This window comes from Streptomyces sp. ISL-96, assembly GCF_018614035.1.
In the GTDB taxonomy this organism is placed as follows: domain Bacteria; phylum Actinomycetota; class Actinomycetes; order Streptomycetales; family Streptomycetaceae; genus Streptomyces.
The window spans coordinates 115344-173014 of sequence record NZ_JAGGPA010000012.1; the positions used below are offsets into that span (position 1 = coordinate 115344).

Below are 57671 nucleotides of genomic sequence, written 5' to 3' on the forward strand. Positions count from 1 at the left end.
ATGCGGCGTGGTTCTCATGGCGGTGGGGCTGCCGGCCGGGGCGGTGCACGCCGACGAGACGCACAACAACTCGCACAACGCGCCTCGCGTGATGCTGTTGTCCGTGGGCCAGATCGACGACCCGATGGAGGACGTCCTGGAGCACGCCACCATCCTCGGCAAGACCTACATGTCGGGCTGAGTCTGCCGCCGGTTCAGACTTTCGTACGCCTTGAGCAGCCCGTCGACCGTCGCCCGGTCGGCGGGCCGCAGTGGTTCCCTGACCGGTCCCGCCGGCAGGCCGAGCGCGCGCCGAGCAGGCCCTTCGTGGTGACGGTGCCGGGCAGGCCCGATGCCATCGTGAGCGTGATGAGGGGCAGAGTGGCCTGGTGGGCGCGGGTGGCGCCCGCCGTGTCTCCGGCGTCGTACGCGTCGAGGACCGCCCGCATCGCGCGGGGCGCGGAGTTGGCGACCGTACTGACATAGCCCGCGCCGCCCAACGCGTAGAGCGGCAGGTTGAGTTCTTCGCTGCCCGAGTAGTAGGCGAGAGCGGTTCGGGCGTGGCGCTGCCCAGCAGGTCGTACGCGCAGTCCTTCACCGCGGTGATACGCGGGTGCCCGGCGAGGCGCAGCATGGTCTCGACCTCGATGCGGGTGCCGGTACGGCCGGGGATGTCGTACAGCATCAGCGGGACGCCGACCGCGTCCGCGACCCGCCGGAAGTGCGCTTCCACGGCGTCCTGCGGCGGTCGGCTGTAGTACGGCGTGACCACCAACAGGCCGTCAGCTCCCGCCTGTTCGGCCGCCTGTGCCAGCTCGACCGTGTGGCGCGTGTCGGCGCTGCCTACGCCCGCGAGGACCGACGCCCGGTCACCGACCGCCTCGGACACGGCCCGTACGAGCGCGCTCTTCTCGGCGTCGGTGGTGGTCGGGGACTCGCCGGTGGTGCCGTTCAGGACCAGGCCCTCGCAGCCGCCTGCGGAGACCAGGCGGTCGGCGAGCGACTGGGCGCCGTCAAGGTCCAGTGCTCCTGCTGAGGTGAAGGGCGTGATCATTGCGCACAGGGCGCGCCCGAAAGGGCCTGATGCGGTCATACGGGCAGTCTCGGCCCGCCGGACGGTGAAGGTCCACTTAGATCTGCTTGGGGTGAACAGCAAGCAGTGCTGAACAATCTGGCATGATCGCTGGGGCGCGGCAGGCCGTATCAAGGGGAGGTACTGCTCGATGAGCGAAGAGCGTGTGGCACTCGTGACGGGTTCGTCGTCGGGGATCGGCGCGGCCGTCGCCCGCCGGCTCGCCGCCGCGGGAGTCCGGGTGATCGTCAACTCCGCCCACTCGGCCGAGGCGGGGCAGGCACTCGCCGGTGAACTGCCCGGCGCCCGTTACGTCCAGGCCAATGTGGCCGTGGAGGACGACGCGAAGCGGCTCGTGGCGGAGGCGGTCGCGGCGTACGGACGCCTCGACATCCTGGTCAACAGCGCGGGTACGACGCGTTTCATCCCGCACCACGATCTCGAAGCCGCTGGTCCTGACGTCTGGCGGGACATCTTCGACGTCAACGTCATCGGCGTCTGGCAGACGATCACGGCCGCGGCCACGCACTTGCGGGCGGCACCGGGCGGCGCGGGATGCGTGGTCAACGTGTCCTCGCAGGCGGGCGTACGGCCGGGCGGCAGCTCCATCCCGTACGCCGTCAGCAAGGCGGCCGTGAACCACATGACGAAGCTGCTGGCCAAGACCCTGGGTCCGGAGGTACGGGTCAACGCGGTCGCCCCCGGCCTGATCGACACCCCGTGGTTCGACGGGGTGGAGGGCGCGGACAAGGCGATGGCGGAGGTGGCGGGGGCGGTGCCGCTGCGCCGGGTCGGCAAACCGGAGGACATCGCGGAGGCGGTGTACGACCTCACTCGCGCCGCGTACATCACCGGGGAAGTGCTGCTCGTCGACGGTGGCGGGCACTTGTTGTGACACCGAGGTGGGGGAGTGGGAGCGTGGGCGTACGCCGAAGCGGTGGGGCGGTGGCCTGGATGGTCGCGGGGGTGATCGCACTGTCGGGGTGCGATTTCCTCGTACCGGACGGTGAGGGGGAGCCGGGGCCCACGCCGAGGCCGGTTCCGACACGGAGCGCCACTGCTGCGCCTGCCCCTGCCCCGCCGGCCTCCGGGTCTCCCTCGGCGGGGCCCCGGCCGGCCGGCTGCTCGTCCGGGCAGCCCGAAGTAGCCATGGGCGAGGTGCAGGCGGCCCTCGGCCACCGGGCCGTCGGACTCACCCTGACCAACTGCGGCAAGGACCCCTACCAGGTCTTCGGCTACCCCAGCGTCCAGGCATTGGGAACCGACGGCAAGGTACTCGACGTGTGGGTGAAGCGCGGTTCCTCGTACATGGGCGCTGACAAAGGCCCCACTTCGGTGATCCTCGCCCCCGGCGAGAGCGTGCGGTCGCTCCTCTCCTGGACGAGCAACCCCAAGACCGGACGACTGCAGCAGGCGTCCGCCCTTGCGATCGCCCCGGCCGCCGGCGAGAAGGCGCGGACGTTTCCGCTGGAGGGCAGCGATGTCCGTACGGTGGACGAACTCACCCTGACCGCCTGGCACGCGGCAGCCACCGGCTGACCTTGGCCCGCCCGCCCCGCCTCAGAGGGCGAGCTTGAACCCGTCGTGGCTGCGCTCGAATCCGAGCGACGCGTAGAAGCGGTGTGCCTCCGTGCGACGTTTGTTGCTCGTCAGCTGGACCAGTGCGCAGCCACGCTCGCGGGCGCGTTCAACGGCGTGCTTGATCAGCTCGCGCCCCAGCCCGCCGCCGCGCCGGTCCGCCCTGACCCGTACCGCCTCGATGAGGGCCCGCTCGGCCCCGTGCTTGCCGAGGCCCGGGATGTACGTCGCCTGGAGGCAGCCCAGCACGGTCGTGCCGGTCTCGTCGGCCAGCGCCAGCGCCAGCACCAGCATTTCGTTGCGGCTGTCGCTGTCGATCGCCTCGAAGGCCCGCTCGTACGCCGCGTCTACGACGACGGACGCGGGGTCGACGACCTGCTCCTCCTCGGCGAGGAGGGCGAGTATGGCCGGCAGGTCCTGGCGGGTCGCGGTACGGAAGATCACGACCAGGATTCTGACACGGCCTACCGCTACCGCTGCCGTTGCCGCTACCGCTCGCCGAGAAAGCGCAGGATGTCCGCCTGCTCGGCCGCGAGGCCCGTGCGCACCGGCGCCGGCAGCTCCTCGAAGGGGGTGACCGAGACCGGTCGCCCGACGCGCCGGCTCCAGGTCGCGCAGGCCAGACCGTCCACGATGACGGTGGCGCGCAGCTGTCCGCCGCCGGGGTGCACCAGCCGCTCGAAGGCGGGCGGTACGGACAGGGCACGGGTGCGGTAGCCCACCAGGTAGTTGTCGTACGCCGGCAACAGCCGTACGTCGCCCACCGCCTCGGCAGGTTCCACTTCCACTTCCACTTCGGCTTCGGCCTCGGCCTCGGCCTCGTACGGCCCCGAGCTCCACGCCCGCCGCGCCACCGTCACCGAAAGCCCCGACCAGGCGGCGAAATCCTCCGGGGCGGCCGGTCCGTGCGCGGCGCGATAGCGGCGTACCAGCTCGACCGCCGCATCCTCCGCCGCGACTTCCGCCGTGACGGCGGGCGCCCCGGCGCTCCCCATCCACTCGTCGAGCAGCACGAAGGATGGCTCCCCTTCGACCGTCGGACCGTGGCAGATCAGGCCCGACAAGGCGCACCGGCGCAGCAGATGAACCGCCACCTGTCCGCCCCCGTTGCCAAACCCGGCCGCCGCCAGCCGCCCGCTCAACTCCGCCCGCGACACGGGACCTTCGCCCAGCGCCGACGTGATCACCCGCTCGGCCCGGAGCAGGTCCCGGTCGTCGAGCCCGAGCTCGCGATACCGCCGCTCGCTCAGCCGCAGGAACACCGGCCCGAGAAGCGACGTCAGCCACCGCACATCGGCCGCCGGCACCAGGTGCAGCGTGCCGCGCATGAACCAGTTCCGTACGACGCTGCGCTCGACGTCCGTCGCCCGGACCACGTCCGCCGCGGTGAGCTCCGACGAGCGCGCCCGGATCCCGAGCGCCGCCGCCGCCGCGTCCTGCGCCTGCACGGCGAAGGCCCGCCCCAGCACCTCGGCCACGGACCGCCCGCGCCAGCCGCTCCCGACCCCCTGGGCGCGGGCGCGCAGCAGCCGGGTCGCGGGCGGTGTCGGCTGGGCAGTGGTCATCTGGCCAGCCTAGGCTGCTCTCCCGAGGAAACCGCACGCCGAAGGAGCAGGATGTTCGCGATACCGCTGGGTGACGACGGCGCCGAACTGCGCCCCCTGGAGCCGTGGAACGCCGAGGAGTTCCTGGCCCACATGGACCGCGGCCGCGAGCACATCGGCCGCTTCGTCGAGCTCCCCGACCACGTCACCGACCTGGCGTCCGCCACCTCGTTCCTGCAGCGGTACGCCGACAAGGCCGCCGCCGACTCCGGGCGCCTCTACGGCATCTGGACCGACGGCACGCTCGTCGGCGGCGTCATGTTCCGGATCTTCGACACCGCGACCGGAAACTGCGAGGTCGGCTGCTGGCTGGAGGAGGCGGTGGTCGGGCGCGGCCTGATCACCCGCGCGATCCGGGTCCTCGTCGACTGGGCGGTCGAGGAGCGCGGCATGTACCGGGTGGAGTGGATCGCCGGCTCCGACAACACGCCCAGCCTCAAAGTCGCCAAGCGCCTCGGCATGGTCCGCGAAGGGGCGCTGCGCGAGAGCTACCTCTACCGGGGCGTACGCCATGACGAGGAGGTCTGGGCGGTCCTGGCCCCGGAGTGGCGCAAGCAGCGGGAGCGGGAGACCCCGGCCGCCCCGGCCGCCGGCAACCGGGCCTGACCTCAACCCGTCCGGCCGACGCACCTGTGTCTGCGCGGACCAATTCCCTTCCGGGCCCGTCCCGTTCGTCGGTACGCCCGCGCTGAGCTTCAGCTCGTTCAGCGCGGGCGTGCAGCGGCCGCTACGGGCGGAAGCGCAGCACCTGCGGGTCGTGGTCGCTGTTCTGCTCGGCGAACTCCGCGTTGATGTGCACGCTGTCGTACGAGAAGTCGTCGATCGACGGGCTGGTCAGGATCTGGTCCAGGACCTGGCTGTTGCCCTGGAAGACGTACGAGTAACGCTCCGAGCGCGGCAGGGACTTGACGGCCGGGTAGAGCGCGCCGCCGGACGTCAGGGCCTTCGTCGTCGCCGAGAACTCGAAGTCGTTGATGTCACCCAGGACCAGCACGTCCGCGTTGCGCTGCGCCTTGAGGATGTCCTTGACGAAGGCGTTGACCGCCTGCGCCTGCTCCAGCCGCTTGACCTCCGACTTGCGTACCGGCGGCTGGCGGTGCGACGCCAGACCCTCGTCGCCGCCCTTCGAGCCGAAGTGGTTGGCGATCACGAAGACCGTACGGCCGCGGAAGGTGAACTCGCCGGCCAGCGGCTTGCGGCTGTTCTCCCAGGCCGCGTTCGCCGGGTCGATCCGGCCGGGGGACAGGGTCAGGGCCGCGTGGCCCTTCTCCCGCACGACACCGGTCGCGGTGGTGGCGTCGCCGGCGCCGCGGTCGGTGAAGGAGACCCGCTCGGGGTTGAAGAGGAAGACCTGGCGGATGTTGCCGCCGGGCTCGCCACCGTCCTTGTTGTTGACCGGGTCGACCGTGCGCCAGGCGTACGAGGGGCCGCCGGCCGCCGCGATCGCCGCCGTGAACTTCTTCAGCGTCTCCTCGGCGGAGACCGTGCCGTCGTTCTTCGCGCCGTTGTTGTCCTGTATCTCCTCCAGGGCGAGGATGTCGGGCGAGGCGAGGTTGTCGACGACCGCCGCGGCCAGCGCGTCGAACTTCGCCTGTGGGTCGCTCGGGTCGAGGTTCTCGACGTTGTACGTCGCCACCGCCAGCTCGCCGCGGCGCTGCGGGCGGGTCGACTCGCGCTCCAGGCCGCGGTCGGTGACCGTACCGAGGGTGCGGGCCGTGAGGGTGTAGCCGCCGAACTGGTTGAAGTCCAGGGGGCCTTCGGTCGTACCCGACAGCACATCCCCGACGTTCGCCTTGGGGAAGGGCTGCTGCGAGATCGGCGCGAGCTGCTGGATCTGAAGGCGGCCGGTGTTCTGCGAGGTGTACGAGCCGTAGACCGCACCGCCGCGCCGGTTGTCGTTCTCCTCCGGCTTCACCGTGACCCACAGCGCCGAGTACGGGTCGGTCGCGCCGACCACGCGCGACGAGCCGATGCGGATGTTGGTGCCCTCCAGCGACTCGTAGTAGTCGAGGGCGTACGCCGACGGGTCCAGCGGCAGCGCGTTGATGCTGCCGCCCGCCGCCGGGTCGCCTTCGGGGGCGTACACGGACGGAACGGACTTCGCCGAGACGGTGACCGGCGCGGGCAGGGCGTTGCCCGAGGAGACCACGGTCACGGTCGGCTTGGAGATCTGGGTGAGCGACTGGTTGCCGGACGACGTACCGCCGGGGATGTACTCGCCCACCGTGCCCGACACCTTGACGGCGTCACCGACGGCGACGGTCGGCGCGGAGCCGGTGAAGACGAAGATGCCCTCGCTGGTGGCGGCGTTGGCGTCGGACTGCGGGTCCTGGAACCAGAAGCCCTTCGAGCCGTACGTCCGCACGCCCGTGACGATGCCGGAGACGTCGGCGACCTGCTGACCGGCGAGCGGGGATATTCGGGTGGTGCCCTGGATGTCGTGGATCCGGGTCTCCGCGGACGCGGACGCGGACACTGACGCTGACGCTGACGCTGACGCGGACGAGCTTGCCAGCAGTCCGCAGGCCAGTGCGGCGGCCACTACGGCCGCTACGGCGGCGGATCTGGGGAGGGACGAGGAGGAACGGGCAGTCATCACGTGGCTCCGAGTGCGATGGATGAGGGGTGGAGAGGGGTGCGAAACGTGGCTCAAAACGTAGTTCTACGCGCGTCAATCTCTTGTGTGCGCCTGGGGGTTGTCAAGGGTTGCCGGATGTACGAATCCTGACGGGTACATGAACCCGGTGGCATAGGGTCAAATACGTCTACGCTGAGGGCCGCCCGACCCGCATGCGCCAAGGAGAACCCCCAGATGTCCGGTGACCGCCCGACCCTGCCGCCGGTGCGGCTCCACTCCGACGCCGAGCTGGCGCGAGAGGCGCTCACCTCGCCGCTGCTCGCACGCGCCGCGCGGCTCGCCCGGTGGGCGGGGCCCGCCACGCGGGTCGGCGCGGGCGGCGAACTCGTCGACGAGCAACTGCCCGAGGCCGCCGAGCACCTCGGTCTGGCCGCCGACGAGGACGGCGCGGCGGAGGCGAGTGAGGCCTGGCGTCTCGCCGTCGACGCGGGCCTTGTCGAGGTCACCGATCCCGACGAGGGCGAAGAGGAAGCGTTCGGCACCGCCACGGCCGGCGAGAACCTGGCACTGCTCACCTCCGGGAGCCCGCAGGACGTACTCGCCATCTGGCTCGACGCCTTCGACGCCGTCTTCGCCGACGCGACCGCGCCCGTCCTGGACGATCTCGCGGGCGCCATCGACGACGACGGTCAGATCGACTTCGAGGCGCTGGAGTGGGACCCGGAGGCGGAGGTCGATTTCCTGGAGGGCGTGCTGGGCAATCTCTATCTGCTGACCGTTTCCGAGGGCGCGGCCGAAGGCCCGGTGCCGCTGCCCGCGCTCGCCGCCTCGATGATCGTGCCCGACGACATGGGCGAGCCCACCGACGACGTACTGGAGCAGGTGTCGGACGCGATGATGCGGCTCGACGACCAGTTCAGGGTGCTGGAGCCGATCGGGCTTGTCGCCTACCAGCCGGTCGACGAGGCGCTGATGGCGGAGGAGGGCGCGGAGCCCGAGCCGCCCGTGGACGACGAGGACGTGACGCGGTACGGAATGGTGGGGCTGACGCCGCTCGGTCTGTACGGGGTCAGGGCCCGCATGCTCGAAGCGGGGGTCGACGCGCCCGCGGTCGGCGACCTCGCGGACAAGGGCGCCGAGGCGCTGCTCGACGGCATCGCGTACTTCCCCGAGTCGTCCGCCGGGGCCGAGACGCAGATGTGGCTCGCCCGGCGCGAACCGGCTGCCGCCGCACGCGAGTTGCTCGCCGCCGCGCGGGGCACCGACCGCGGCGCGCCGCTGCGCAGGCTGCGCAGCCAGCAGGCGCTGTCGCTCGTCGGTCCGGAGGCGGAGGACGCGGTGCGCGAGGTGCTCGACGACGCGGAACTGGGCGGCCTGGCCCGGGTCTGGCTCGCCGAGCACGGCGCTTCGGATGTTCCGCCGCCGCCCGAGTCGATGATCTTCTGGCTGGCCATCGACACGATTGCCGCGCAGCTCGACGCGGACGGTGAACCGGACGAGTTCCAGGGGCTGGTGGCGGGGCTGACCGGCCGTCACAGTGGCTTCTTCGACGCGGCGTGGCGAGTGGATCATCCGGCTACGGCGGATGTCCTGGAGGCGATGGGGCGGCTGCACCCGGACAAGAAGGCGGCGAAGGAGGCGCGGAAGGCGGCGTTCAAGGCGAGGTCGCGCAGGGCGGGTTGAGGGGCGAACGGGCGGGCGTGGGTGGGGCGGGTGCGGGTGGCCCTGCGGGGCTTTCCCCTACCCGCCCCTTCCCGAACTGGGGCGGTGCCCCAGGCCCCGGTCCTCAAACGCCGGACGGGCTGAAGTCACCGGGGGTGGCTGGGGCTCCGCCCCAGACCCCGCTCCTCAAACGCCGGAGGGGCTGAGAGTTGCCGCGAGCGGCAGTCCAGCCGCGCGCGGCGAATTCCAGCGCGGGGGCCCTCAAGTCCGCGCGTGCACCGCCGCCTTCGTCGCTCCGTACGCCGGGTGGTCCGGCTCCCCGCGGAACGCGCCGCGCGAGCCGATGTTGATGATCCGGCCGGCCGTACCCTGGTCGATCATGCGCCGCGCCGCGAGATGGCTCAGGTTGGCCGTCGCCAGCAGGTTGACGGACACATGGCGCTGCCATACGTCCGCCCACGCGTCGTACGGCGTCTCCGCCAGCGGGTGACGCTCGTTGACGGCGGCGTTGTTCACCAGTACGTCGATGCCGCCGAGCCTCTCCGCCGCCACCTCCGCCACCGCGGCCGCGCCCGCCGCATCGGACAGGTCGCCGCCGGCCAGCACATGGCCCGTACCGGGGAGACCGTCGAGGGTCCGCAGAGCGTCCTCGCGCCGCGAACCGTAGTGGACCGCGACACGGTCGCCGCCCGCCGCGAAGGCGTGGGCGACCGCGCGGCCCAGACCGCGCGACGCTCCACTGACGAGGACGCCGCGGCCAGTGGCAGGCAGGGGCGGAGGGAGGGGCGGCGGCAGGTGCATGACGGTGGCCTCTCGTACGACGGGCTCTGTTCAACCCCCGTTTATACGCGCGCGAGCCTGGGCCCGACTGCCGGCATCCAGGACCCGGGGATCATGGTCGCGATCACCGGTCCGTGGCGGCGCCGTCGCCTTCGCTGACCGCGAGCAGCTCGGCCAGGGCGTCCTCGTGCTCGCGGACGAGGCCGGTCAGTGGCTCCTGCTCCCACCACGGCACGGGGGCGGCGCGCTCCGCGCACCAGGCGAGGGCTTCGGGCATGCTCGGCCGGTCGGCCGGGGCGGTGGCCAGGCAGGCGGCGAGGAAGCCGGGCCACTCGGCGCCCGGTACGCCGACGAGGTCGGGGGTGTCGTGCAGGGTCCGGTGGGTCACCTGCGCGGCGCTGCCCGACCCGAACGGATTGCGTCCCGTGCTGGACAGCGCGAGGAGGGCACCCAGCGCGAACACATCGGCCGGTGTGTCCGCCCGGCTGCCCGGCGTCAGTTCCTCGGGGGCGATGAAGCCGCTGAAGCCCGATCCTGCGGGGTCCAGCCCCGCCGAGCGTCCGACCGTGCCGAAGTCGATGATCTTGGGACCCCGGTGGGTGATCAGGACGTGGGCCGGCTTGAGGTCGAGGAGCGCGGGCCCCGCGCCGTGGATCGCGGACAGGGCCACGGCGAGCGCCGAACCGAATGTGCCCAGGTCCGCGGGCCCGAGCGGGCCCGCCGTGGTGATCGCCTCCACGAGCGGCGGCCCCACGCAGAACTCGGACACCAGCCAGGGCTGCTGGTCCTCCGTACCGGCGTCGAGGACCGTGGCGGTGAAGGGCCCGCCGACGCGGAGCGCGGCGGCGGCCTCGCGGCGGAACCGCTCGCGGAAGCGCGGCGCGGCGGTCAGATGCTCGTGGACGGTCTTGAGGGCGACCAGCCGGCCGGCGGGCGTCCACGCCAGCTGGACACGGCCCGTACCGCCCTCACCGATCAGCGAGACGATGCGGTACTCCGCGCGCTCGGCCATGCCGTGGTCCCTTCCGGTCGTACGGTCGTACGGTCGCCGGTGATCCGGTCCGTCCAGTGATCTTGAGGCGATCTTGATCCTGATCGCGATCCAGTGTCCCGGACGTCATCTGCGACGCTCACGGCGGCCGGACGGTTGCGCCCCCTGGCGCTCTCTCGTGTTTCCGGTGAAAAAGTCGTGGCGGCCGGATGATTACGGCTCTTGAGCCTTGCCGCCGTTGATGCCCGGAGGCGCTGCAATGGGGTAACCGGGGCCCGGACAACGGTTACCTCTTCCGAACACAGTCAAGTCGCGGATTCGAATCCGCCCACCGGCTGCGGGGCAGTACAACTCGGCGGTCAGAGCGGTCGTTCGGCGCGTCAGCGGCCTCTCGGAACGACCTCGGACACCCCGTTTCTGCCCCGTTTCTGCCGCGCTTCCCTCATGAGTTCGGGGAAATTCACCTGTCCCCGCGAAGGGGTCCCAGGGGCCGCGGGCATCATTCCGATGCGCGGTCCGGGCTTTATTTGCTCGATGTTCGCCAATTTCATTCCGCAGGAGACCTTTTACGAGCGCGGGGAGGCCCCGCGTGGTCATCGTCACGCGGGTCGGCCGCGCCCGGCGCCCGGCGCGGTCCGACCAGGCCGTGTGCCGCGATTTTTCCGTTCCGCCCCTGAAATCTCGCCGGGTGGCGGCCCGGTCACCCTCTGTCCGGAACGCCTGGTCGCCAACCTCCGGAGGCCTTACGGGAGCGGCCTTCCGCGGGGTGCCGATGCCGGCGGCCGGGAGGGCCGCCGACCGGCTTCGGGGGAAGTGATCATGGGCGGGCATGGCGTGGCGGCCTCGCGGGGCGCATACTCTCAACTAATGACAAAGTCAGCCGGAGCCCGGCGCTACCTGCCGTCCAGTCCCTTCAACGTCCCCGCCGCGGACGCCCCCCCGATCGAGGTTTTCGAGGTGGGCGACCGGGTCTCGCATGATCAGTTCGGCCTCGGGAGGGTCATCGCAGTCGAAGGCGAAGCCGCCGTTCTCATCGACTTCGCAGGACGGCAAGGCCGCATCCTGAGCCCCTTCACCAAGCTGACCAAGCTCTAGCTTCCCTGCGGCGCGCGAGCGCTACAGGGCCTGGGCTGCCGGCTTGACCATGCCGCGAACGGTGCGACTCTTCACGAAGTCGCCCATCGCGGTCATTTCCCATTCTCCAGAGAACTGCTTGATCAGCTTGGCCATCATTACCCCCGTCTGCGGCTCGGCGCCCGTCAGGTCGAAGCGGACCAGTTCCTCACCGGTCGCCGCGTCCAGCAGACGGCAGTAGGCCTTCGCCACCTCGGTGAACTTCTGTCCCGTGAAGGAGTTCACCGTGAACACCAGGCCCGTCGCCTCCGCGGGGATGCGGCCGAGGTCGACGGTGATCACCTCGTCGTCGCCCGCCCCCTCGCCGGTGAGGTTGTCACCGGAGTGCTTGACGGCACCGTTCAGGATCGACAGCTTGCCGAAGTAGCAGCTGTCCAGGTGCTTGCGATTCCCGTCGTACGCGATGACGGACGCGTCGAGGTCGATGTCCTTGCCCCGGAACGCCGGCTCCCAGCCGAGGCCCATCTTGACCTGGGAGAGCAGCGGGCGGCCGCCCTTGACCAGGGAGACCGTCTGGTTCTTCTGGAGGCTGACCCGGCCCTTGTCGAGGTTGATCTTCCCGCTCGGGGCGGGGGCCGCGGGCGGGGCGGCGGGAGCCGCAGGAGCCGCAGGGGCGGCCGCGATCCTCGGGTCGGCCGCCGCAGGCGCGGGCGGCGCCACGGGAGCCTGAGCGGGCGCGGGAGCGGCCGGGGCGGCGGGCTCCTCCACCGAGACGCCGAAGTCCGTGGCGATGCCGGCCAGCCCGTTGGCGTAACCCTGACCGACCGCGCGCACCTTCCACGCGCCGTTGCGGAGGTAGATCTCCACGATCACCAGCGCCGTCTCGGACCCGAGCTGCGGCGGGGTGAACGTGGTGATCGGGACGCCGTCGTCGGCGCCGCGCACCGTGGCGGTGGGCTCGATGCCCTGGAAGGTCTGGCCGGGGGCGTCGGGGCTCGCCGTGACCACGATCTTCTCGATGCCCGGCGGGACCGCCGAGGTGTCCACCACGATCGCGTCGGGGGCGGTGCCGCCGCCGGAGCGGTAGGTGACACCGGGGCCGGAGGGCTGGTTGTAGAAGATGAAGTCGTCGTCCGAGCGCACCTTGCCGTCGGCGGTGAGCAGCAGGCCCGATACGTCGAGCCGCACCGGGGCGGCAACGTCCACGGCCACGCGGGCGGTGGAGAGCGGGATATTCGAGCCGGGGGTCATTGCGGTCATGCCAAAGCTAACGACCGACGCCCCTTTGCCGTTCCCTCACCCGTCACCCGTTGCGCGGGTGATTCTTCGCAGCCTGCGGGGTCGCGCGATTATCAGTACGGCCACAGGGGCGGGTTGGTGCAGAAGTGGCCGCCCAGGTTCGCGTGGTCGGGGTTGGCCGGGTCGAGTTCCCCCTGGTCCGCGATGAGTTTCTCGGCGTACTGCTCGGAGTCGTCCTGCGGTTCGTACCCGATGGCCCGCGCGGACGTCAGGTCCCACCACAGGCGGGTGTTGGCGGAGGAGCCGTAGACGACGGTGTGGCCCACGTTCTCGGCGGTGAGCGCTGCGTGCAGGAGGCGGGCGCCGTCCCCCGGGCTCAGCCAGACCGACAGCATCCGCACCGAACTGGGCTCCATGAAGCAGGAGCCGATCCGCACCGAGACGGTCTCGACGCCGTGCAGATCCCAGTAGAGCTGCGCCAGGTCCTCGCCGAAGGCCTTGGAGAGGCCGTAGAAGGTGTCAGGGCGGTGCGGAGTGCCGACGGGGACGACGGGGGCGCCCTCGGCGGGGACGGGGGTGAAGCCGACCGCGTGGTTGGACGAGGCGAAAACGATCCGGCCGACGCCCTCCTCGCGGGCCGCCTCGTAGAGGTTGTACGTCCCCTCGATGTTGGAGCGCAGGATCTTCTCGAAGGACGCCTCCAGTGAGATGCCCGCGAGATGGATGACCGCGTCCACGCCGCGCACGGCCTCGCGCAGCGCCTCCTTGTCCGCCAGATCGGCGGTGATCGCGTCCGGCTCGCCCTCTATGGGGGTGGCGTCGAAGAGCCGCAGTTCGTAGCCGTACGCCGGAAGGAGGCCGCGCATCAAGGTGCCCATGCCTCCGGCGGCGCCGGTCAGCAGGACGGTGCGGGGTGCGGGCATCGGCGGATCTCCTCGGTGAGAGTGGTGGCCCAGTGGACGTGTGGGTGGACAGGATTCACATGCATGGACACGCTAGGGAGTGGCGCCGAATCCCGTCAAGTGTCGCGCGGAGGCGCTGAATCCGCCTCTGTATTGGCGTTTCCCGTCTTGACCGCCCCCAGAGGGCTGCCTTAGCGTGACGGCGTTCAGGGATATAGACGTGGATCATAATTGTGCACGCACAGGGAGCGCCCGTGACCTCAGCCCCGCTCGCCGGCCGACTCGACGGCCTGCTCTTCTTCCCCGTCACCGCGTACGGGCCGGACGGCGGCCTCGACGTCGACGCCTTCCGCTCCCATGTACGCGGCGGCATCGAGGCCGGCGCCGCCGCGGTCTTCGCCTGCTGCGGCACCGGCGAGTTCCACGCCCTGACGCCGGAGGAGTTCCGCACCTGCGTGGCCGCCGCCGTGGAAGAGGCGGCCGGCCGGGTCCCCGTCGTCGCCGGAACCGGCTACGGCACCGCGCTCGCCGTCCAGTACGCGAAGGCTGCCGAGGAAGCGGGCGCCGACGGGCTGCTCGCCATGCCGCCGTACCTCGTCGTCGCCGACCAGGAGGGGCTGCTGCGCCACTACACCGAACTGGCCGCCGCCACCGCCCTCGACGTCATCGTCTATCAGCGTGACAACGCCGTCTTCACCCCCGAAACCGTCGTCGGACTCGCGCGCGTGCCCGGCATCATCGGGCTCAAGGACGGTTACGGCGACCTCGACCTGATGCAGCGCATCGTCGGCGCCGTACGCCGCGACCTGCCGCCCGGCCACCCCTTCCTGTTCTTCAACGGCCTGCCCACCGCCGAACTCACCGGCCTCGCCTACCGGGGCATCGGCGTCACCCTCTACTCCTCCGCCGTCTTCTGTTTCGCGCCCGACATCGCGCTCGCCTTCCACCGGGCGCTGAACACGGGCGACGACGACACCGTCAACCGCCTGCTCGACGGCTTCTACGCACCGCTCGTCGAGCTGCGCAACCTCGGCCGCGGGTACGCCGTCTCGCTCGTCAAGGCGGGCGTACGTCTCGCCGGCCTGGAGGTCGGCGAAGTACGGCCGCCGCTCAGCGAACCGGACCCCGTACACGTCAAGATGCTGGCCGAGCTCATCGAGCGCGGCCGTGCCCTGATCGGCGTCGGTGCGGGCGGTGCGGGCGGTGAGCGCGCGTGAAGGCCGCCGCTTTCCTCTACCCCTGGGACGTCGTCGGCGACCCGGATGCCGCCGCCCGCATCGCGGACCTCGGCGTCCAGCAGGTCACCCTCGCCTCCGCCTACCACTCGACCCGCGCCCTCACCCCGCGCCACCCCGCCCACCGCATCGTGACCGCCGCACACGCCGCCGTGCTCTACCCCGTCGACGAGGACCGCTGGGCGGGGCGGAGCCTGCGGCCGTACGCCGCCGGGGACTGGGCGCCGACCGCCGATCCGTACGGTGAGGCGGCCGAAGCGCTCGCGGCCGCCGGGCTCGACGTCCACTCCTGGGTCGTCCTCGCGCACAACTCGCGCCTCGGCGCCGACCATCCGGACACCTCCGTCGTCAACGCGTACGGCGACCGCTACCCCTGGGCGCCGTGCATCGCCCAGCCCGCCGTACGCGCCTACCTGACAGCGCTGGCGGCGGAAGCGGCCGTACGCCCCGGAGCGCGCGGCACCGAGCTGGAGTCCTGCGGCTGGTACGGCCTGGCGCATCTGCACGCGCACGACAAGATCGCGGGGGTGGGGCTCGGCGACGCGGCGCAGTACCTCATGTCGCTCTGCTTCTGCCGGGCCTGCCGGACCGGTTACGCGGAACTCGCCGTCGAGGCCGATGAGTTGCGGCAAGCCGTACGCCGCGCCCTCGATCCCGCCTGGGCCGCCGGGTCCTCGTCCGAGACCGGGTGGCCGGCCGTCGAGAAGCTCCTCGGCCCCGGACTCGCCGCCGCGAGCCTCGCCTGGCGTACCCGAGTCGCCCGTACGCTCCAGGAATCGGCCGTCGCGGCGGTACGGGCAGCCGCGCCCCCCGGCTTCCAGGTGCTGCTGCACGCCGATCCGTCGGCGTACCACTGCGGGGCGAACGCGGGTGTCGATCCCCGGCACATCCTCGGGGTCGCGGACGGCGTGGTGGTGCCGTGCGCCGGTGGCCCGGAGCTGCTCGCGCCCTTCGTGGAGCACCGCCGCCCGGGCGCCGCGAGCGTCGTCGCGGCGAATCTCGGTGTCGTCTCCGGCATGGGCGGCAGCCCCGCCACGCTCGCCGGGGACGCGGCTCGCGCGGCGGAGCTAGGGGCGAGCGAGCTGCGCCTCTACCACGCGGGTCTGGCGTCCGACGCCGACCTCGGGCTCGTACGGGCGGCCTTGCGGCAGCCATGAGCGCGCAGCCGGTCCAGCCGGCAACTGGGGCGCACCGATGAGTTCTGGTGGGGGCGGCGGTCACCACTGCGCAGGCATCGTCCGCTCCACCGGAGGCAGCGTCATGACACTCAATGCGCCCACGCTCGACACGCCCGGCATGCTCGACTTCGAACCGGCCGCCCGGCAGCTCGCCCGACTGCTCGACGGGGTCACGGACGACCGGCTCGCCGCGCCCACCCCCTGCGAGAAGTACGCGGTACACCATCTCCTGGCCCACCTGGTCGGCCTCACCGCCGCCTTCCGCGACGCGGCGAAGAAGGAGCTGGGCCCCACGACCGGCACCGACCCCGGAGCCGCCCTCCCTGTACTCGAAGACGACTGGCGCACCCGCCTCCCGAAGCAGCTCGACGAGCTCGTCGCCGCCTGGCGCAGCCCCGACGCCTGGCAGGGCATGACCCAAGCGGGCGGCGTCACGCTGCCCGGTGCGGTCGCGGGGCGGGTCGCCCTCAACGAGATCGTGGTGCACGGCTGGGACCTGGCCCGCGCCATCGGCCGGCCGTACGCGCCCGACGCCGCGAGCCTTCAGTCGTCGTACGAGCTGCTGGAGCCGACGGGCGACAGCCCGGGCGCTGACGGGATCTTCGGAACTCCCGTCGAGGTGCCGCAGGACGCACCGCTCCTCGACCGGGTCGTCGGGCGCGCGGGCCGCAGCCCGTCCTGGACGTCGTCGAACAAGTAAGAGGAAGTAAGAGCAAGTAATGGACCGTGCGTTCCAAAACGTGTTAGCGTCCATGCCATGGCCCGGCCGAGGAAGTTCGACGAGGAGCGGGCGGTCGACGCCGCGATGGAGGCGTTCTGGACCGCCGGCTACGAGGCGACGTCCACCCAGGACCTGTGCGACGCCACCGGCCTGGGCCGCAGCAGCATCTACAACACCTTCAAGAGCAAGCGCGACCTCTTCGACCGCGCCCTGGCCCGCTACATGGACTACAAGAACGCCGAACTGGCCGCCCTGATGGAGAGCGACCTGCCGGTCCGGCAGAAGATCCGTACGCAGTTTCAGCGGGTGATCGACGAGGAGTTCGAGCGTGACCCGGAAGGCCGGGGCTGTCTCGTCGTCAATACGGCCGTCGAGGTGGCCGCCCGCGAACCGGAGGTCGCGGACGACCTGGCCCGCGACTACCGGCTGCGCCTCGCGGTGATCCGTGCGGCGATCGAGTCGGGGCAACGCGACGGCGACATCGCCCGCGACAAGGACCCCGCCGCGCTCGCGCACTTCGTCATCGCGACCATCGCAGGCCTGAAGGTCTCGGCGCGCGTCACCCCGCAGCGGTCCGTGCTGGAAAGCGTCGCGGACGCCGCCCTCGCGGCCCTCTGAAGTCGATGGCAGGCCATCACCCCCGTTTTTCACGGGCTCGTTTTGAAACGCCCAGTACAAAACCATGGAGTATCGACTCATGCCAATCGCCGTCTACATACTCGGCCTGGGCATTTTCGCCCAGGGAACCTCGGAGTTCATGCTCTCCGGCCTGCTGCCCACCATGGCCGACGACCTGGGCGTCTCCATCCCCGACGCCGGGCTGCTCATCTCCGCCTTCGCCATCGGCATGGTCGTCGGCGCGCCGATGATGAGCGTGCTCACCCTGCGCGTCCCGCGTCGCAGCGCGCTCGTCGCGTTCCAGGCCGTCTTCATCGCCGGGCACGTGGTCGCGGCCCTTGTCCCGGAGTACGCCGTGGTGTTCGCGAGCCGGGTCGTGACGGCGGTCGCGTACGCCGGGTTCTGGAGCGTGGCCGCCGCGGCCGCCGTGAGTCTGGTGCCGGCGACGGCCAAGGGCCGGGCGCTCTCCGTCGTCGCCACCGGTCTGACCCTGGCCACGATCGTGGGCGTACCCGCCGGGACGCTGATGAGCCACCACGTGGGCTGGCGCGCGGCGTTCTGGGGGGTGGCGGCCCTCACCGCCGTGAGCCTGGCCGCGATCCTGGCCGTGCTGCCGGGCGGTCACGCCGCCGGGCGGGAAGTTCCCTCCGTACGACGCGAGTTGAAGGGGCTGGCGCGGCCCGAGCTGTGGGTCTCGTTCGCCGTGACCGTACTGGCCTTCGGCGCCGCCATCGTCACCTTCAGCTACCTGGCGCCGCTGCTGACCGACGTGAGCGGCCTGCCGGAGAGCTGGGTGCCGGCCGTTCTGTCGCTGTACGGAGTCGGCGGACTGGTCGGCATGACGATCGGCGGGCGCGTCGCCGACCGCGCCCCGATCCGCACGCTCTACGTCGGCATCGGCGCCCTCACTGTCGCCTCGGCGGCGGTGGCGCTCGCCGCGCCGAACCTGACCCTCACCGTCGTGCTGGTCCTCGTGCTGGGCGTGGCTGGTTACGTCATCAACCCGGCACTCCAGTCACGGGTGTTCACCATCGCGCCCGACGCACCGACTCTCGTTCCCGCAGTCAGTACCTCTGCCTTCAACGTCGGCATCACACTCACGCCCATGCTGGGCGGCATGGCCATCGACGCGGGCTTCGGCTACGCATCGGTCGCCTGGGTCGGGGCCGGTGTCGGCGCGCTGGCCGTCGCGGCGACGGCCTGGGCGGCTTCGCTCGCGCGGCGCGGCGCGTGTCAAGTGCCGATGGACGCCGCTCTGTTGACTGTCAGCCCGCCCAGCGTCCCGACAGGAAAGTGATGGTGAGGATTGTCGACAGGGGCGCGACGACGCACAGGTACGCGCTCTTCACCGCACCCACATGGCCACCGGGATCTGGCGAGGAAGTGTCGGGTTCTCGGCCAGGCTAGGAATTAATGTGCGTGGACTGGCGCGTGGACTCCACGCCAAGAGCGTGCATGACGCGGGATGGTCCCAGTTCCTGGGCATGTTGGAGTACAAGGCGGCACGGTACGGGCGCACCTTCACCAAGGTCGACCGGACCTTCCCCTCCTCCCAGCTCTGCTCGGCCTGTGGCTTCCGTGAGGGGCCCAAACCGCTGCACATCAGGCAGTGGACCTGCCCCAATTGCGGCACACTGCATGACCGGGACTGGAACGCGGGGAAGAACGTCCGCTACGAAGGCCGCCGAATCCTGGCGGACGGGCAAACAGAACCACCCACCCCCGGACCGGGGGCCCGAGCGCGGCAACGCGCGAGGTAAACGCCTGTGGAGCGCCAGAAGTCCCGCTGGTCGGCAATCAGGGGGCACGCGCACAACCCCGCCGCCATCGGCGGGAGGAACCAGGAAACACCGCGGACCGCCCACACACGTGCAGGCGATCGGACGGAGATCCTCGTCATTCATGGCGAGGAAGCGAGGTCAACAGTCCCACTGGCTCCACAGAGACAGCAGCGCGGGGGCCGGGCTGCCGGCGTCGCCCGCGCCTCGCGCCCAGGGCTCCCGCGCGACGTCCTCGGCCTACAGCTGCCCGAGGAGGCGCGCGCATGTGCGCAGAACTCGTCCCTGAACTTCACCTCGCGAAGGTGCCGCCTTGGTCAGGTGGGCCGACCTGCTTGTCCGGCCGGGGGTCCGGGGGTTGACCCCCGGGAAAACACAGCAAACTCCTCGACGGTCAACAACCACTCCTGGATCTCTTCGGTCTCACCAGGCATACGTCCGGGAGTCCGCATCCGGTTGACACGGAAAGCAAAGCTTCGGAGTGAGGCCGGTCACAGCAGGAGAGCGCATACCATGCGGCGCGTTGTATCCATCGCAGCATCACCTCCGACCGAGGGGACTTCAGCGTGCGCACCAAGGTCCTGCCTTCTCTGCTCTGTGCCGGTCTCATAACGGCAACCGGTCTGCTGGCCGCTTCACCCGCCGTCGCCGCCGTCGCTGCCGAACCGGCGGCCCGCGCCTCCTCCGACGCCTCGGCCGCGGCAGCCGGCATCCGCGAAAAGCTGGAGCGCTTCCCCGGGCTGACGGTTGTTTCGGTGGCCGACAAGGGCGGATTCCCCTTCTTCACCCTGACGCTGGACCAGCCCGTCGACCACCGCGACCCCGGCAGCGGCACCTTCCAGCAGAGATTCACCCTCTGGCACAAGACCGAGACGGCGCCGGTCGTGCACTACACCGGCGGATACGGGCTCTCGTCGGGCACCCGCGAGATCACCACGCTGCTCGGCGCCAACCAGGTCAGCGTGGAGCACCGCTACTTCAACACCTCGCGCCCCGCCGCCGACATCGACTGGGACGACCTGAACGTCTGGCAGCAGGCGAGCGACGAGCACGCGATCGTCCAGGCGCTCAAGAGCATCTACCGGGCCAAGTGGCTCGGAACCGGCGCGAGCAAGGGCGGGATGACGCAGGTCTACCACGAGCGCTTCTACCCCGAGGACCTGGACGCGGTCGTCGCGTACGTCGCCCCGAACGACGCGAACAACCGCGACGACAGCGTCTACGAGAGGTTCTTCAAGACGGTCGGCACTGCCGAATGCCGGACCGCCCTGGACGCCGTACAGCGCGAAATGCTCGTACGGCGCGGCGCCATGCTGCCGCGCTTCGAGGCCACGTCCAAGGAGCAGGGTCTCACCTTCAAGTACCTCGGCTCGGCCGACCGCGCCTTCGAGTTCTCGGTGCTCGACCAGGTGTGGAACTTCTGGCAGAGCGGTACGTACACCGACTGCCCGGCGGTCCCCGACGTGAGCAGGGCGAGTGACGACGAGCTGTACAAGTGGTCGCTCGACCACGGCCTCAGCATCTACTCGGACCAGGGCAACGGGGCCGAGGGCAGCGGCCCGTACTACCGGCAGGCCGCCTCCCAGCTGGGCTGGGCGGACCTGAAGTTCAAGCACCTGCGCGACGTCCGCAACTACCCGGACATCTACCAGCCCAACTCGGTGCTGCCCGCCGACATGCGGACGTCCTACGACGGCCGCGTCATCAAGGACGTCGACCGGTGGGTGGCCACGCGGGGCGAGCGGATGATGTTCGTGTACGGGCAGAACGACCCGTGGAGCGCCGAGCAGTTCAAGCCCAGCAAGCACGACTCGCACCTGTACGTCGCGCCGAACACCAACCACGGCGCGCTCATCTCCAAGCTGACGCCCGCCGAGCGGGCCCGGGCCGAGGCCACAGTCAAGCGCTGGGCCGGCCAGTAACCCCCAGCCCCGTAACCCCTACCGGCTGAGCGCCGCCCTCATCGTCTTCTCGGCGATGGGGGCCGCCAGGCCGTTGCCGCTGACCTCCGAGCGCGCCGCGCCCGAGTCCTCGACGACGACCGCGACCGCCACCTCCTTGCCGCTGGTCCTGTCCTTCGCGTACGACGTGAACCAGGCGTACGGCGTCTTGCTGTTGTCGACGCCGTGCTGTGCGGTGCCCGTCTTGCCGCCCACCTCGGCGCCGCCGATCCGCGCGTTCGTCCCCGTGCCGTCCTCGACGACCGTGACCATCGCGTTCCGCAGCTGCTCGGCGGTGGAGGACGAGACGACCCGCTCACTGCCCGCGTTCCCGAGGTCTTCCAGCGTGTCGCCGTCCCCGTCCGTCACCTTGGAGACCATGTGCGGCGACGCGAGCTCACCGCCGTTGGCGAGGGCCGCCGACACCATGGCCATCTGGAGCGGGGTGGCCGTCACATCGAACTGGCCGATGCCCGTCAGCGCCGTCTGCGCCCTGTCCATGCCGGACGGGTACACGCTCTCCGAAGCCCGGACCGGCACATCGAGCGTCTTGGTGTTGAAGCCGAACTTCTCGGCCATCGCCTTCACCTTGTCCTGGCCGAGGTCGACGGCCAGCTTCGCGAAGACGTTGTTGCAGGAGTACTTCAGCGCGGTGCGCAGCGTGGCGTTCTCGCAGGGCGCGGACTTGTTCTCGTTCTCAAGAACGGTCCGCGTGCCGGGCAGCGTGTACGGGTTCGGGCTGTCCGTCGGCTCGTCGACCGACCTGTGGCGCCCGTCCTCCAGCGCCGCCGCGGCGACCACCAGCTTGAACGTCGAGCCCGGCGGCAGCGGCTGCCGCAGCGCCCGGTTGACCATCGGCTTGTCCTTGTCGCCGGTCAGCGACTGCCAGGCGTCACCGTCCGTCGTACCGCTGATCTCCGACGGATCGTACGACGGGGTCGAGACCATGCCGAGAATCCGCCCGGTCTGCGGGTCGATCGCGACGGCCGCGCCCTTCTTGTCACCCAGCGCCTCGTACGCGGCCTTCTGTACGCCCGCGTCGATGGTCGTCACGACGTCACCGGGGTCGCTCTGCTTGCCCATGATGATGTCGGCCGGGTTCTTCAGCCGCGTGTCGGTCCCGTCGAGGACGTCGCTGTAGATGCCTTCGAGCTGGGTGGCTCCGTACGCCTGTGAGCTGTAACCGGTGACGGCCGAGTAGAGCTCGCCGTCCTTGTACGTCCGCTTGTACTCAAGATCGCCTCCCTCCGTCTTCTTCGACCCGGTGACCGGCGAACCGGCCACGATGATGTTCCCGAGCGGCTGCGCGTACTGCGCGATCACGTTCCGCCGGTTGTGCTTGTCGTCCGCGAGGGCCTTGCCGTCGTACGCCTGCACCCAGGTGACCCGCACCAGCAGGGCGAGCACCATCAGCAGGCAGAAGACCGAAGCGCGCCTGATCGTTTTGTTCATCCCGTACGGGAGACGAACGGGGCGGCCGGTGGCGTTCCCCTATGTCGCGTTTCTCACTGAATCCTCATCCGGAGCGGCGGCACGCTCAGCGTGGCGTGATGAAGCCCGACTCGTACGCCGCGATCACCGCCTGGGTACGGTCGCGCGCGCCCGTTTTCGCCAGCACGGCCGCCACATGGCTCTTCGCCGTCGCCGCGCCGACCCGTAGCCGGTCCGCTATCTCCGCGTTTGTCAGGCCCGTCGCCATCAGCCGCAGCACCTCCGCCTCACGCTCGGTCAGCCGCGCCGCCCACGGCGGCGGCGGGGCGGGCTGTCGCTTGGCGTGTTCGGCGGCCAGAGCGCGCACGGCCGACGGGAAGAGCAGGGAGTCGCTGCGCGCGACCATCCGGACCGCCTGGACCAGGTCCTCGGCGGCGGCGCGCTTGAGCAGGAACCCGGCGGCGCCGGCGCGCAGCGCGTCGTACACATAGGAGTCGTTCTCGAAGGTGGTGACGACGACGATGCGCGGGGGTGCCTCCATGCCGCCGAGGATCTGCTCGGTGGCGCGGATGCCGTCGATCTCCGGCATGCGCACGTCCATCAGCACCACGTCGGGCCGCAGCTCACGGACCACCGAAACGGCCTGTGCCCCGGTCGCCGCCTCGCCGACGACCCCCAGGTCGGGCTCGGCGTCCAGGATGACGCGCAGCGCCGTGCGGACCATGCGCTCGTCGTCGGCGAGCACGACCCTGACCGGTGACGTCGGCGTGCTCATCGCGCGTCGCCCCCGCCGCTGACCGGCAGGCGGGCCGTGAGCCGCCACACGTCGCCGTACGGGCCCGCCTCGGCGTGGCCGCCGAGCAAGGTGGCCCGTTCCGCGATGCCGGGCAGCCCCCGGCCGCCTCCTGGGCGTACCACCGGGGCCCTGTCGGGCAGCGGGTTCTCCATCACGATCTCCAACTCCTCGCCGTTCAGGGCGATCCGTAGCGACACCGGTGCGGCGGCGCCGTGCCGAAGGGCGTTGCTCAGCCCTTCCTGGACGATGCGGTACGCCTCGCGGGACACCGGTCCGGGGGCCCGGACGGCCGGATCGCCGTCCTGCGCGTACGCGACCTTCACGCCGCTGCGGGCCAGCAGGTCGTCCAGTACGTCCAGCGTGGGCCCTGGCAGCTCACCGGCACTGTCCTCGCCGTGCCGCAACAGGCCGAGCACGGCGTCCAGTTCGCCCACCGTGCGGCGCGTCGTCTCCTCGATCGCGGTCAGCGCCTCCCGTACGAACTCCACATCGCTGTCCAGCACCCTGCGCGCCGCGCCCGCCTGGAGCGTGACCGCGCTCAGCGCGTGCCCCACCGAGTCGTGCAGCTCGCGGGCCAGCCGGTTGCGCACGGCCAGGTCCGCGGCCCGCCGCTCGGCAGCCGCCAGCCGGTCGGCCGGTGTCGGCCCGAGCAGCACCGGCGCCCAGCGGGCCAGCAGCGCCCCGGCCAGCGCCGCGCACGCCGCCAGCGCCACCAGGATCGCCACGCCGGCGACCGGGGCGAGGGCCAGGGCCCAGGTGTGGTCGAAGACTTCGGGCAGCGCGAGCGGTGTGTCACGCAGCCGGGTCAGCAGCGGCAGGACGATCAGCGCGCCCGCGAACGGCGGCACCGCGAGCGTCATGCCGCTGATGATGCCGCCGAGCCCGAGATGCAGCGTGAACCAGATCGCGGTCCGCACCCGCGCCGGCCCGGACCGGGCGGGCCCGTCGGCCAGCCCCTCGCGAGGCACTCCGCACAACGCCCGTACCGCGCCCACCGACAGGGGACTGACGAGCGGGAAGAACGCGGTGAGGGTGGCCATCGGCAGCGCGACGCCGAAAGCGGCGAACTGCAGGGAGGTCGAGGTGAGGATGTTCTGGTTGCCCATGAACGGGCCGACGAAGACGCTTCCGAGGAGGACGTACGGCATCGACAGGGCGCCGCCGAGGATCAGATGGATCCAGCGCAGCCGGGCCCGCGCCCCGAACAGCCGCTTCACGCCGCGCGTCCCCGTATCTGTCCTTCTCCCCGTCCCTCGACCCCTGAGTCCCCTGAGCCCCGTACGCGCCGCCGCAGGAAGGAGGTGCCCGCGGCGAGGGCGACGAGACCGGCGATCATCTGGCCAGCGTAGGCCACCAGCATCAACGCGGTGGCCTGATCGGCCGCGTCGGCCGCGGGCATCGCCGAGGCGACGAGCAGCCAGCCGCCCCAGCAGCCGAGCGCCCCCGATCCCAGCCAGGCGAGCGCCAGCGGTGTCTTCAGAGCCAGGCCGCGCCCACGCCGCAGGGCGAGCGTCAGGACTCCCACCACGGTGAGGGCCGCGAACAGGACATAGGTCCCTTCGAGGAGCTGGAAGTCCGCCGAACGCTGGTCGATCCGGCTCTGGTTGAGCCCCGTGGTCGAACCGGCGGCCCACATCACATGCGGAACAGCGGAGAGCGCCGCGAGTACGGACGCGGCCACTGCGACCGTCTTCAGCCCAGGCCCGACGGCGGAGTCGGGCAACTCCGAGACCGCGCCCCGCCACAGGTGGCCCCAGCGCTCGCGGGCGTACAGCGCGAAGAGGGTGCCCAGGGCCAGGCCCTGCACGATGAAGCCGGTGTAGACGACGCTGAAGACCCAGTCGTCGAGGAAGGGTCTGTCGCCGCTCGGTGCGCTGCGCTCACCGTTGAACACCTTCACCAGCAGCTGGAGCGGAAACCCGGTCATGATCGGCGTCAGCAGCCCCGTCGCCGCCCACATGGGCAGGGCGAGCAGCCAGGCCGGGACGCGACGGCCCCAGTCCTGCGTGAGCAGCAGGGCCAGGACGACGACGGTCGCGTCCATCAGGATCGTGACGCTGTTGGCGACGGCCATCAGCCCCGGGTGGTCGAGGACCACGCTGCCGTCCGGGATGCCGGCGCGGCTGCCGGCGATCCAGGCGATCTTCAGTCCGACGTAGGGGACGCACGAGATGACGGCGGCGGCACGCAGCACCCTGCGCAACCGGTTGGCAGGGGCCCGGTGGAGGCCATGGGGCGTGGGGACGAGCGCGGTCTCTGTCATGAAACCTACGCTCCGGCACGCGCCGCCGCCGCACCTCCCGCTCAAAGGTGAACCGTCTCCCCCGGACGGGGGAGAGCGCTCAGCCGGTGAGGGCGAGGACCAGCTCGTCGATCTCCGTCCCCCGGGCGTTCGCGAACCCCCGGTCGTGCCCCGTGACCGTGAACCCGCACTTCTCCAGGACCCGCAGCGACCCGGTGTTGTCCGCGGCGGCGCGGGCGAACAGCGGCCGCCCCGGGACGAGTTCGAGCAACGCCCGCAGTGCGCCGGTGGCCACCCCGCGGCCCCAGTACGCGCGGTCGATGAAGTACGTGACCTCACGCTCCTGCGGCGGCCCGTACACGGCGGCGTGGCCCGCGATGTCGCCGTCGGCCAGGACGGTCCGTATGACGGCGTCCGAGGCGCGGATCCGCGCCCAGTGCGCGTCGAATGCGGCGCGGTCGGTGGGGTCCTTGGAGGTGAAGGCGGCGATCCGGTTGGACTCCGGGTCGCTCATGTGCCGGAAGATGACGGGCAGATCGCTGTCGGCCACCTCCCGCAGTGTCACGGTGAGGGCCATGTCAGCGCTCATGTCGGCGGTCATGTCAGAGCCTCCGGGTGGCGAGCGTCAGCCGGTCACGTGCGTCGAACAGCGCGTCCTTGACCATCTGTTCGTGCGCCGGGGTGAGCCGGGCGACGGGCACCGAGCAGCTGATGGCGTCGCGGGCCGGGGTCCGGTAGGGGATCGCGACACCGAAGCAGCGCAGGCCCAGCGTGTTCTCCTCGCGGTCCACGGCGTACCCCTGCTCGCGGACGACGTGCAGCTCCTGGATGAGCTTCTCGCGGTCGGTGATCGTGTGCTCGGTCAGCGCCGGCAGCGTCTCCGGCAGCAGCTTGCGCACCTGCTCGTCGGTGTGCGTCGCGAGCAGCGCCTTGCCGAGGGACGTCGAGTGCGCGGGCAGCCGGCGGCCGACGCGGGTGAAGGGGCGCAGGTAGTGCTGGGACTGGCGGGTCGCGAGGTACACGACGTTCGTACCGTCGAGGCGGGCCAGGTGGATCGTCTCCGTCGTGTCGTCGGAGAGCCGGTCCAGGGTGGGGCGGGCGGAGGCCACGACCTCGTCCCCGTCGATGTACGACGTACCGACGAGCAGGGCCCGTACGCCGATGCCGTACCGCGTGCCCGTCGCGTCCGTCTCCACCCAGCCGAGCTCGACGAGCGTGCGCAGCAGCATGTAGAGACTGGATTTGGGGTACCCGACGGCCTCTTGGACGGCGGCCAGGGAATGCATGCCCGGGCGGCCTGCGAAGAATTCGAGCAACTCCACGGTCCGCACCGCCGATTTGACCTGCGAACCGCCCATATCGGCAGTAGACATTGAGCCTCGCCCCTTCTTGGCCACTCTTGACCGCTCAGATCGTCCGTTAATAGAGTCCCCAGCATATTCAGTATCAGGAACTGTGTTCAGAATATCGAACAGCTTGAACGGCTGGAAGGACCCCACGGTGGCAGCATCACCAGTCTGGAGTGTCGACCCCCGAACGGGGAAGCCGCGTGAGCAGGTCGCGGTCGAGGCCACGGCGGAGGAGGTCGACCGCGCGGTACGGGCCGCGCACGACGTTCGCGCCGCGCTCGCCGACCGTACGGTGCGGGCCGCCCTGCTCCGTACCGCCGCCGAACTCCTCGACGAGGCGGTGCGGCACGTCGTCGAGGCGGCCGACGCGGAGACCGCGCTGGGTCCGACGCGGCTGACCGGCGAACTCGCGCGCACCACGGCCCAGCTCAGGGCGTTCGCGGACGTAGTCGACGAGGGCTCCTTCCTCGACATCAGGATCGACCACGAGGACGGTACGAAGACCCCGCCCTGGCCGGACCTGCGCCGCTACAAGATCCCGCTGGGCGTCGTCGCCGTCTACGCCGCCAGCAACTTCCCGCTCGCCTTCTCGGTGCCCGGTGGCGACACCGCGAGCGCGCTCGCGGCGGGCTGCCCGGTCGTCGTCAAGGCACACCCCGACCATCCGGCGACGTCCGAGCTGTGCGCGTCCGTGCTGCGCAGGGCGGCGGCCCAAGTGGGCCTGCCGGAGGACGTGGTGATCCTGGTCCACGGCTTCGACGCGGGCGTCGAGCTGGTACGGCACCCGCTGGTCGCGGCCGCGGGCTTCACGGGCTCGGTGCGCGGCGGACGGGCGCTCTTCGACGCGGCGGCGGCCCGCCCCGCCCCCATTCCCTTCTACGGCGAACTCGGCTCCCTCAACCCGGTCGTGATCACCGCGGCGGCGGCGGAGGAGCGGGCCGAGCAGATCGGGGCGGGGCTGGCGGGCTCCTTGACGCTGGGCACGGGGCAGTTCTGCACCAAGCCGGGCTTCGTCCTCGCCCCGGCCGGCGCGGCCGGCGACCGGGTGGTGAAGTCCCTCACGGAGGCCGTCAGCGAAACCGACCCGGGCGTCATGCTCGACCACCGGATGCGGGACGCGTTCGTGGAAGGTGTACGGGAACGGGCCGGCCTCCCGGACACCGAAGCCCCAGTGACCCCCGGCGCGGGCGGCGAGCACACCGTGAGCGCGGGGTTCCTGACCGTACCGGCGCAGGTGCTGACCTCAGAGGGGCCGCACGACCTGCTCCTGGAGGAGTGCTTCGGGCCGGTCACGGTCGTGGCGCGCTACGAGGACCCGGCGGAGATCGGCGCGGTGCTCTCCCGGCTGCCGGGCAACCTCACCGCCACCCTGCAGCTCTCCACGGAGGAGCTGGCGGGGAACGGGGGCACGGGGGCGGATCTGCTGGCGGAACTGACGCCGCTGGCGGGGCGTGTGCTGGTCAATGGGTGGCCCACGGGGGTGGCAGTGGCGCCGGCCCAGCACCATGGTGGTCCCTACCCGGCGACGACTTCTACGTCCACGTCGGTGGGGGCGACGGCGGTCGAGCGGTGGTTGCGGCCGGTCACTTATCAGTCGACGCCGGAGGCGTTGCTGCCGGTGGAATTGCGGGATGCGAATCCGCAGGGGCTGCCTCGGCGGGTGGACGACCGGCGGGAGTAGGGGTGCGGGGTGGGGCCCTGCGGGCTTCCCCCTACCCGCTCCTGCCCGCTGTGACACAGCCGCTCACCGGGAATGAGCCGAGCCCGGAACGTGTTGTGGCCGGAGCGGAGGGCCCCTCCGTACACCCCACAGGTTATCGAGGGGGCGTTGACCTGCGGGGATGAACGCACGAAAGCCCCGCCCACGCGGCTCGGGGGAGACCCAACTTCGCCGAGGAGCGGTCCGTCTTCGACCCGCGCGTGCTGCTGGATCTGGCGGTGGAGGCCGGACTCGACGCCGACGAGGCGCGAGCGGTACTGGCCGACGAGAGCGCGTACGCCGCCGAGGTGCGTGGCGACGAGCGCGAGGCGGCCGAGCTGGGGGCGAACAGCGTGCCGTTCTTCGTCTTCGACAGGCGTTACGGGATCTCCGGCGGCCAGCCCGCCGAGGTCTTCACCCAGGCGCTGGAACAGGCGTGGGCCAGCCACGTCGCCGACCGCAGCACGAGCAACGCATAAGCATTGCTTGGAGGTGCGCGCCAAATATACGCAATGGACGGGGAGTTGAGGAGGTAGCAGAGTAGGGGCATGAAGCCCCTTACTCTCACCGAAGCCGTGAGCGCGGAGTTCGCGCCGGAGACCACGTACCTCAACACCTCCACCTGCGGGCTGCTGCCCCGGCGTGGCGTCGAGGCCGTCAAGGCCGCGGCCGAGCTCAACGCGACCGGCACCCCCGGCGGCGGGGACAGTTATGACGCCGTGGTCGCCGCCCGCGCCTCCTACGGGCGGCTCGTCGGCGTCTCCCCGGAGCGGGTCGCCGTCGGAAGCTCGGTGGCCGTCCACGTCGGGATGATCGCGGCCTCACTGCCCACGGGAGGGGAAGTCCTGTGCCCCGAGGGTGATTTCGCCTCGGTGGTCAACCCATTCGTCGTCCGCGGGGACCTCAAGGTGCGGTACGTGCCGCTGGAGGACCTGGCCGAGTCCGTGCGCCCGGAGACCGAGATGGTCGCCTTCTCCGCGGTGCAGTCCGCCGACGGCCGGGTCGCGGACCTGTCCGCCGTACGGGCCGCTGCCGCCGCCCACGGCGCCCGTACGCTCGTCGACTCGACCCAGGCGGTGGGCTGGCTGCCCTTCGACGCGGGCAGCTTCGACTACACCGTCGCCGGTGGTTACAAGTACCTGATGGCGCCGCGCGGCGTGTCGTTCCTCACCGTCGCCGAGGACGCGCAGGAAGCCCTCACGCCGCTCCACGCGGGGTGGATGTCCGGCGAGGACATCTGGGCCAGCACCTACGGTCCCGTGCGGCAACTCGCCCGCAGCGCACGCCGGTTCGACGAGCCGCCGCCCTTCCTGCCGTACGTCGGCGTCGAGCAGTCCCTCGCGTTCCTGCTGGAGGTCGGCATAGAGAACGTTCGGGACCACAACCTCGCGCTCGCCGCACGCTACCGCGAAGGACTCGCGTCCCTCGGCCACACCCCGGTGCCCGCCGACTCCGTGGTCGTCGCCACCGCGGGCCTCGCGCACCGGCTCGACGCGCTGACGGCGGCGGACATCGTGGCCTCGGTCCGGGCGGGCAACCTGCGGGCGTCGTTCCACCTCTACAACACAGGCGCCGACGTGGACCGGGTGCTGGACGTGCTCGCCGGCTGAGCGCCGTCGCCGGACGGGCGGGCGGGTACTTTCACGCTCGTCCGGCGATTGAGTACGCCCCGCGCCCCCCGGCCTACACCTCGGCGTCGCACGCCCCGTCCGTCGCCGCCGCCTCGCGCGCCTGCGGGCAGAGGTTGCCTTCCACATGGCCCAGCAGCCTCAGCAGCTCCTTGCGCTCGGGCTCGTCGAGTCCGGCCAGTGTGATCTCCTCCAGCCGCTGCCACGCCTGCTCCACCTGCGCCTTCAGGCCGCAGCTCGCCCCGGTCGCCTCGACGAGCGCGGCCCGCCGGTCGGCGGGGTCGGGGCAGCGGCGTACATGGCCGGACTGCTCCAGGCGCTGGAGCATCTTCGTCACCGTCGACGGGTCGAGCCCGACCGCCTTGATCAGCTCCGACTGGCGCACCGGGCCCGCGTCCCACAGGTGCATCATCACGAACTCCTGGCCGGGGTAGAGGCCGAGGTCGCGCAGGAGCCTGCCCGCGGCAATGCGGTGGAGCCGCGCCGTCTGAGAGATGGCGTGGCTGACCGGGCCGCCGCTCGCGGTGCTCGGCGGCTCGGGACAGGCGGGGTCGGCCTTCATGAGAACTCCTTGTGGGAACTGTCTGGAGCAACTTTACCTTGGTCGGCCAAGTAATGCGCTACAGTGGCTCACGCCGGATTACTTGGCCGACCACATATCTCCTTTGGGGGCTGCTGCCATGACCACCGCTTTCGAGTCGTTCGACCTGTCGGGTACCCCGCTTGCCAACCGCATCGTGATGGCCCCGATGACGCGCAGCCGCGCCGGGGAGGGCGGCGTACCCACCGAGCTCACCGTCGAGTACTACACCCAGCGGGCCTCCGCGGGGCTGATCGTCACCGAAGGCGTCCAGCCCTCCGTCGTCGGCCAGGGCTACCCGTTCACCCCCGGCCTGCACAGTGCGGAGCAGACCGCGGGCTGGCGCAAGGTCACCGACGCCGTGCACGCCGCGGGCGGCCGGATCTACGCGCAGCTCATGCACTCCGGCCGCATCGGCCACCCCGTCCTCCTCCCCGACGGGCTCGTCCCGGTCGCCCCGTCCGCCGTCGCCCCCGCCGGACAGCTCTACACCGCCGAGGGCATGAAGGACTTCGTTACGCCGCGCGAGCTGACCGGCGCCGAGATCCGCGAGACCATCGCCGACTTCGCGGCGGCCGCCCGCAACGCCATCGACGCCGGCTTCGACGGCGTCGAGCTGCACGGCGCCAACGGCTACCTGATCCACCAGTTCCTCTCCACCAACACCAACCTGCGCACCGACGAGTGGGGTGGCTCCGTCGAGAACCGTGTCCGCTTCGCCGTCGAGGTCGCCAAGGCGGTCGCCGAGGCGATCGGCGCCGACCGGACCGGCCTGCGGATCTCCCCGGCCAACCCGTACAACGACATCGCCGAGGCCGACACCGACACCGTGTACCCGGCGCTCGTCGAGGCCATCGCGCCGCTCGGCCTCGCGTACCTGCACGCCGTCGAGGTCGCTCCCCAGCAGCGCGAGCTGCTGCTGGAGCTGCGCGCGAAGTTCGCCGGCGCCTTCATCCTCAACCCGGCGACCGAGGGCCCCACGGACCACGGTTCGCTCGCCCTCGTCGAGGACGGCGTCGCCGACCTCGTCGCGTACGGAGCACTCTTCCTCGCCAACCCGGACCTGCCGGCCCGGCTGCGGACCGAGGGCCCGTACAACACCCCGGACCCGGCCTCCTTCTTCGGCGGCGACCACAAGGGCTACACCGACTATCCGGCGCTTGCTGCCTGAACCGCCTGAACCGCGTGAAACGCAACGCGGGCGGGACCGGTTCCACCGAACCGGTCCCGCCCGCCTTGCCGTGGCCGTCGTACGGCCGAGCCTCACCTCACCGGCGTGAAGTCCCTCGCCCCGATGAATTCCGGCCGCCGTACGGGCGCCGCGAACGGCTCGACCGCCGCGTTCTCCACGCTGTTGAAGACGATGAAGACGTTGCTGCGCGCGTACGGCGTGATGTTGTCACCCGAGCCGTGCATCGCGTTGCAGTCGAACCACGTCGCCGAACCGGCCTTGCCCGTGAAGAGCCTGATGCCGTGCCGGTCCGCCATGCGCGTCAGCGCCGCGTCCGACGGGATGCCCGCGTCCTGCATCTGCAGAGAGCTCTTGTAGTTGTCCTTGGGCGTTCTGCCCGCGCAGCCCAGGAACTCCTTGTGCGAGCCGGGCAGGATCATCAGGCCGCCGTTGGTGTCGTAGTTCTCGGTCAGCGCGATCGAGACGGACACGGTCCGCATGTTCGGCAGACCGTCCTCGGCGTGCCACGTCTCGAAGTCCGAGTGCCAGTAGAAGCCCGAAGCCCCGAAGCCGGGCTTGACGTTGATCCGCGACTGGTGGACGTACACGTCCGAACCGAGGATCTGCCTGGCCCTGCCGACCACCCGCGGGTCCCGGACCAGCTGCGCGAAGACCTCACTGATGCGGTGAACCTCGAAGACCGAACGTACGTCCTGGGACTTGGGCTCAATGATCGAGCGTTCGTCCGCCCGCACCCCCGGGTCGCTGACCAGCCGGTCCAGCTCGGCCCGGTAGAGCGACACCTCGTCCGGGGCGATGAGCTGGTCGATGGCGAGGAAACCGTCCCGCTCGAAGCCCATGAGGTCGTCGGCCTCGATGGGGCCCGGCGCGCCCGGCGCGGACCAGACGACCGGGTCCTGGCGGGGGGTGGTCACCTCGGCGGCGCCGCGCGTCGGGTAGAGGTCGGCGCGTGGGGTCTCGGTGCGTGGGGTGAGTACGTCGGTCATGGTTCAGACCTCCTCGGTCAGCAGCGGGTAGACACCGTTCTCGTCGTGGTCCTCCCGTCCGGTGACGGGAGGGTTGAAGACGCATACGCAGCGGAAGTCGGTCTTGGGGCGCATGGTGTGGCGCTCGTGGCCGTCCAGCAAGTACATCGTGCCCGGCGAAATCCAGTGCTTCTCGCCGGTCTCGTCATTGGTGAGCTCGGCCTCGCCCTCCGTGCACAGGACGGCCTCGATGTGGTTCGCGTACCACATCGACGTCTCCGTACCCGCGTACAGCACGGTTTCGTGGAGCGAGAAGCCGACCTTCTCCTTGGCGAGCACGATGCGCTTGCTCTCCCAGGTCCCGGAGGCGGCCTTCACATGGCGGTCGGTGCCCTCAATGTCCTTGAACGATCGGACGATCACGTTGAGTCGAGCCCTTCTGTGTTACTGCGGTACTGCGTTGAGCAGTCGTGGGTCAGGCGGTCTCGCGGACGGAGCGGGCCAGGATGCGCAGCCCCTCGTCCAGTTCCTCGGGGGAGATGGTGAGCGCCGGCAGGAGCTTCACGACCTCGCTCTGCGGACCCGAGGTCTCCAGCAGCATGCCCAGTTCGAAGGCGCGGCGGCAGACCGCCGTGGCGCGCGCCTTGTCGGCGAACTCCATGCCCCAGACCAGACCGCGGCCCCGGAAACTGACACCGGCGCCGTCGTTCTCGTCGGCGATGGCCAGCAGCGCCCGCTCGACCTGCTCGCCGCGCGCCAGCGTCTGCTTCTCCATCTGGCCGTCGGCCCAGTAGGTGTTGAGCGTGGCGGTGGCGGTGACGAACGCGGGGTTGTTGCCGCGGAAGGTGCCGTTGTGCTCGCCCGGCTCCCAGACGTCGAGTTCGGGCTTGAACAGGCACAGCGACATGGGCATGCCGTAACCGCTGATGGACTTCGACAGGGTGACGATGTCCGGCGTGATGCCGGCCTCCTCGAAGGAGAAGAAGCCGCCCGTACGGCCGCAGCCCATTTGGATGTCGTCGACGATCAGCAGCATGTCCTGGCGGTGGCACAGGTCCTGGAGCGCGCGCAGCCACTCGGCGCGTGCGACGTTGATGCCGCCCTCGCCCTGCACCGTCTCGACGATCACAGCGGCGGGCTTGTTGAGGCCGGAGCCCTGGTCGTCGAGCAGCCGCTCGAACCACAGGAAGTCCTCGACCGTGCCGTCGAAGTAGTTGTCGAACGGCATCGGCGTGCCGTGTACGAGCGGTATGCCGGCGCCGGCCCGCTTGAAGGCGTTGCCGGTGACGGCGAGCGAGCCCAGCGACATGCCGTGGAAGGCGTTGGTGAAGGACACGACCGACTCGCGGCCCTTGACCTTACGGGCCAGCTTCAGGGCCGCCTCGACGGCGTTGGTGCCGGTCGGGCCCGGGAACATCACCTTGTACGGCAGGTCGCGCGGCCGCAGGATCACGTTCTCGAACGTTTCCAGGAAGGCGCGCTTGGCGGTTGTTGCCATGTCCAGGCCGTGGGTGATGCCGTCGCGCTCGATGTAGTCGATCAGCGCGCGTTTCAGCACCGGGTTGTTGTGGCCGTAGTTCAGTGACCCGGCGCCGGCGAAGAAGTCGAGGTAGGTGTGGCCGTCCTCGTCGTGGAGGTGGCTGCCCTGCGCGCGGTCGAACACGGCCGGCCAGCTGCGGCAGTAGCTGCGTACCTCGGATTCAAGGGTCTCGAAGACGCTCAGGGCGGGAGGAGTGATGGTCACAGCGGTCTCCTGGGAGAGGGGGAAGAAGTCAGGGGGGAGCGGGAGGGCAGGGGGCGCGTCAGGAAGCGATCGGGCCGATGCGGTACAGCACCTCGGGCAGGTGTGTTCCCTCGGGGAAGAGCTCTCCGTCGAAGAGGACTTCGCGCTCCAGGGGTACTCCCCGGCGCTCGGCGTACGAGGTGAACAGCCGGTCGGAGGCGGTGTTGTCCGGCGTCACGGTCGTCTCGATCGTCGTCACTCCCTGCCGGGCGGTGACCTTCTCGGTCAGTGCCTCCAGGAGCGTGCCGGCCAGCCCGCGGCCGCGGTGGCCGTGGTCGACGGCGACCTGCCAGACGACGAGCGTGTCGGGGCGCTCGGGACGTACATAGCCCGTGATGAACGCGATCGGCTCACCCCCTGGGCTGTCTCTTGCCACGACGGAGGTCGCTGCGAAGTCGCGGCACCACAGCAGATAGCTGTACGAGGAGTTGAGGTCCAGGGCCTTGGAGTCGCGGGCAATGCGCCAGATCGCGGCTCCGTCCTCCACTCGCGGAGCTTCGATCTGCAGGAATTCGCTTCGGGCACGTGCAAGGTCTGCTTGTGCGGCGGTCATGCCGATGAAATTTACCGAGCAAATTCAAAAAGTGCATCGTCGGAAGGGGTTGGGTCAGAGCCCTTCTTGTGTTATCGCGCGGGGGCGCGCTTCGCGCGAGCAGACTGCAAATACGGGTGATTTGACCGTAAATATACGGGCAAATCGCACTCATTGTGGGGTCCGTCACATGATCGAAACCGCCTGGATCTCTCGTTGAAATCTTGGCGTTTAGGGTCGGAGAAACCGGGCAGAAGAAAACGGGAAGCTGCGCTGATAAAGCAGCTTCCCGTTTTCCGTTAATTCTCTGAATTCATGGAATCTATTCGCTGGGCCAGGTTTCCGCCACGGCCTTTCGGGCAGCTTCGGTGTCGACCCCCCGCACACCCGATCCGCTCAGTGCCGCACCCAGTGCGGCGAGTGACGACTGGACCACACCCCGCCTGGCATCGACACCGTAGTGACTGACCCGGATCATCTCCTTGGCCAAGCGCCCCGCCGCCCGCGATCAGCGGCAGCGACGGGTCGGAAGCCAGTGCCTTCGCGACGATCTCCGACGCGTCCACCCCGGCGGGGGTCCGCAGCGTCGTGGCGACCGGCGCGGCGTCCCGCGCCGCGTGCACGTACGGCTCCAGGTCCCCGCCCAGCGCGACCGCGCCCGCGCGGGTGGCCGAGGCGGCGGCCAGGTGCCTGGCCTGCACCGCGGCGAGCCCTTCCGCCTCGATACGCTCCAGACACGCCTCCAGCGCCAGCACCTCCAGCTGCGCGGGCGCGTGCGGCAGCGCCTTGCGGCCGCCGTCGATCCACCGCTCCTTCCAGTCCAGGAGGGAGAGGTACGAGCGGCGCGGGGCGGCGGGGTTCGCGGCGATCCGCTCCCAGGCACGGGTACTGACCGACACCGCGGAGGCCCCGGCCGGCCCGCCCATCGCCTTCTGAGCCCCGATCACGCACAGGTCGACGCCCCACGCGTCGGGCAGCAGCGGCTCGGCGCCCACCGAAGCGACCGCGTCGAGCATGAAGAGGGCGCCGTGGGCCCGTACGACCTCACCGATCTCGGCCACCGGGTTCGTGTTTCCGGTCGCCGCCTCGGCGTGCACCAGCGAGACGAAGTCGATCTCCGGGTGCTCGTCCAGCGCCTGCCCGATCTGCTCGGCGGAGACCGCCGTGTGAAAGGGGACGGTGAGGTCGAAGACGGCCGCGCCGCAGTCGCGCAGCCAGTTGCCGAAGGTCTGCCCGTACGGCCCGGTCACCACGTTCAGCGCGGCCGAGCCGGGTCGGGCCCCGCCGCGGATGCAGCCTTCGAGGGGAAGCAGCGCCTCGCCCTGCATGATGACCACGTCCTGCTCGGTGGAGAGCAGCGCGGCGACCCGCCGTTCGACGGCCGCGAAGTGCGCGGCGGTCAGCGGGGCCAGGTCCAGAAGCGGGTGTGTCACGGCGGAGCTCTCTTCGGATCTTCGGATCTTCGAAACGGTGGATCAGCGGTGCTGCCTCACGCGGATGAGCGTAGTCGCCCCCTCGTAGAGTGCTCTGTATGAGTGAGCGCATGGTGCTGCGGGTGAAGGGGCGGGTGCTCGCGGGGCCCGACGACGTACGGGACGAGCTGTGGGCCGTGGACGGCAGGATCACGTACGAACGGCCCGCGGGCGTACGCGACGAGCAGGTCGTCCACGGCTGGGCGCTGCCCGGCCTGGTCGACGCGCACTGCCATGTCGGACTCGACCGGCACGGCCCCGTCGACGAGGCCACCAGCGAGAAGCAGGCGCTGACCGACCGGGAGGCGGGCACGCTGCTGATCCGCGACGCCGGGTCGCCGTCCGACACCCGCTGGATCGACGACCGCGACGACCTCCCGAAGATCATCAGGGCGGGGCGGCACATCGCCAGGACGCGCCGCTACATCCGTAATTACGCCCACGAGATCGAGCCGGGCGACCTGGTCGCGTACGTCGCCCGCGAGGCGCGGCGCGGCGACGGCTGGGTCAAGCTCGTCGGCGACTGGCTCGACCGGGAGACCGGCGACCTGGGCGCGTGCTGGCCGCGCGGCGAGGTGGAGGCGGCCATCGCGGAGGCGCACCGGCTCGGCGCCCGCGTCACCGCACACTGCTTCGCCGAGGACTCGCTGCGTGACCTCGTCGAAGCCGGCATCGACTGCATCGAGCACGCCACCGGCCTGACCGATGACACGATCCCGCTCTTCGCCGAGCGCGGCGTCGCGATCGTCCCGACCCTGGTCAACATCGCGACGTTCCCGCACCTCGCGGACGGCGGCGAGGCGAAGTTCCCGCGCTGGTCGGCGCACATGCGGGAGCTGCACGCGCGCCGGTACGACACGGTCCGCGCGGCGTACGACGCGGGCATCCCGGTCTTCGTCGGCACGGACGCGGGCGGCTCGCTGGCCCACGGACTGGTGGCGGACGAGGTCGCGGAGCTGGTGAAGGCGGGCATCCCGGCGATCGAGGCCCTGTCGGCGACGGCATGGGGAGCGCGGAAGTGGCTCGGGCGGCCGCTGCTGGAGGAGGGCGCGCCCGCCGACCTCGTGGTGTACGACGAGGATCCGCGCGCGGATGTGCGCGTACTGGCGGCCCCGCAGCGGATCATCCTGAACGGCCGGATCGTCGGCTGACGGCGAGAGATTCGAATACGGGATCGGAAACCCCCCTTTGGGGTGAACTCACGTCACGTCGCTGACCGTTCACTCCAAGTGCGTAAGTATTCCTGTGTCTCAGCCGCCCCGGCGCCCACGTGTCCCCGTGGAGTGCGCCGGGCGGCGCCGTGTCACTTGTGGGGGTTCCACCGCTTTGAACAGCACCTTCTTCAGCATGCCCGCACGCCGGTCCGCAGCCGCCGCGGCTGCCTTCGCCCTGACCGCGGGCCCCGCTGCCGCACTGCTCGCCGCCGCTCCGGCGGCGTACGCCACCGGGGGTGGCGGCGAGGGCCGGGCGAGCGCCGTCGTACTCCGTACCGGTCTTGACATCTCGCTGCTCAACAAGTCCGTCAATGTGCCGCTCAGGGCCGCGCTCAACGAGGTGAACGCCCCGGCGAGCGCCGAAAAGACCGCGCTGACGGTCCAGTTGGACGGCGTGGAGCAGGGCAGGCCGGTCAGCGTGCTGCGCGCCGACGTGGCCACGGCGAAGGCGACGGCCGACGCGCACAAGTCCGAGGGACACGTCAGCCTCGCGCGCGCCAGGGTCCATGTGCCCGGGCTGCCGCTGCTCTCGCTCATCGAGGTCGAGAAGGTCACGTCGAAGGCGCTGTGCGCGGCGGGAAAGCAGCCGGTGGCCGAGTCGAACGTGCTGGGTGCGGTGACCGTGCTCGGCAGGAAGGTCACCCTGTCGGCGGGCGGGCCGACGCGGGTTGATGTGCCCGCGGTGGGCGTGGTGACGCTGGATCTGTCGAAGACGCATACGACGTCGCGTACGGCGGCTGCCACGGCCCTCGAACTGAAGGTGTCGGTGAACCCGCTCAAGCTGAACGTCGCCGAGGTCGAGGGCACGGTGACGCTCGCGGGGGCGACGTGCGAGTCGCCGAAGCCGCCGGTGGTGAAGGAGGAGCCGAAGGACCCCTTGGCGCCCGCGCCGGAGCCTGACGTAAAGCCCCAGACGGCGCCGGCGACGGAGGCGAACCTGGCCGAAACGGGCGGCAGTTCGACGACTCCGTACCTCGCGGGCGGCGCGGCGCTGTTCCTGGCGGCGGGCGGCGGCGCGCTGGCGGTAGCGCGGAGCCGGCGGACGCGTAACGGGGCCTGACACGGAGGCGGGGCCGGGGGTGCCCTGCGGGGCTTCCCTACCCGCCCCTTCCCGAACCTGGGGCGCTGCCCCAGCCCCCGGTCCTCAAACGCCGGACGGGCTGAAGTGGAGGGGGCAAATCCAGCCCGTCCGGCGTTTGAGGACACGCCCGTAGGGCGTCGGGGGCCGGGGGCCTGCCCCCGGTGTCGGGAAGGGGCAGGCAGGGGAGACGGGGCCTCAGCGCCCCACCAGCGTCAGTGCCTGGTCCAGGGCCTGGAGGAAGCGGCCTGTCGTGACCCGGTCGCGTACGGCCAGGCGGAGCCACTGGGGGCCGAGGCCCGGGAACGTGTCACCCCGCCGCACCGCGAAGCCCAGGCCCCGCAGGCGTTCCCGTACCTCGTCGGCCCGTTCCATCCGCAGGAGTACGAAAGGACCCTCGGCCGCCTCCACCGCCCGCACCTCGTCGAACTCCGCCAGCCCGGCCAGCAGATGCGCCCGGTCGGCGGCCACCCGCCGCGCGGCCCGCGCCGCCTCCGCGAGCGCCGCCGGACCGACGCACGCCTCCGCGGCCGTCAGCGCCGGCGCCGACACCGGCCACAGCGGCTGCGCCCGCTCCAGCGCGGAGATCGTCTCCGGGCCGGCCAGGACGTAACCGATGCGCAGGCCCGCCAGACCCCAGGTCTTCGTCAGGCTGCGGAGCACGACCAGGCCGGGTACGTCCGTACGCCCCGCCAGCGCCTGCGGCTCGCCCGGCACCGCGTCCATGAACGCCTCGTCGACCACCAGCGTCCGCCCCGGCCGCGCCAGCCCGGCAATGGCGGACGCCGGGTGCAGCACGGACGTGGGATTGGTCGGGTTGCCGATCACCACCAGGTCCGCGTCCTCGGGGACGTCCGCCGGAGCGAGCCGGAAGCCGTCCTCCTCACGCAGCAGGACCCGGCCGACCTCGTGGCCCGCGTCCCGCAGCGCCGCCTCCGGCTCCGTGAACTGCGGGTGTACGACGACGGGCCGGCGCACCGCGAGAGCCCGCGCGAGCAGCACGAACGCCTCCGCCGCGCCCGCCGTCAGCAGTACCCGATCCACCGGCAGCCCGTGCCGCTCCGCGACCGCCGCGCGCGCGGCCCGCCCGTCCGGGTAGGCCGCGAGCGTGTCGAGGGAGGCGGCGATACGGGCCTTCAGCCAGGCCGGGGGAGTGTCCGCCCGTACATTGACCGCGAGATCGGTGAGATCGCCCTCCCGTACCTCGGCGTCCCCGTGGTGCCGCAGATCGTGAGCGGCGGCGTCAGTGGGCGTGTGCATGGCTGCCTGGGTGCGGGTGGTGATGGTGGTGGTGGCCGTCGTCGTCCGGGTGGAAGTGCGGCTGCTGCGGCGCCCCCACCTTGTCCTCGAAGCCGGGCAGGGCGATGCGGTAGACGCAGGAGTCGCAGTTCATGCGCAGGTCACCCTTCACCGCTTCCCGGTAGCGCTCCATCACGAGGTCCATCAACTCCTCGGTGGGGCCGATCACATCGGCCGAGGTCACCCCGGTCGCGGGGTGCGCCTCGGCCCAGTCCCGAGTCTGCTGCCGCACCCGGTCCGGCAGGATCCCGGTGAAGAGGAAGTACGGCAGGACCACGATGTGCTTGGCCCCGAGCTTCGTGCAGCGGTCGAGTCCGCCAGGCACGTCAGGTGCGGCGAGCGAGACGAACGCGGTTTCCACACCCGCATACCCACGTCCCTCCCAGAACAGTCGTGCCGCCTTGTACACCTCGGCGTTGGCGTCCGGATCGGTCGAGCCCCGGCCCACCAGCAGCACGGTCACCTCGGACCGGTCCAGGTCGTCCCCCAGCACCTCGTCCACCCGGCGCTCCAGCACCGCCAGCAGCCCCGGGTGCGGGCCGAGCGGGCGGCCGTAGGTGTACGAGATGCCCGGGTGGCGCTCCTTCTCGCGCGTGAGCGCCGCCGGTATGTCGCCCTTGGCGTGACCGGCGGAGACCAGCATCAGGGGAACGGCCGCGAAGCGCGTGACCCCCCGCTCGACCAGGCCGGTGACCGCGTCACCGAGCGGCGGCGGGGACAGCTCGATGAAGCCTCCCGCGACGGGCAGTTCGGGGTGACGCCTGCCCAGCTCCTCGACGAAGTCGCGGAACGCGCCGGCTCCGGCTTCGTCACGGGTGCCGTGTCCGGCGATGAGCAGTGCGGGGGGCGCGGTGGTCACGCGTTCTCCTTGGTGAGGGGGGTGGAGGTGGTGCTGGTGAGAGGGGTGTAGAGGAGGGCGTTCAGCGCCGCCGCCGCGACCGCCGAACCACCCTTCTCCGAGACGTTGCTGACAGCCGGCAGCCCGCTTTCGCGCAGCGCCGCCTTGGACTCGGCCGCTCCGACGAAGCCGACCGGCAGGCCGATGACGAGCGCGGGTTCGGCGTTCAGGACCAGCAGCTCCTCCAGCGCGGTGGGCGCGCAGCCGATCACCCACACGGCGCCGGGCCCCACCTGCTCGTACGCCAGCCTGATCGCATGGGCGCTGCGGGTCAGTTCCGGCCCGGCCACGGCCTCCTTCAGCCGGCACACGGTCTCGCGCCGGGTGATGCCCGCCGCGACCATCTCCACGTCCACGACGACCGGCGCACCGGCGTGCAGTGCGCGGTGCGCGGCTTCGAGCGTGCGCTCGTCGCAGACCAGGTCGGTGGCGTACTCCAGATCCGCAGCCGAGTGGATGACCCGCTCCACGACGGCCCGCGTCAGCGGCGCGAAGTGCGACGTGTCGAGGCGGGAGCGCAGGCGCCGGAAGGACTCCTGCTCGATGGGATGCACAACCCTGTCGGTGGTCATCACGAACCCTCCGTCTGCTGCCAGCGGTAGCCGCGCGGCGTCACCATGCGGCCGGCGATCTCGCGGGCGGCGGTGTTGCCGACGACCACGACGGTCATCATGTCGACGGTCGCCGGGTCGAGCGCGGCGATCGTGGTGAGGCGGCTTGTTCCGTCCGGTCGGGAGGCGTTGCGTACGACACCGACGGGAGTGGTCGGCTCGCGGTGCTCCGCGAGGATCGACAGCGCCTTGGGGAGCTGCCAGTCGCGGCCCCGGCTGCGCGGGTTGTAGAACGTCACGACGATGTCGGCCTCGGCGGCGGCCCGTACGCGCCGCTCGATGACCTCCCACGGCGTGTGCAGGTCGGAGAGGCTGATCGAGACGTGGTCGTGGCCGAGCGGTGCGCCCAGGATCGCGGCGGCGGCGAGCGCAGCCGTCACCCCCGGAACGCCGACGACGTCGATGTCGTCGCTCGCCTCGGCGAGCGCGGGCGACGCCATGGCGTACACGCCCGCGTCACCCGACCCGATCAGCGCGACCGCGTGCCCGGCGCGGGCCTCGGCGACGGCGGTACGGGCCCGCTCCTCCTCGGCGCCGAGCCCCGACTCCAGGACGCGTGTCCCCGGCCGCAGCAGGTCCCGGATCTGGTCGACGTACTGGTCGAGCCCGACGAGCACCGACGCACGCCGGATCTCCTCCCGCGCGCGCGGGGTCAGCAGATCGCGCGCACCGGGCCCGAGCCCGACGACGGCAAGCCGCCCGCGCGGCTCCTTGCGTACGACGGCACAGGTGGCCATCGCCGCACGCCCCTCGGGCGTGGACTTCCGCTTGGGCACGAGGAGTTCACCCCCGCCGACGAGCGCGGCGGCCTCCGCCACGGACGGCGTACCGACGGCGGCAAGCGGAGCCCCCGAGGGATTCGGTACGTCGATACGGGCCAACTCCCCGGCGGCGTACGTCCGCAGAGGCACACCCAGCCGAGCCGCCGCTTCCACGATCCCGGCCTCGTCGGCCTTGGCGTCGACGGTCGCGAGCGCGGCGACGGACCGCACGGAAAGCCCGGCGGAGGCCAGCGTCTCCGCCACGAGCCCGAACACCTCATCGCCGGAAACGCCCTTGCTCGCCCCCACCCCCACCACCAGCGACGGCGGCCGCAGCACGACTTCCCGCTCCCCGATGTCGAGCAGCCGGTCGCTGACGCGGACCACGGCGGGCGCGCTGTGCGCCCCGTCGTCCACGGCGGCCACCGAGGCCGCCGAGGCCGCCTCGGCGAGGACACCGGCGGAGACGGTCGCAGCCATGGCCGCGGGCAACCCGCCCACAGGCACAGCAGCAGCCGCAAGGGCGTCGGCCATGCCGGCGGCCGTCCCCGCGTCACCACTCCCCTCACGAGCCTGCTCGTCGCCCGCAGCCGGCGCCGCCACATTCGACGGCAGCGGCGGAAGCGGCCACACCGTGTCCGCCTCCAGCGTGACCGGGCCGCCGTCCAGGATCGCCCGCGTCACGGCGGCCGTCGCACCCTCGACGGGCCAGCCCAGGGCGTCCAGGCCGGGGATGTCCGTGGCGTCCGTCGCCGTCGTGATCACCGGGGCGCAGCCCAGGACGCCCGACACCGCGAGCGCCAGCTCGTTCGCGCCGCCGCCGTGGCCGCCGATGAGCGACACCGCGTGGCGCTGCGCCTCGTCGACGCACACCACACCGGGGTCGGACGCCTTGTCCGCGAGGAGCGGGGCCACCAGCCGTACGACCGCACCCGTCGCGAGGAAGCACACCAACTGCTCGCATTCCGCGAAGGCGCGCCCGACGGCCTCCCGCACCGGGCCGTCGTACACCTGCGTACGCCCGGGCCAGGCCGCGGCCAGCCGGTCGCGGGCCGCGGCGCCTGCCGCCGTGGCGGAGATGAGGCCGATCACTGAACTGCTCCTTCACTTGCCGGTTCCGCGGGGCGGTGGCCCCACAGCAGAAAGACAGGGTTGGTGGCCGCGAGCCGGGTCACGTCCCCCGGCAGCGGCGCGAGCCGCGACGACTGCAGCAGTACGCCCTCGGGTTCGAACCCGGCGGACGCAAGGGCCGCCCGTACGGCGGGCACCCGGTCCAGCGCCGCCAGCGCCACCACGACCGTGCGCCGCGCACTGCGCGCGCACGCCGCGACGATGGCGGGCAGTTCGCGCCCGCCCCCGCCGACGAACACCGCGTCGGGCTCCGGCAGTTGGGACAGGACCGTCGGCGCCGCGCCGTGCACGGTCTGTACGTCGACCCCGTGCGCTGCGGCATTGGCCCGGATACGTTCCACGCCGTCGCAGGTCTTCTCCACCGCGATCGCCGCCGCCCCCAGGCGCACGCACTCCACGGCCATGGACCCCGACCCCGCCCCGATGTCCCACACCAGGTCACCCAGGCGCGGGCCGAGCCTGGCGAGCGCCAGCGCCCGTACCTCGAACTTCGTGATCATCGAGTCGCGGTGCTCGAACGCGGCCTCGGGCAGCGCCCATTGAGCCGGGCCGGTGCCCCGCCCCGCGACCGTCCGCTGCACCGGCGCGAGCGCCCGCGACTCGTCCAGGCACACGACGACGCTGACCGCCGCCGGCCAGTCGCGGGCCGCCGCCTCGGCGGGGGAGAGGCGCTCGACGCTCTCACCGCCCGCCGGATCGCCGAGCGCGGACGCCACGACGAGGGTGCGTGCGATGCCGGTACGGGACAGTGCGGCGCCCAGTTCGGCGGGCCCGGCGCCGGGCCCGGTCAGGACGGCCGTCTTCGGGTGCGCCCGGCACACGTTCACGGCGGTCCGCAGCGCCCGCCCGTGCGCACTGACCACGACCGCGTCGTCCCAGGGCAGCCCGAGCCGCGCGAAGGCGACCGCGACGGAGGGCGCCCCTGGACGTACATCCAGGGCATCCGCACCGAACCGCTCCGCCAGCGCCCGTACGATCCCGAAGAACCCGGGGTCCCCGGAGGCCAGCACAACAACCCCGGCATCCGCCTGGTCCGCCCGCTTGGCCAGGTGCTCCGCGACGGCGTCCAGCGCGGGCGCGAGCGGCCCGAGCACCACCCGGGCCACGCCGTCCGGCAGCCCGGCGGCGTCGAGATGCCGCCGCCCGCCGACGACGAGCCCGGCGGCGTCGAGCGCCGTACGGGCGTCGGGGGAGAGCGGGGCGCCCGTTCCCGTACCCACAACAGTGATCACGACCCCGACTTCTCCGACTTCTCCGCCCGCAGCGCGGCCCGCGCGGCGCGGTCGGCCCGCCGGAACCCGTGGAAGTGACCGGGGTGGTAGAGGTGCGAGCGCGTACCGGAGGCGGAGAGCGCGGGCCCGACCAGGAAGAGGGTGTGCTTCCAGAGCTTGTGCTCCTTCACCGTCTCCTCCAGCGTCGCGATGGTGCAGGGCAGCACCAACTCCTCGGGCCAGGTGACCTGGTACGCGATGACGACCGGCGTGTCCGTCGGGTAGCCGCCCTCCAGCAGCTCCGCCGTGAGCTGCCCGGAGCGGGCCGCCGACAGGAAGACGGCCATCGTCGTACCGTGCCGCGCGAACTCCCGCACTTCCTCACCGGGCGGCATCGGCGTCTTGCCGCCACCGAGCCGCGTCAGGATCACGGACTGCGCGACCTCGGGGATCGTCAGCTCGCGCTGCGCGATGGCGGCAACGGCCGAGAACGACGAGACCCCCGGCACGATCTCGACGTCCAGACCCAGCTCGTCGCACCGGTCGACCTGCTCCTGCGTGCCGCCCCACAGGGCGGGGTCGCCGGAGTGCACGCGGGCCACCTTCAACCCGTCCCGCACTGCCCGCTCGTACACCGCGACCACGTCCTCCAGGGACATCGCGGCGGAGTCGAGGATCTCGGCGCCCTCGCGCGCGTGCTCCAGGATCTCGGCCTGTACGAGGCTCGCCGCCCAGATGACGACATCGGCGTCGGCGATCGCGCGCGCGGCACGGAAGGTCAGCAGGTCCGCGGCGCCGGGGCCGGCGCCCACGAAGGTCACCTTGCCGGTGGGGGCATCGGCCATGAGTGGGGTTTCCTCTCGGGAATCAACGGTGAATCGACTTGAAGCTGATCTTGGATGTGCGCAGCAGGGGGTCAATCGACTAGCAAGAGCACATGGCGGTGTTCGTCGCGCTCGGCGCGTTCCTCATGACGCTTTTCGGTGGCTGGGTGGCGCTGCGCGTCACCGACCGCCGCCACCTGGTGCTGGGCCTGGCCGGCGGACTGATGCTGGGCGTCGTCGGACTGGACCTGCTGCCGGAGGCGCTGGAGGCCGCGGGCGGCGAATTGTTCGGCGTACCGCAGGCCCTTCTGCTCTTCGTCGGCGGGTTCCTGGTGGCTCACCTGGTGGAGCGCCTGCTCGCCGGACGCCAGGCGGCGCACGGCGCTGCGAGCGCGGAACGCGTCCCTCAGGTGGGGCTGACGGCGGCCGGCGCCATGGTCGGCCACAGCCTGATGGACGGCATCGCGATCGGCGCGGCCTTCCAGGTCGGCGAGGGCATGGGCACGACCGTCGCGCTCGCCGTCATCACCCACGACTTCGCCGACGGATTCAACACGTACACGCTCACGAGCGTGTACGGGAACGCGCGCCGGAAGGCCGTGGCGATGCTGGTCGCGGACGCGCTGGCCCCTGTGGCGGGCGCGGCGTCCACTCTCCTCTTCACCCTTCCGGAGGAACTTCTCGGCAGCTATCTGGGCTTCTTCGGCGGCGCCCTGCTCTACCTCGCGGCCGCCGAAATCCTGCCCGAGGCCCACCACGAACACCCCGCCCGCTCCACGCTGCTGTGCACGGTCGCGGGAGTGGCCTTCATCTGGCTGGTGGTGGGCATCGCGCACTGAACGGCGCACTGAGCAGCTCACAACTTGCCCCCGCGACCGCCGTCGCGCCGCGCGGGCGCGATGAGGGTGGAGAGGTACGGCAGCGACACGCCCTCCTCCTCAAGCTCAGCAGCGGGCCGAATCGATTCCTCGGCCAGCCCGAGCGCCGACCCCCACACCGCGTCCTCGGTACGCCCCGTCTCGCGCAGCGCGGTCGCGACCTCGCCCGCCAGCCGCCCGAACTTGTACGCCACGACCGTCCCAGGACCCTCCAGGGCCTGCTTGAGCACAGCGGCCCCGGCGGTCACGGGCACGAGTGTGAGCGGCTCGGTCCCTTCCGTCAGTACGGCCCCGCTGCGGGCGGCGAGATCCTGCATGGCGGTGATACCGGGCACGGTCACGACGTCGGTCCCCGGCACCAGCTCCGTGATCGTCTGCGCGAGGTAGGTGAACGTCGAGTAGACGTTGGGGTCACCGATCGTCGCGAAAGCCACCGAGCCGCGCTCCCGCAGCAGTTCGGCGACCCGCGCCCCGGCCGCGTCCCAGGCGGCTTCGCGGCGCGCCCGGTCCTCACGCTCGTTGAGCGCGAAGACGACCCTGACCACCTTTGTGGCATCGACGTAGTGCAGGACGGTCGCCTCGGCCCGCCCGCGCTCGCCACTGTCCATCACGGGAACGACGACAACGGCGGCGTCCCGCAGGGCATTGACGCCCTTGACGGTCACCAGCTCGGGATCCCCGGGCCCGACGCCGACACCGGTCAGTTTTGTGATCATCTCGGTCGTCCCGCTCATCCCGCACACCTCTCGACAAATCTCATGGCCATGCCTGGCTCGGCAGCCCAGTGGGTATGCAGGTAACTCGCATGCACACCCTGTTGTACGAACCCTTCGACCCGCCGCTCCGGCAGATGCATCCCCCACGCGGGAGCCGCACCCGCCCCGGGCTCGATCACCGTCCGGTGAAACTCGTGCCCGCGCAGCCGGGTCCCGACGGTGGCCAGCGAACTCATCGACACGGCGACGGCTTCGCGATACCCGAGCGTCAGCCGCTCCGACATCCGCGCCTCGGCGTCGAGCACCCCGCACATGGGCTGCCCGTCGAGTGACCGCGAGAGATAGAGCAGCCCGGCACACTCGGCGGCAACGGGCGCCCCGGACAACGCAAGCTCGGCAACGGCCTTGCGCAACGGCTCATTACCGGAAAGCTCCGGGGCGTACACCTCAGGAAACCCGCCCCCGATGACGAGCCCACGGGTCCCCTCGGGCAGCTCTTCGTCCCGGAGCGGATCGAACGGCACGACGTCGGCGCCGGCGGCGGCGAGCAGCTCGGAGTGCTCGGCGTAGGAGAACGTAAACGCGGCACCGGAAGCGACGGCAACCACAGGCTTACTCAGCCGGTCCGGCGTTTGAGGACCGGTGGCGGGGTGGGGAAGAAGCCCGCCGCAGGCGACCGCCCGCACCGGATCCCACGCCCCCACACCAAGCTCCGGCGCACTCCGAGCAAGAGCAAGGACCGCCTCCAGGTCACACCCCACCCGCACCTGCTCCGCCAGCGCGGCAACCGCCTCAACCGCCTCGCCCCGCCGCTCGGCAACCGGCACCAGCCCAAGGTGCCGAGAAGGCGTCCGCACCTGCCGCTCACGCCGCAACGCCCCCAACACCGGCACCCCGGACGCGTCCAGCGCCTCCCGCAGCAACTCCTCGTGCCGCGCGGACCCCACCTTGTTCAGAATCACGCCCCCGATCCGCACCTCCGGATCCCAGGACGCGAACCCGTGCACCAGCGCCGCCACCGACCGCGACTGCGAGGACGCGTCGACCACCAGCAAAACCGGCGCCCGCAGCAGCTTCGCGACCTGCGCGGTAGAGGCCAGCTCCCCCTGCCCGGAAGCCCCGTCGTACATCCCCATCACGCCCTCGACGACGGCGAGGTCACACCCGGCCGCCCCGTGCGCGAACAGCGGCGCGATCAACTCCGGACCGCACAAATACGCATCCAGATTCCGCCCAGCCCGCCCCGTGGCCAACGAGTGATACCCAGGATCGATGTAATCCGGCCCCACCTTGTGCGGCGAAACAGCGAGCCCGGCCCCCGCGAAGGCAGCCATCAGCCCCGTCGCGACAGTGGTCTTCCCACTCCCCGACGACGGCGCCGCAATGACGAGACGTGCTACCACTCGATGCCCCGTTGCCCCTTCTGGCCCGCGTCCATCGGGTGCTTTATCTTGGACATATCGGTCACCAGATCAGCGGCCTCAACCAACTTCGCCGGAGCGTTTCGCCCAGTGATCACCACATGCTGCGTTCCCGGCCGGTCCCGCAGCACCTGCACGACCTCGTCGACATCCACCCACCCCCAGTGCATGGGGTAAGCAAACTCGTCCAGCACATAAAGCTTGTACGTCTCGGCGGCCAGGTCCCGCTTGACCTGCTCCCACCCCTCGCGCGCCGCCGCCTCGTTGTCGAGCTGCGCGTCGCGCTGCACCCAGGACCAGCCCTCGCCCATCTTGTGCCAGGCGACGGACCCGCCCTCGCCGCTCGCGCCCAGCACCTTCAGCGCGTTCTCCTCGCCGACCTTCCACTTCGCCGACTTGACGAACTGGAACACCCCGATCGGCCACCCCTGATTCCAGGCCCGCAGCGCGAGCCCGAAGGCCGCGGTCGACTTGCCCTTCCCGATCCCCGTATGCACCACGACAAGCGGCCGATTGCGGCGCTGGCGCGTGGTGAGACCGTCTTCCGGTACGACGCTCGGCTGTCCCTGCGGCATTAGGCTGCCCTCCTGTTGTTGATTCCCTGTACGTCCTTGACGAGCCCGGCGATGCTGTCGGCCCGCAGCTCGTCGAGCGAGACGGCCGTACCGCCCAGCTCCCGGGCCAGATCCCCAGCCAGTCCGAGCCGCACAGGACCGGACTCGCAGTCCACGACCACCGAGGCGACACCCTCCACCGCGTGCAGCCGGGCCGCACGCGCCGCGAGCGCCAGCGGCTCCGGCCCACCGGTAGCCCGCCCATCGGTAACGACCACCACCAACGGACGCCGCGACGGATCCCGCATCTTCTCCACCCGCAGCACGTCATGCGCCTTCAGCAGCCCGGCGGACAGCGGTGTACGCCCACCCGTAGGCAGCGTCTCCAACCGAACCGCCGCCGCGTCCACGGACGACGTGGGCGGAAGCACAAGCTCCGCGTCCTTGCCCCGAAAGGTCACCAGCCCGACCTTGTCCCGCCGCTGATACGCGTCGAGCAGCAGCGACAGCACAGCGCCCTTCACCGCGCTCATCCGCTGCCGCGCGGCCATCGACCCGGACGCGTCCACGACGAACAGCACGAGGTTCCCCTCGCGCCCCTCCCGTGTCGCCTGCCGCAGATCGTCCCGCCGCACCACCAGCCCACGCCCACTGCGCCCCCGCGCCCGCTGATGAGGCGCGGCGGCCTGCACGGTCGCCGCGAGGTGCAACTTGGTGAGCGCCCCCTGCGGCCGACGGGCCCCGGTCGTACGACCGTGCTCGGTACGCGCACGGGACCGACGGCCGGCCGCCCCCTCCCCAAGCCCGGGCACACTCAGCATCTTCGTACGGAACGGCTCACCGGACCTGGCCGCCGCCTGCTCACCACCGGACCCGGCGGGAGCCTGCTGCCCCTCACCGGCCTCGGGCTCGGCGTCACCGGGCTGGTCCGGCGAGTCGGACGACCCGTCGCCGTCGCCATCGCCCTGCGGCGGCTGCCCACCCCCACCAGGCCCGTCCGGATCAGGATCGGGATCCTCATCCTCCGCCCCGCTGTTCTGCTCCAGCGTGTCGTCGAGCTTGTCCTCGTCCAGCCCCGGCGCGTCGAACGGATTGCGCCGGCGCCGGTGCGGAAGCGCGAGCAGCGCGGCCTGCCGTACGTCTTCGGCGAGTACGTCGCTGCGCCCGGCCCAGGCGGCCAGCGCGGTAGCAGTCCGGGCCATCACGATGTCGGCCCGCATCCCGTCGACCTCGAAGGCCGCACAGGTGGCGGCGATCTGCCGCAACGCACCGTCCCCGAGCCGTACTTCGGGCAGCAGCGCCCGCGCGGTGACGATCCGCGCGCGCAGTGCGGCCTCTTCACCGGCCCACTTCGCGGCGAACGCGGCAGGGTCGTCGTCGTACGCGAGCCTGCGCCGTACGACCTCGACCCGCTGATCGGTCTCCCGGGAGGCGGCCACCTCCACGGTCAGCCCGAACCGGTCGAGCAACTGCGGCCGCAGCTCGCCCTCTTCGGGGTTCATGGTCCCGACGAGCAGGAACCGCGCGGCGTGCCGCACGGAGACGCCTTCGCGCTCGACGTACGACGCACCCATGGCGGCCGCGTCCAGCAGCAGGTCGACCAAGTGGTCATGCAGCAAATTCACTTCATCGACGTACAGAATCCCGCGATGAGCGTCGGCCAGCAGCCCCGGCTCGAATGCCTTCACACCCTCGGCCAGCGCCCGCTCGATGTCGAGCGCACCGACAAGCCGGTCCTCGGACGCGCCGACCGGCAGCTCAACCATCCGCGCGGCCCGCGACACTCCCGCCCGTCGCCCGCCACCACCCTTGTCCGAGGCGCTTTGCGCCGCCCCTATTTCTGCGACCTCGTGCGGCCCGTCGGGACACGCGGGGTCGGGGGAGCCCGGGTCACAGGAGAACCGGCACCCGGCGACTACCGCCACCTCGGGCAACAGCGCCGAAAGCGCACGCACGGCGGTGCTCTTAGCGGTCCCCTTCTCACCACGAACGAGCACACCGCCGACGGCGGGCGAGACGGCGTTCAGCAGCAGCCCGAGCCGCAGGTCGTCCATTCCGACGATGGCGGTGAAGGGGTAGGGGGTACTCACGAGGAAGCCTCCACATCAAGCGGCGTGCAACTCAGCCTGTACGGGCGAAAATCCAGCCCGTCCGGCGTTTGAGGACCGGGGTCTGGGGCGGAGCCCCAGGGTCGGGAAGGGGCGGGGTGGGGAAAGAAGCCCGCCGCAGGCGCCGCCCTCACGCGTCCCCCTCCAGATCGCCCTCAAGCTCCAGATACGTAGCCCGAAGCCGCTCCAGCGTCTCCGCCTCCGGCTCCGCCCAAAGCCCTCGCTCAGCCGCCTCAAGCAGCCGCTCCGTAATACCCCGCAGCGCCCAGGGGTTGGACTTCTTCATGAAGTCCCGGTTCTCCTGATCAAAGACGTACTCGGAGCTGAGCTTCTCGTACATCCAGTCGTCGACGACCCCGGCAGTCGCGTCGTACCCAAAGAGGTAATCCACCGTGGCCGCCATCTCGAACGCACCCTTGTACCCGTGCCTCCGCATCGCCGCCATCCACCGCGGATTGACCACCCGAGCCCGGAAAACGCGATGCGTCTCCTCGCCCAGCGTCCGGGTCTTCACCTGGTCAGGCGTCGCACTGTCACCCACATACGCCTCAGGCGACGCACCCGTCAGATGCCGCACCATGGCGACCATGCCACCGTGGTACTGGAAGTAGTCATCCGCATCGACGAGATCGTGTTCCCGCGTATCGACATTCTTCGCGGCCACAGCGATCCGCCGGAACGCCGTCTCCATGTCCCCGCGCGCGGCCTTCCCCTCCAGCCCCCGCCCATACGCGTAACCGCCCCACACCGCGTACACCTCCGCCAGGTCCGCGTCGCTGCGCCAGTTCCGCGCATCGATCAGCGGCAGCAGCCCCGCCCCATAAGCCCCGGGCTTCGAGCCGAAGATACGAGCCGTGGCCCGCCGCCGGTCCCCGTGCTCGGCGGTGTCCGCGTCCGCGTGCGCCCGCACGAAATTCCTGTCACCCGGCTCGTCCAGCTCCGCGACCGCCCGCACCGCGTCATCAATGAGCCCCACCACATGCGGGAACGCATCCCGGAAGAACCCGGAGATCCGTACCGTCACGTCAATACGCGGCCGCCCCAGCTCATCCAGCGGCACGATCTCGAACCCCGTGACCCGCCGCGACGCGTCGTCCCACACCGGCCGGCAGCCCAGCAACGCCAGGATCTCCGCGATGTCGTCGCCCTGGGTGCGCATCGCGGACGTACCCCAGACCGTGAGTCCCACGGACTTCGGATAGTCGCCCGTATCCGTCAGATACCGCGCCACCAGCGAGTCCGCGAGCGCCTGGCCGACCTCCCACGAAAGCCGCGACGGAATCGCCTTCGGGTCCACCGAGTAGAAGTTGCGCCCGGTCGGCAGCACATTCACCAGGCCACGTGTCGGCGACCCCGACGGCCCCGCCGGCACATAGCCACCGTCCAGCGCGTGCAGGATGTTGGAGATCTCATCCGTGGTACGCGCGAGCCTCGGCACGACTTCCTCGCACGCGAACCGCAGCACAGCCACAGCGTCCGGAACCTCGACGCCGACCACTTCACCCACCAGCCCGGCCGCTTCCCTGGCGTCCCAGCGCCGCTCCTCCATGCCCTCTGCGAGCCGCCGGCACAGCTGCTCCAGCAGGTCCACCGCGTCAGCGCCCGTACGCGCCGGACCCTCCACCAGCGCCGTAAGCCCGTCCGCGACCTTCACCGGCGCACCGGGCTCGCCCAGCAGCTCCTTCTCGACCAGCCCGAAGTGCTCCGCGAGGCACGCCCGCAGCCCCGGCAGGGCGTTGGCCTTTCCGCCCCACACCTGTGAGGCCCGCAGCACGGCCAGCACCAGATTGACCCGGGCCTCGGCCTCCGGACCGCCGCCCAGCACATGCAGGCCGTCCCGGATCTGAACGTCCTTGATCTCGCACAGGTAGCCGTCGATGTGCATGACGAATTCATCGAAGTCGTCATCGGTCGGCTGCTCGTCGAGGTGCAGATCGTGGTGCAGCTGCGCCGCCGTCACCAGCGTCCAGATCTGCGCCCGCACCGCAGGCGCCTTTGCCGGGTCGAGGTCGCTCACCAGGGCGTACTCGTCCAGCAGCTGCTCAAGCTTCGCCAGGTCCCCGTACGTGTCCGCACGCGCCATCGGCGGCACCAGGTGATCGACCACCGTCGCGTGCCCGCGCCGCTTGGCCTGCGTGCCCTCGCCCGGGTCGTTCACGATGAACGGGTAGATCAGCGGCAGCTCACCCAGCACGGCATCGGGCCCACACCCGGCCGAGAGACCGAGCCCCTTCCCCGGCAGCCACTCCATCGTCCCGTGCTTGCCCATGTGCACGATCGCGTCGGCACCAAACGAATTCTCCAGCCACCGGTACGCCGCCATGTAGTGGTGCGACGGCGGCATATCAGGATCGTGGTAGATCGCGATCGGGTTCTCGCCGAAGCCGCGCGGCGGCTGGATCATCACGACGACGTTCCCGAACTGCAGCGACGCCAGCACGATCTCGTCGCCGTCGACGTACAGCTGCCCGGGCGCCTCACCCCAGTGCTCCAGCATCCCGTCCCTGAGTCCGGGCTCCAGCTTGTCGAACCACGCCTGGTAGTCGGCGAGCGGCACCCGAGCAGGGGCAGCCGCGAGCTGCTCCTCGGTCAGCCACTCCACATCATGACCACCGGCGTTGATGAGCCGGTGGATCAGCTCGTCGCCGTTGTCGGGGTGGCCCTCCACCGCGTACCCCGCGTCGCGCAGGGCATCAAGCACCCGGATCGCGGAAGCAGGCGTATCGAGACCCACCGCGTTGCCCACCCGCGAATGCTTCGTCGGGTACGCCGTGAAGACGAGCGCGAGGCGCTTGTCCTTGTTCGGCTTGTGGGCCAGCCTGGCATGCCGTACGGCGATACCGGCGACCCGCGCGGCACGCTCGGGATCGGCGACGTACACGGGAACGTCACCTTCACCCTGCTCCTTGAAGGAGAAGGGAACGGTGATGAGCCGCCCGTCGAACTCGGGAATGGCCACCTGCATCGCCGCGTCCATCGGCGAAAGCGCCGCATCGGACGCGTCCCAGGCAGCGCGCGACGACGTAAGACACAGCCCCTGCAGCACGGGTACGTCGAGGTCCGCGAGCGCACCGATGTCCCACGCCTCGTCGTCACCGCCCGCTGACGCGTCACTGGCGCGCGTGCCGCCCGCCGCGAGGACCGTCGCGATCAGCGCGTCGGCCTTGCCGAGCTCCTGGTAGAGCTCCGCCTCGGCGCTGCGCAGCGAACCGCAGAAGACCGGAAGGGCGTTGGCGCCCTGCGCCTCGATCTGGTCGCACAGGACGTCGACGAAGGACGTGTTCCCGGACAGCTCGTGCGCCCGGTAGAACAGCACGCCGACCGTAGGACGACGATCGTCGTACTGACGCGACCCGTGCACGCCCCACTCGGGCATCTTCTGCGGCTCGGCGAAACCGACACCCGTCAGCAGCACGGTGTCGGACAGGAAGCGCGCCAGCTCGACGAGGTTCCCGGGGCCGCCCTCGACGAGATAGCGCAGCGCCTCCGCGACCACACCCGCCGGCACCGAGGACTCGGCCATCAGCTCCGCGTCGGGCACGGTCTCGCCGCCCAGCAGGACGGTCGGTATTCCCGAGGCCTTCAGGACAGCGAGCCCGTCCTCCCAGGCGCGCTTGCCGCCGAGCAGCCGCACGACGGCGACCGACGCGCCCTCGATCAGCGCGGGCAGTTCCGCGGCCGCGTCGATACGGGTCGGGTTGCCGATCCGGTACGGGCCGCCGGAGGCGCGGGCCGCCAGCAGATCCGTATCGGCGGTGGACAACAACAGCACGGTGTTCTCAGTGCTCATGCGGGCGCTCCAGGTGCGATGAAGGGAAGTCCTGACGGCGCGCCCGACTCAATGAGCCGCAGCAGCGCATCCGTATCCGCGTGTTCTTCGATGAGGTCACCGAGGCGGTCGAGCTGCTCCTCGCGCAGCGCCTCGAAGGAGGTGTCCGGTGCCGGTACGAAGCGGCGCCCCGCCGCAGCCGCGACCTCGCGCAAAAAGGCCCGCCGGAACGCGTCGCTCTCCAGCGACCCGTGCCAGTGAGTCCCCCAGACCGGCCCCACCCGGCACCCGTCCAAGAACGCCTCGCCCCCCAGCACCTCGGCGACCCCGTGGTGGATCTCGTACCCCTCGACGGGCTCGCCCAGCGCGCTGCCGACCGGCCGCGCCAGAGTCTTCTCGACGGCGAACCGGACCCGCACCGGCAGCAGCCCGAGCCCTTCCACCGCCCCCGCCCTCGACTCGACGTCGTCCTCGATGCGCTCGCCCAGCAACTGGAAGCCGCCGCAGATGCCCAGCACGGGACGGCCTTCCGCCGCCCGCCGCGCCAGCGCGTCCGCCAGCCCGCGCTCGCGCAGCCACTCCAGGGCCTTCACGGTCCCGCGTGTCCCCGGCACGATGACGAGATCGGCGTCGACCAGCTCCTCGGCCCGGTCCACGAACCGGACAACGACCCCCGGTTCGGCGGCGAGCGCGTCCACATCCGTGAAGTTCGACATGAGCGGCACGGCGCACACGGCCACCCGCAGCACGTCGTCCCCGACGGGCGGCGCGACCACGGACTCCCGTACGGCGCCCCGCAGCGAGACCCGCAGCCCGTCCTCCTCGTCGATGCCGAGACCGTGCGCGAAGGGCAGCACGCCGTACGTACGCCGCCCCGTCAGTCCCTCCAGCATGTCGAGTCCGGGCTCAAGGAGCGACACATCACCCCGGAATTTGTTGACCAGATAGCCGGCCACCAACTCCTGGTCCTCCCGGCTCAGCAGCGCCGTCGTACCGAAGAACGAAGCGAAGACCCCACCCCGGTCGATGTCGCCGACGACGATCACCGGGAACCGGGCCGCTCGCGCGATCCCCATGTTCACGATGTCGGTACGCCGCAGATTGATCTCGGCCGGACTGCCCGCCCCCTCACAGATCACGGCGTCATACGTGCCCCGCAACTCCCGCAGACAGTCCGTCACCGTCCCGAGCAACGCTTCCTGCCGCCCCCCGTGGTAGCCGCGCGCACTCATCTCGCCCACCGGCTTCCCCATCAGCACCACTTGGCTGCTGCGGTCACTGCCCGGCTTGAGCAGCACGGGATTCATGAGCGCCGTCGGTTCGACCCGCGCGGCCTGCGCCTGCATGGCCTGCGCCCGCCCGATTTCCGCGCCTTCGCGCGTAACGAACGAATTGAGCGACATGTTCTGCGCCTTGAACGGCGCGACCTTCACACCCTTGCGTACGAGCCACCGGCAGATCCCGGCCGTCACGACGCTCTTGCCCGCGTCGGACGTGGTCCCCGCGACGAGCAGACCGCCCCCCAATGAACCGCTCACGCGCGCCCCTTCCCAGTACGTATGTCACTACGTGCGGCGCGCCGCACCGCCGCGCCGAAAGCCAGCCGCCCCGCCACAGCGGTCGCCAGGGCCAGCACCCCGACGCGCCGCGACAGCCGTGCCGCCCGCTCGATGTCCGGTACGCCGACGGGCCGCCCGGCGGCGTTGAGCACGGGCCGGTGCTCGACCCGGCCCGCGTAGGAGAGCGTCCCGCCGAGCCGTACGCCGAGCGCGCCCGCGAAGGAGGCTTCCACGGGGCCCGCGTTGGGGCTCGGGTGCTTGTCCGCATCCGTACGCCAGGCCCGCACCGCACCTTGGGGGTCTCCGCCGGCGACGACCGCCAGGGCAGCCGTCAGCCGCGCCCCGGGCCAGCCGGCCACGTCGTCGAGGCGTGCCGAAGCCCAGCCGTAGCGGCGGTATTTGGCTGATTTGTGCCCCACCATGGCGTCAAGTGTGTTGATGGCGCGGAAGGCCACGAGCCCCGGCACACCACCCAAAGCGCCCCACACCAGCGCGCCGACCACCGCGTCCGAGGTGTTCTCGGCGACGGACTCGACGACGGCGCGGGCGATCTGCTGGGCGTCCAGCGCCTGCGGGTCGCGCCCGCACAGGTGGGGGAGGCGTTCGCGGGCGACCTCGATGTCCCCGGCCTCCAGGGCGCCGCCCACGGCCCGGGCCTCGCGGCCCAGCGACGTACCTCCGACCACGGCCCAGGTAGCGGCGGCGGTCAGGGCGAGCGCGGCGGCGGGGGAGCGGCGTACGGCACGGGAAGCGAGCGCGGCGGCTCCGGCGGCGCCTCCGGCGCACACCAGGGTGTGCGCCGCGCCCCACCCGCGGTGGTCACGCCACAGCAGGGACTCGACGGCGCCCGCGGCCCGCCCGAACGCGGCGACCGGATGCCCACGGCGAGGATCACCGAGAACGAGGTCGCCGATCAGGCCGGCGGTGGCGCCGTACGCGAAGATGCGATCGGCACGCATGGCTCAGCAGACCGATGCGCCTCGAAGCGAACGCGTCGTACACATAGGGATGTCAGGGCTGACAGGACTGACTGAACGGCAG

General features: G+C 71.3%; 49 protein-coding genes and 4 pseudogenes (1 of these 53 only partly in view). 20 read left to right on the forward strand and 33 right to left on the reverse strand.

The features are described from left to right. Positions 1-181: the 3' portion of a hypothetical protein gene (locus J7E96_RS09400; RefSeq protein WP_215129543.1), read on the forward strand. Its footprint begins 44 nt before the window's first position; 181 of the gene's 225 nt are visible here — the last part of the coding sequence; its start codon lies off the left edge, out of view; it ends in the stop codon at positions 179-181. Here J7E96_RS09400 and dapA read toward each other — a convergent pair. Beyond that, a pseudogene (gene dapA / locus J7E96_RS09405) lies at positions 166-1033 on the reverse strand (4-hydroxy-tetrahydrodipicolinate synthase). The gene J7E96_RS09400 and the pseudogene dapA sit on opposite strands and share 16 nt — an antisense overlap. Before the next feature lie 169 nt (positions 1034-1202). On the opposite strand from dapA, the gene J7E96_RS09410 reads away from it, so the two are divergent. Together J7E96_RS09410 and J7E96_RS09415 are read left to right on the forward strand one after the other, a co-directional pair. Continuing rightward, positions 1203-1946, forward strand: a complete 744-nt coding sequence (locus J7E96_RS09410; RefSeq protein WP_215129433.1) for an SDR family NAD(P)-dependent oxidoreductase — start codon at positions 1203-1205, stop codon at positions 1944-1946. A gap of 59 nt (positions 1947-2005) precedes the next feature. After that, a complete protein-coding gene (locus J7E96_RS09415; protein ID WP_215129534.1) occupies positions 2006-2590 on the forward strand; it encodes a DUF4232 domain-containing protein in 585 nt (194 codons plus the stop codon). Between the two features lie 21 nt (positions 2591-2611). Here the strand turns inward: J7E96_RS09415 and J7E96_RS09420 are convergent, their stop codons facing one another. Further along, a complete protein-coding gene (locus tag J7E96_RS09420; RefSeq protein WP_215129435.1) occupies positions 2612-3073 on the reverse strand; it encodes a GNAT family N-acetyltransferase in 462 nt (153 codons plus the stop codon). Positions 3074-3117: 44 nt separating this feature from the next. Beyond that, complete coding sequence (locus tag J7E96_RS09425; RefSeq protein WP_215129437.1) at positions 3118-4194, reverse strand: winged helix DNA-binding domain-containing protein; 1077 nt, start codon at positions 4192-4194, stop codon at positions 3118-3120. Between the two features lie 51 nt (positions 4195-4245). Between J7E96_RS09425 and J7E96_RS09430 the strand changes: the two genes are divergently transcribed. Beyond that, on the forward strand, positions 4246-4839 hold the full coding sequence (locus J7E96_RS09430; RefSeq protein ID WP_215129439.1) for a GNAT family N-acetyltransferase: 594 nt from the start codon (positions 4246-4248) through the stop codon (positions 4837-4839). A 121-nt stretch (positions 4840-4960) separates the two neighbouring features. Here the strand turns inward: J7E96_RS09430 and J7E96_RS09435 are convergent, their stop codons facing one another. Beyond that, the gene (locus tag J7E96_RS09435) at positions 4961-6829 is read right to left on the reverse strand and encodes an endonuclease/exonuclease/phosphatase family protein (protein WP_215129441.1); all 1869 of its coding nucleotides are present in this window, start codon (positions 6827-6829) and stop codon (positions 4961-4963) included. Between the two features lie 216 nt (positions 6830-7045). Here J7E96_RS09435 and J7E96_RS09440 point away from each other — a divergent pair, with 216 nt between their 5' ends. After that, entirely contained in the window at positions 7046-8494 is a 1449-nt protein-coding gene (locus tag J7E96_RS09440; protein ID WP_215129443.1) for a hypothetical protein, read from the forward strand. Between the two features lie 249 nt (positions 8495-8743). On the opposite strand, the pseudogene J7E96_RS09445 reads toward J7E96_RS09440, so the two are convergent. After that, positions 8744-9274, reverse strand: a pseudogene (locus J7E96_RS09445) (SDR family NAD(P)-dependent oxidoreductase); the annotation flags it as partial. 103 nt (positions 9275-9377) lie between these two features. Then, positions 9378-10265: a serine/threonine-protein kinase gene (locus J7E96_RS09450; protein ID WP_215129445.1), complete on the reverse strand. Its 888-nt coding sequence runs from the start codon at positions 10263-10265 to the stop codon at positions 9378-9380. An 846-nt stretch (positions 10266-11111) separates the two neighbouring features. Between J7E96_RS09450 and J7E96_RS09455 the strand changes: the two genes are divergently transcribed. Then, positions 11112-11339 (forward strand): hypothetical protein, encoded by a 228-nt coding sequence (locus J7E96_RS09455; RefSeq protein ID WP_028814330.1) that lies wholly within the window; start codon positions 11112-11114, stop codon positions 11337-11339. 21 nt (positions 11340-11360) lie between these two features. Here J7E96_RS09455 and J7E96_RS09460 read toward each other — a convergent pair whose 3' ends face one another. Both J7E96_RS09460 and J7E96_RS09465 read right to left on the reverse strand, forming a co-directional pair. Beyond that, positions 11361-12578: a TerD family protein gene (locus J7E96_RS09460; RefSeq protein ID WP_215129447.1), complete on the reverse strand. Its 1218-nt coding sequence runs from the start codon at positions 12576-12578 to the stop codon at positions 11361-11363. Positions 12579-12670: 92 nt separating this feature from the next. Then, positions 12671-13480 carry an NAD(P)-dependent oxidoreductase gene (locus tag J7E96_RS09465; RefSeq protein ID WP_215129449.1) on the reverse strand — a complete coding sequence of 270 codons (810 nt, stop codon included), beginning with the start codon at positions 13478-13480 and terminating at the stop codon, positions 12671-12673. Between the two features lie 233 nt (positions 13481-13713). On the opposite strand from J7E96_RS09465, the gene J7E96_RS09470 reads away from it, so the two are divergent. The 7 genes from J7E96_RS09470 (at position 13714) to J7E96_RS09500 (ending at position 20911) form a co-directional block, all read left to right on the forward strand. Then, positions 13714-14676, forward strand: coding sequence for a 5-dehydro-4-deoxyglucarate dehydratase (locus J7E96_RS09470; protein ID WP_215129451.1), 963 nt, complete (start codon positions 13714-13716; stop codon positions 14674-14676). Next, positions 14673-15851 carry a hypothetical protein gene (locus tag J7E96_RS09475; protein ID WP_215129453.1) on the forward strand — a complete coding sequence of 393 codons (1179 nt, stop codon included), beginning with the start codon at positions 14673-14675 and terminating at the stop codon, positions 15849-15851. Before J7E96_RS09470 ends, J7E96_RS09475 begins: the two co-directional genes overlap by 4 nt. A gap of 103 nt (positions 15852-15954) precedes the next feature. Beyond that, entirely contained in the window at positions 15955-16572 is a 618-nt protein-coding gene (locus tag J7E96_RS09480) for a TIGR03086 family metal-binding protein (RefSeq protein WP_251069625.1), read from the forward strand. Between the two features lie 57 nt (positions 16573-16629). Continuing rightward, entirely contained in the window at positions 16630-17211 is a 582-nt protein-coding gene (locus J7E96_RS09485; protein ID WP_215129455.1) for a TetR/AcrR family transcriptional regulator, read from the forward strand. Positions 17212-17290: 79 nt separating this feature from the next. Further along, positions 17291-18508: a Cmx/CmrA family chloramphenicol efflux MFS transporter gene (locus J7E96_RS09490; protein WP_215129457.1), complete on the forward strand. Its 1218-nt coding sequence runs from the start codon at positions 17291-17293 to the stop codon at positions 18506-18508. A gap of 187 nt (positions 18509-18695) precedes the next feature. After that, positions 18696-18971, forward strand: coding sequence for a zinc ribbon domain-containing protein (locus J7E96_RS09495; protein ID WP_374196649.1), 276 nt, complete (start codon positions 18696-18698; stop codon positions 18969-18971). 584 nt (positions 18972-19555) lie between these two features. Next, positions 19556-20911 (forward strand): S28 family serine protease, encoded by a 1356-nt coding sequence (locus J7E96_RS09500; protein WP_215129459.1) that lies wholly within the window; start codon positions 19556-19558, stop codon positions 20909-20911. A gap of 18 nt (positions 20912-20929) precedes the next feature. Here the strand turns inward: J7E96_RS09500 and J7E96_RS09505 are convergent, their stop codons facing one another. From J7E96_RS09505 to J7E96_RS09530, 6 genes are all read right to left on the reverse strand, one after another. Further along, the gene (locus J7E96_RS09505; RefSeq protein WP_215129461.1) at positions 20930-22381 is read right to left on the reverse strand and encodes a penicillin-binding protein 2; all 1452 of its coding nucleotides are present in this window, start codon (positions 22379-22381) and stop codon (positions 20930-20932) included. Positions 22382-22466: 85 nt separating this feature from the next. Beyond that, positions 22467-23135 carry a response regulator transcription factor gene (locus J7E96_RS09510; RefSeq protein ID WP_215129463.1) on the reverse strand — a complete coding sequence of 223 codons (669 nt, stop codon included), beginning with the start codon at positions 23133-23135 and terminating at the stop codon, positions 22467-22469. Beyond that, on the reverse strand, positions 23132-24373 hold the full coding sequence (locus J7E96_RS09515; protein ID WP_308295892.1) for a histidine kinase: 1242 nt from the start codon (positions 24371-24373) through the stop codon (positions 23132-23134). The genes J7E96_RS09510 and J7E96_RS09515 overlap by 4 nt, the downstream gene beginning before the upstream one ends. Further along, a complete protein-coding gene (locus tag J7E96_RS09520; protein WP_215129464.1) occupies positions 24370-25419 on the reverse strand; it encodes a hypothetical protein in 1050 nt (349 codons plus the stop codon). Before J7E96_RS09520 ends, J7E96_RS09515 begins: the two co-directional genes overlap by 4 nt. 79 nt (positions 25420-25498) lie before the next feature. After that, a complete protein-coding gene (locus J7E96_RS09525; RefSeq protein WP_251069626.1) occupies positions 25499-25999 on the reverse strand; it encodes a GNAT family N-acetyltransferase in 501 nt (166 codons plus the stop codon). A 1-nt stretch (position 26000) separates the two neighbouring features. Further along, the gene (locus J7E96_RS09530; protein WP_215129465.1) at positions 26001-26771 is read right to left on the reverse strand and encodes an IclR family transcriptional regulator; all 771 of its coding nucleotides are present in this window, start codon (positions 26769-26771) and stop codon (positions 26001-26003) included. Between the two features lie 127 nt (positions 26772-26898). Here J7E96_RS09530 and J7E96_RS09535 point away from each other — a divergent pair, with 127 nt between their 5' ends. The 3 genes and pseudogenes from J7E96_RS09535 (at position 26899) to J7E96_RS09545 (ending at position 30056) form a co-directional block, all read left to right on the forward strand. Next, on the forward strand, positions 26899-28428 hold the full coding sequence (locus J7E96_RS09535) for an aldehyde dehydrogenase (NADP(+)) (RefSeq protein WP_215129466.1): 1530 nt from the start codon (positions 26899-26901) through the stop codon (positions 28426-28428). A 197-nt stretch (positions 28429-28625) separates the two neighbouring features. Continuing rightward, positions 28626-28925 (forward strand): annotated as a pseudogene (locus J7E96_RS09540) (DsbA family protein); the annotation flags it as partial. A gap of 69 nt (positions 28926-28994) precedes the next feature. Continuing rightward, on the forward strand, positions 28995-30056 hold the full coding sequence (locus J7E96_RS09545) for an aminotransferase class V-fold PLP-dependent enzyme (protein WP_215129467.1): 1062 nt from the start codon (positions 28995-28997) through the stop codon (positions 30054-30056). Between the two features lie 73 nt (positions 30057-30129). Here the strand turns inward: J7E96_RS09545 and J7E96_RS09550 are convergent, their stop codons facing one another. Beyond that, positions 30130-30636, reverse strand: a complete 507-nt coding sequence (locus J7E96_RS09550) for a MarR family winged helix-turn-helix transcriptional regulator (protein WP_215129468.1) — start codon at positions 30634-30636, stop codon at positions 30130-30132. Positions 30637-30754: 118 nt separating this feature from the next. Between J7E96_RS09550 and J7E96_RS09555 the strand changes: the two genes are divergently transcribed. After that, positions 30755-31825: an alkene reductase gene (locus J7E96_RS09555; protein ID WP_215129469.1), complete on the forward strand. Its 1071-nt coding sequence runs from the start codon at positions 30755-30757 to the stop codon at positions 31823-31825. Positions 31826-31917: 92 nt separating this feature from the next. Here J7E96_RS09555 and thpD read toward each other — a convergent pair whose 3' ends face one another. From thpD to J7E96_RS09580, 5 genes and pseudogenes are all read right to left on the reverse strand, one after another. Beyond that, entirely contained in the window at positions 31918-32832 is a 915-nt protein-coding gene (gene thpD, locus J7E96_RS09560) for an ectoine hydroxylase (protein WP_215129470.1), read from the reverse strand. Positions 32833-32835: 3 nt separating this feature from the next. Next, positions 32836-33234, reverse strand: a complete 399-nt coding sequence (locus J7E96_RS09565) for an ectoine synthase (protein ID WP_215129471.1) — start codon at positions 33232-33234, stop codon at positions 32836-32838. A gap of 52 nt (positions 33235-33286) precedes the next feature. After that, positions 33287-34555, reverse strand: a complete 1269-nt coding sequence (gene ectB, locus J7E96_RS09570) for a diaminobutyrate--2-oxoglutarate transaminase (RefSeq protein WP_215129472.1) — start codon at positions 34553-34555, stop codon at positions 33287-33289. 58 nt (positions 34556-34613) lie between these two features. After that, positions 34614-35147, reverse strand: coding sequence for a diaminobutyrate acetyltransferase (gene ectA / locus J7E96_RS09575; protein ID WP_215129474.1), 534 nt, complete (start codon positions 35145-35147; stop codon positions 34614-34616). A gap of 301 nt (positions 35148-35448) precedes the next feature. Next, positions 35449-36559, reverse strand: a pseudogene (locus J7E96_RS09580) (alanine--glyoxylate aminotransferase family protein). Positions 36560-36657: 98 nt separating this feature from the next. Here J7E96_RS09580 and J7E96_RS09585 point away from each other — a divergent pair. Together J7E96_RS09585 and J7E96_RS09590 are read left to right on the forward strand one after the other, a co-directional pair. After that, positions 36658-37749: an amidohydrolase family protein gene (locus J7E96_RS09585; RefSeq protein ID WP_215129476.1), complete on the forward strand. Its 1092-nt coding sequence runs from the start codon at positions 36658-36660 to the stop codon at positions 37747-37749. Positions 37750-37924: 175 nt separating this feature from the next. Then, the gene (locus tag J7E96_RS09590) at positions 37925-38872 is read left to right on the forward strand and encodes an SCO1860 family LAETG-anchored protein (protein WP_215129478.1); all 948 of its coding nucleotides are present in this window, start codon (positions 37925-37927) and stop codon (positions 38870-38872) included. Between the two features lie 216 nt (positions 38873-39088). Here the strand turns inward: J7E96_RS09590 and cobC are convergent, their stop codons facing one another. The 6 genes from cobC to cobM are packed head-to-tail and all read right to left on the reverse strand — an operon-like array spanning position 39089 to position 45646. Continuing rightward, entirely contained in the window at positions 39089-40150 is a 1062-nt protein-coding gene (gene cobC, locus J7E96_RS09595) for an Rv2231c family pyridoxal phosphate-dependent protein CobC (protein WP_215129480.1), read from the reverse strand. Next, the gene (locus J7E96_RS09600) at positions 40134-41048 is read right to left on the reverse strand and encodes a sirohydrochlorin chelatase (RefSeq protein ID WP_215129482.1); all 915 of its coding nucleotides are present in this window, start codon (positions 41046-41048) and stop codon (positions 40134-40136) included. The genes cobC and J7E96_RS09600 overlap by 17 nt, the downstream gene beginning before the upstream one ends. Beyond that, positions 41045-41659 carry a precorrin-8X methylmutase gene (locus J7E96_RS09605; protein ID WP_215129484.1) on the reverse strand — a complete coding sequence of 205 codons (615 nt, stop codon included), beginning with the start codon at positions 41657-41659 and terminating at the stop codon, positions 41045-41047. The genes J7E96_RS09600 and J7E96_RS09605 overlap by 4 nt, the downstream gene beginning before the upstream one ends. Next, positions 41659-43551, reverse strand: coding sequence for a precorrin-3B C(17)-methyltransferase (cobJ, locus tag J7E96_RS09610; protein ID WP_215129486.1), 1893 nt, complete (start codon positions 43549-43551; stop codon positions 41659-41661). The genes J7E96_RS09605 and cobJ overlap by 1 nt, the downstream gene beginning before the upstream one ends. Next, complete coding sequence (gene cbiE / locus J7E96_RS09615) at positions 43548-44822, reverse strand: precorrin-6y C5,15-methyltransferase (decarboxylating) subunit CbiE (RefSeq protein WP_215129488.1); 1275 nt, start codon at positions 44820-44822, stop codon at positions 43548-43550. Before cbiE ends, cobJ begins: the two co-directional genes overlap by 4 nt. Then, positions 44819-45646, reverse strand: a complete 828-nt coding sequence (gene cobM / locus J7E96_RS09620; protein ID WP_215129490.1) for a precorrin-4 C(11)-methyltransferase — start codon at positions 45644-45646, stop codon at positions 44819-44821. Before cobM ends, cbiE begins: the two co-directional genes overlap by 4 nt. Before the next feature lie 92 nt (positions 45647-45738). Between cobM and J7E96_RS09625 the strand changes: the two genes are divergently transcribed. Further along, positions 45739-46464 carry a ZIP family metal transporter gene (locus J7E96_RS09625; RefSeq protein ID WP_215129492.1) on the forward strand — a complete coding sequence of 242 codons (726 nt, stop codon included), beginning with the start codon at positions 45739-45741 and terminating at the stop codon, positions 46462-46464. A gap of 17 nt (positions 46465-46481) precedes the next feature. Here the strand turns inward: J7E96_RS09625 and cobI are convergent, their stop codons facing one another. From cobI to J7E96_RS09660, 7 genes are all read right to left on the reverse strand, one after another. Further along, positions 46482-47219 (reverse strand): precorrin-2 C(20)-methyltransferase, encoded by a 738-nt coding sequence (cobI, locus tag J7E96_RS09630; protein WP_215129539.1) that lies wholly within the window; start codon positions 47217-47219, stop codon positions 46482-46484. Positions 47220-47233: 14 nt separating this feature from the next. Next, a complete protein-coding gene (locus tag J7E96_RS09635) occupies positions 47234-48622 on the reverse strand; it encodes a cobyrinate a,c-diamide synthase (RefSeq protein ID WP_215129494.1) in 1389 nt (462 codons plus the stop codon). Continuing rightward, positions 48616-49215, reverse strand: coding sequence for a cob(I)yrinic acid a,c-diamide adenosyltransferase (gene cobO / locus J7E96_RS09640; RefSeq protein WP_215129496.1), 600 nt, complete (start codon positions 49213-49215; stop codon positions 48616-48618). Before cobO ends, J7E96_RS09635 begins: the two co-directional genes overlap by 7 nt. Then, the gene (locus J7E96_RS09645) at positions 49215-51284 is read right to left on the reverse strand and encodes a putative cobaltochelatase (RefSeq protein ID WP_215129498.1); all 2070 of its coding nucleotides are present in this window, start codon (positions 51282-51284) and stop codon (positions 49215-49217) included. The genes cobO and J7E96_RS09645 overlap by 1 nt, the downstream gene beginning before the upstream one ends. A gap of 148 nt (positions 51285-51432) precedes the next feature. Further along, positions 51433-55092: a cobaltochelatase subunit CobN gene (gene cobN, locus J7E96_RS09650; RefSeq protein ID WP_215129500.1), complete on the reverse strand. Its 3660-nt coding sequence runs from the start codon at positions 55090-55092 to the stop codon at positions 51433-51435. Continuing rightward, positions 55089-56597 carry a cobyric acid synthase gene (locus tag J7E96_RS09655; RefSeq protein ID WP_215129540.1) on the reverse strand — a complete coding sequence of 503 codons (1509 nt, stop codon included), beginning with the start codon at positions 56595-56597 and terminating at the stop codon, positions 55089-55091. Before J7E96_RS09655 ends, cobN begins: the two co-directional genes overlap by 4 nt. Positions 56598-56605: 8 nt before the next feature. Then, positions 56606-57589 (reverse strand): cobalamin biosynthesis protein, encoded by a 984-nt coding sequence (locus J7E96_RS09660; RefSeq protein WP_215129502.1) that lies wholly within the window; start codon positions 57587-57589, stop codon positions 56606-56608. Positions 57590-57671: the final 82 nt, after the last annotated feature.

Coding starts and splice junctions, on each gene's coding strand:
- cobO (WP_215129496.1), bottom strand. CDS start 49,215: ATGCCGCAGGGACAGCCGAGCGTCGTACCGGAAGACGGTCTCACCACG.
- J7E96_RS09605 (WP_215129484.1), bottom strand. CDS start 41,659: ATGACCACCGACAGGGTTGTGCATCCCATCGAGCAGGAGTCCTTCCGG.
- J7E96_RS09460 (WP_215129447.1), bottom strand. CDS start 12,578: ATGACCGCAATGACCCCCGGCTCGAATATCCCGCTCTCCACCGCCCGC.
- J7E96_RS09440 (WP_215129443.1), top strand. CDS start 7,046: ATGTCCGGTGACCGCCCGACCCTGCCGCCGGTGCGGCTCCACTCCGAC.
- J7E96_RS09510 (WP_215129463.1), bottom strand. CDS start 23,135: ATGAGCACGCCGACGTCACCGGTCAGGGTCGTGCTCGCCGACGACGAG.
- cobM (WP_215129490.1), bottom strand. CDS start 45,646: ATGGCCGATGCCCCCACCGGCAAGGTGACCTTCGTGGGCGCCGGCCCC.
- J7E96_RS09485 (WP_215129455.1), top strand. CDS start 16,630: ATGGCCCGGCCGAGGAAGTTCGACGAGGAGCGGGCGGTCGACGCCGCG.
- J7E96_RS09450 (WP_215129445.1), bottom strand. CDS start 10,265: ATGGCCGAGCGCGCGGAGTACCGCATCGTCTCGCTGATCGGTGAGGGC.
- cobN (WP_215129500.1), bottom strand. CDS start 55,092: ATGAGCACTGAGAACACCGTGCTGTTGTTGTCCACCGCCGATACGGAT.
- J7E96_RS09425 (WP_215129437.1), bottom strand. CDS start 4,194: ATGACCACTGCCCAGCCGACACCGCCCGCGACCCGGCTGCTGCGCGCC.
- J7E96_RS09530 (WP_215129465.1), bottom strand. CDS start 26,771: ATGTCTACTGCCGATATGGGCGGTTCGCAGGTCAAATCGGCGGTGCGG.
- J7E96_RS09435 (WP_215129441.1), bottom strand. CDS start 6,829: ATGACTGCCCGTTCCTCCTCGTCCCTCCCCAGATCCGCCGCCGTAGCG.
- J7E96_RS09505 (WP_215129461.1), bottom strand. CDS start 22,381: ATGAACAAAACGATCAGGCGCGCTTCGGTCTTCTGCCTGCTGATGGTG.
- ectA (WP_215129474.1), bottom strand. CDS start 35,147: ATGACCGCCGCACAAGCAGACCTTGCACGTGCCCGAAGCGAATTCCTG.
- J7E96_RS09585 (WP_215129476.1), top strand. CDS start 36,658: ATGAGTGAGCGCATGGTGCTGCGGGTGAAGGGGCGGGTGCTCGCGGGG.
- J7E96_RS09545 (WP_215129467.1), top strand. CDS start 28,995: ATGAAGCCCCTTACTCTCACCGAAGCCGTGAGCGCGGAGTTCGCGCCG.
- J7E96_RS09480 (WP_251069625.1), top strand. CDS start 15,955: ATGACACTCAATGCGCCCACGCTCGACACGCCCGGCATGCTCGACTTC.
- J7E96_RS09550 (WP_215129468.1), bottom strand. CDS start 30,636: ATGAAGGCCGACCCCGCCTGTCCCGAGCCGCCGAGCACCGCGAGCGGC.
- J7E96_RS09415 (WP_215129534.1), top strand. CDS start 2,006: ATGGTCGCGGGGGTGATCGCACTGTCGGGGTGCGATTTCCTCGTACCG.
- J7E96_RS09555 (WP_215129469.1), top strand. CDS start 30,755: ATGACCACCGCTTTCGAGTCGTTCGACCTGTCGGGTACCCCGCTTGCC.
- J7E96_RS09520 (WP_215129464.1), bottom strand. CDS start 25,419: ATGACAGAGACCGCGCTCGTCCCCACGCCCCATGGCCTCCACCGGGCC.
- cobC (WP_215129480.1), bottom strand. CDS start 40,150: ATGCACACGCCCACTGACGCCGCCGCTCACGATCTGCGGCACCACGGG.
- cobI (WP_215129539.1), bottom strand. CDS start 47,219: ATGATCACAAAACTGACCGGTGTCGGCGTCGGGCCCGGGGATCCCGAG.
- J7E96_RS09410 (WP_215129433.1), top strand. CDS start 1,203: ATGAGCGAAGAGCGTGTGGCACTCGTGACGGGTTCGTCGTCGGGGATC.
- J7E96_RS09490 (WP_215129457.1), top strand. CDS start 17,291: ATGCCAATCGCCGTCTACATACTCGGCCTGGGCATTTTCGCCCAGGGA.
- J7E96_RS09660 (WP_215129502.1), bottom strand. CDS start 57,589: ATGCGTGCCGATCGCATCTTCGCGTACGGCGCCACCGCCGGCCTGATC.
- J7E96_RS09625 (WP_215129492.1), top strand. CDS start 45,739: ATGGCGGTGTTCGTCGCGCTCGGCGCGTTCCTCATGACGCTTTTCGGT.
- J7E96_RS09525 (WP_251069626.1), bottom strand. CDS start 25,999: ATGACCGCCGACATGAGCGCTGACATGGCCCTCACCGTGACACTGCGG.
- J7E96_RS09455 (WP_028814330.1), top strand. CDS start 11,112: ATGACAAAGTCAGCCGGAGCCCGGCGCTACCTGCCGTCCAGTCCCTTC.
- J7E96_RS09495 (WP_374196649.1), top strand. CDS start 18,696: ATGTTGGAGTACAAGGCGGCACGGTACGGGCGCACCTTCACCAAGGTC.
- J7E96_RS09430 (WP_215129439.1), top strand. CDS start 4,246: ATGTTCGCGATACCGCTGGGTGACGACGGCGCCGAACTGCGCCCCCTG.
- thpD (WP_215129470.1), bottom strand. CDS start 32,832: ATGACCGACGTACTCACCCCACGCACCGAGACCCCACGCGCCGACCTC.
- J7E96_RS09465 (WP_215129449.1), bottom strand. CDS start 13,480: ATGCCCGCACCCCGCACCGTCCTGCTGACCGGCGCCGCCGGAGGCATG.